The sequence below is a fragment of the Gordonia sp. NPDC003950 genome (assembly GCF_053605205.1).
Map to the genome: position 1 here is coordinate 1 of NZ_JBSGIT010000016.1, position 57,671 is coordinate 57,671.

At 67.5% G+C, this 57,671-nt stretch carries 41 protein-coding genes and 1 pseudogene (1 of these 42 running past the window's edge); 31 read left to right on the forward strand and 11 right to left on the reverse strand.

Going from position 1 to position 57,671, the window contains the following annotated elements; all coding sequences use genetic code 11:
- Positions 1 to 216 precede the first annotated feature (216 nt).
- From ACWETB_RS15105 to ACWETB_RS15145, 9 genes and pseudogenes are all read left to right on the forward strand, one after another.
- Positions 217 to 1,651, forward strand: a pseudogene (locus ACWETB_RS15105) (IS3 family transposase).
- A 21-nt stretch (positions 1,652 to 1,672) separates the two neighbouring features.
- Positions 1,673 to 5,821, forward strand: coding sequence for an AMP-binding protein (locus tag ACWETB_RS15110; RefSeq protein WP_452211995.1), 4,149 nt, complete (start codon positions 1,673 to 1,675; stop codon positions 5,819 to 5,821).
- Positions 5,703 to 13,316 (forward strand): amino acid adenylation domain-containing protein, encoded by a 7,614-nt coding sequence (locus tag ACWETB_RS15115; protein WP_452211997.1) that lies wholly within the window; start codon positions 5,703 to 5,705, stop codon positions 13,314 to 13,316. The genes ACWETB_RS15110 and ACWETB_RS15115 overlap by 119 nt, the downstream gene beginning before the upstream one ends.
- Before the next feature lie 4 nt (positions 13,317 to 13,320).
- A complete protein-coding gene (locus tag ACWETB_RS15120; RefSeq protein WP_452211999.1) occupies positions 13,321 to 14,097 on the forward strand; it encodes a condensation domain-containing protein in 777 nt (258 codons plus the stop codon).
- Positions 14,094 to 14,957 carry a glycosyltransferase family 2 protein gene (locus tag ACWETB_RS15125; protein ID WP_452212001.1) on the forward strand — a complete coding sequence of 288 codons (864 nt, stop codon included), beginning with the start codon at positions 14,094 to 14,096 and terminating at the stop codon, positions 14,955 to 14,957. The genes ACWETB_RS15120 and ACWETB_RS15125 overlap by 4 nt, the downstream gene beginning before the upstream one ends.
- Before the next feature lie 120 nt (positions 14,958 to 15,077).
- Entirely contained in the window at positions 15,078 to 15,716 is a 639-nt protein-coding gene (locus tag ACWETB_RS15130) for a response regulator (protein WP_449742521.1), read from the forward strand.
- Complete coding sequence (locus ACWETB_RS15135; RefSeq protein ID WP_449742520.1) at positions 15,713 to 16,990, forward strand: sensor histidine kinase; 1,278 nt, start codon at positions 15,713 to 15,715, stop codon at positions 16,988 to 16,990. The genes ACWETB_RS15130 and ACWETB_RS15135 overlap by 4 nt, the downstream gene beginning before the upstream one ends.
- Before the next feature lie 188 nt (positions 16,991 to 17,178).
- Entirely contained in the window at positions 17,179 to 17,664 is a 486-nt protein-coding gene (locus ACWETB_RS15140; RefSeq protein ID WP_449742519.1) for a hypothetical protein, read from the forward strand.
- Between the two features lie 146 nt (positions 17,665 to 17,810).
- A complete protein-coding gene (locus ACWETB_RS15145) occupies positions 17,811 to 18,641 on the forward strand; it encodes a PIG-L deacetylase family protein (protein ID WP_452212004.1) in 831 nt (276 codons plus the stop codon).
- 26 nt (positions 18,642 to 18,667) lie between these two features.
- On the opposite strand, the gene ACWETB_RS15150 is transcribed toward ACWETB_RS15145, so the two are convergent.
- Both ACWETB_RS15150 and exaC read right to left on the reverse strand, forming a co-directional pair.
- Positions 18,668 to 19,093 carry a DUF779 domain-containing protein gene (locus ACWETB_RS15150; RefSeq protein ID WP_452212006.1) on the reverse strand — a complete coding sequence of 142 codons (426 nt, stop codon included), beginning with the start codon at positions 19,091 to 19,093 and terminating at the stop codon, positions 18,668 to 18,670.
- Positions 19,094 to 19,108: 15 nt separating this feature from the next.
- Positions 19,109 to 20,632 carry an acetaldehyde dehydrogenase ExaC gene (exaC, locus tag ACWETB_RS15155; RefSeq protein WP_452212008.1) on the reverse strand — a complete coding sequence of 508 codons (1,524 nt, stop codon included), beginning with the start codon at positions 20,630 to 20,632 and terminating at the stop codon, positions 19,109 to 19,111.
- Positions 20,633 to 21,115: 483 nt separating this feature from the next.
- Here exaC and ACWETB_RS15160 point away from each other — a divergent pair, with 483 nt between their 5' ends.
- Entirely contained in the window at positions 21,116 to 21,325 is a 210-nt protein-coding gene (locus ACWETB_RS15160) for a hypothetical protein (protein WP_348805668.1), read from the forward strand.
- A 4-nt stretch (positions 21,326 to 21,329) separates the two neighbouring features.
- Here the strand turns inward: ACWETB_RS15160 and ACWETB_RS15165 are convergent, their stop codons facing one another.
- Both ACWETB_RS15165 and ACWETB_RS15170 read right to left on the reverse strand, forming a co-directional pair.
- On the reverse strand, positions 21,330 to 22,613 hold the full coding sequence (locus tag ACWETB_RS15165) for a GAF domain-containing protein (RefSeq protein ID WP_452212010.1): 1,284 nt from the start codon (positions 22,611 to 22,613) through the stop codon (positions 21,330 to 21,332).
- 90 nt (positions 22,614 to 22,703) lie between these two features.
- Positions 22,704 to 22,961, reverse strand: a complete 258-nt coding sequence (locus tag ACWETB_RS15170) for a hypothetical protein (RefSeq protein ID WP_348805670.1) — start codon at positions 22,959 to 22,961, stop codon at positions 22,704 to 22,706.
- A 114-nt stretch (positions 22,962 to 23,075) separates the two neighbouring features.
- On the opposite strand from ACWETB_RS15170, the gene ACWETB_RS15175 reads away from it, so the two are divergent.
- From ACWETB_RS15175 to ACWETB_RS15225, 11 genes are all read left to right on the forward strand, one after another.
- Positions 23,076 to 23,498, forward strand: coding sequence for a YccF domain-containing protein (locus ACWETB_RS15175; protein ID WP_348805671.1), 423 nt, complete (start codon positions 23,076 to 23,078; stop codon positions 23,496 to 23,498).
- A 105-nt stretch (positions 23,499 to 23,603) separates the two neighbouring features.
- The gene (locus ACWETB_RS15180; RefSeq protein WP_452212013.1) at positions 23,604 to 25,163 is read left to right on the forward strand and encodes an NAD(P)/FAD-dependent oxidoreductase; all 1,560 of its coding nucleotides are present in this window, start codon (positions 23,604 to 23,606) and stop codon (positions 25,161 to 25,163) included.
- Positions 25,160 to 25,945 carry a DUF1365 domain-containing protein gene (locus tag ACWETB_RS15185; protein ID WP_449742514.1) on the forward strand — a complete coding sequence of 262 codons (786 nt, stop codon included), beginning with the start codon at positions 25,160 to 25,162 and terminating at the stop codon, positions 25,943 to 25,945. Before ACWETB_RS15180 ends, ACWETB_RS15185 begins: the two co-directional genes overlap by 4 nt.
- Positions 25,942 to 27,306, forward strand: coding sequence for a class I SAM-dependent methyltransferase (locus ACWETB_RS15190; protein WP_449742513.1), 1,365 nt, complete (start codon positions 25,942 to 25,944; stop codon positions 27,304 to 27,306). The genes ACWETB_RS15185 and ACWETB_RS15190 overlap by 4 nt, the downstream gene beginning before the upstream one ends.
- Complete coding sequence (locus ACWETB_RS15195; RefSeq protein ID WP_452212015.1) at positions 27,303 to 28,169, forward strand: DUF1295 domain-containing protein; 867 nt, start codon at positions 27,303 to 27,305, stop codon at positions 28,167 to 28,169. The genes ACWETB_RS15190 and ACWETB_RS15195 overlap by 4 nt, the downstream gene beginning before the upstream one ends.
- Positions 28,170 to 28,342: 173 nt before the next feature.
- Positions 28,343 to 28,915: an ECF RNA polymerase sigma factor SigK gene (sigK, locus tag ACWETB_RS15200; RefSeq protein WP_449742511.1), complete on the forward strand. Its 573-nt coding sequence runs from the start codon at positions 28,343 to 28,345 to the stop codon at positions 28,913 to 28,915.
- Positions 28,908 to 29,678, forward strand: coding sequence for an anti-sigma factor (locus ACWETB_RS15205; protein ID WP_449742510.1), 771 nt, complete (start codon positions 28,908 to 28,910; stop codon positions 29,676 to 29,678). Before sigK ends, ACWETB_RS15205 begins: the two co-directional genes overlap by 8 nt.
- Positions 29,679 to 30,079: 401 nt before the next feature.
- Entirely contained in the window at positions 30,080 to 31,579 is a 1,500-nt protein-coding gene (locus ACWETB_RS15210) for an aldehyde dehydrogenase family protein (RefSeq protein WP_348809352.1), read from the forward strand.
- Entirely contained in the window at positions 31,576 to 33,180 is a 1,605-nt protein-coding gene (locus ACWETB_RS15215; protein ID WP_449742509.1) for an APC family permease, read from the forward strand. The genes ACWETB_RS15210 and ACWETB_RS15215 overlap by 4 nt, the downstream gene beginning before the upstream one ends.
- A 9-nt stretch (positions 33,181 to 33,189) precedes the next feature.
- Positions 33,190 to 34,755, forward strand: coding sequence for a GMC family oxidoreductase (locus tag ACWETB_RS15220; protein ID WP_452212018.1), 1,566 nt, complete (start codon positions 33,190 to 33,192; stop codon positions 34,753 to 34,755).
- A 4-nt stretch (positions 34,756 to 34,759) separates the two neighbouring features.
- Positions 34,760 to 36,625 (forward strand): putative nucleotidyltransferase substrate binding domain-containing protein, encoded by a 1,866-nt coding sequence (locus ACWETB_RS15225; RefSeq protein WP_452212020.1) that lies wholly within the window; start codon positions 34,760 to 34,762, stop codon positions 36,623 to 36,625.
- 8 nt (positions 36,626 to 36,633) lie between these two features.
- Here ACWETB_RS15225 and ACWETB_RS15230 read toward each other — a convergent pair whose 3' ends face one another.
- The 4 genes from ACWETB_RS15230 to ACWETB_RS15245 form a co-directional block, all read right to left on the reverse strand.
- Entirely contained in the window at positions 36,634 to 38,160 is a 1,527-nt protein-coding gene (locus tag ACWETB_RS15230) for an ATP-dependent DNA ligase (protein WP_348809287.1), read from the reverse strand.
- Positions 38,157 to 39,911 (reverse strand): SulP family inorganic anion transporter, encoded by a 1,755-nt coding sequence (locus ACWETB_RS15235; protein WP_452212023.1) that lies wholly within the window; start codon positions 39,909 to 39,911, stop codon positions 38,157 to 38,159. Before ACWETB_RS15235 ends, ACWETB_RS15230 begins: the two co-directional genes overlap by 4 nt.
- Before the next feature lie 503 nt (positions 39,912 to 40,414).
- A complete protein-coding gene (locus tag ACWETB_RS15240) occupies positions 40,415 to 40,678 on the reverse strand; it encodes a hypothetical protein (RefSeq protein ID WP_452212025.1) in 264 nt (87 codons plus the stop codon).
- A 274-nt stretch (positions 40,679 to 40,952) separates the two neighbouring features.
- Positions 40,953 to 42,335, reverse strand: coding sequence for an L-serine ammonia-lyase (locus ACWETB_RS15245; protein ID WP_449742504.1), 1,383 nt, complete (start codon positions 42,333 to 42,335; stop codon positions 40,953 to 40,955).
- Between the two features lie 426 nt (positions 42,336 to 42,761).
- On the opposite strand from ACWETB_RS15245, the gene ACWETB_RS15250 reads away from it, so the two are divergent.
- From ACWETB_RS15250 to ACWETB_RS15295, 10 genes are all read left to right on the forward strand, one after another.
- The gene (locus ACWETB_RS15250; protein WP_449742503.1) at positions 42,762 to 44,093 is read left to right on the forward strand and encodes an aromatic ring-hydroxylating oxygenase subunit alpha; all 1,332 of its coding nucleotides are present in this window, start codon (positions 42,762 to 42,764) and stop codon (positions 44,091 to 44,093) included.
- A complete protein-coding gene (locus ACWETB_RS15255) occupies positions 44,090 to 45,136 on the forward strand; it encodes an FAD-binding oxidoreductase (RefSeq protein ID WP_449742732.1) in 1,047 nt (348 codons plus the stop codon). The genes ACWETB_RS15250 and ACWETB_RS15255 overlap by 4 nt, the downstream gene beginning before the upstream one ends.
- A 10-nt stretch (positions 45,137 to 45,146) precedes the next feature.
- Positions 45,147 to 46,391 carry a sarcosine oxidase subunit beta family protein gene (locus ACWETB_RS15260; RefSeq protein ID WP_452212028.1) on the forward strand — a complete coding sequence of 415 codons (1,245 nt, stop codon included), beginning with the start codon at positions 45,147 to 45,149 and terminating at the stop codon, positions 46,389 to 46,391.
- Between the two features lie 42 nt (positions 46,392 to 46,433).
- Positions 46,434 to 46,769, forward strand: coding sequence for a sarcosine oxidase subunit delta (locus ACWETB_RS15265; RefSeq protein WP_452212030.1), 336 nt, complete (start codon positions 46,434 to 46,436; stop codon positions 46,767 to 46,769).
- Positions 46,766 to 49,582, forward strand: a complete 2,817-nt coding sequence (locus tag ACWETB_RS15270) for an FAD-dependent oxidoreductase (RefSeq protein ID WP_452212032.1) — start codon at positions 46,766 to 46,768, stop codon at positions 49,580 to 49,582. The genes ACWETB_RS15265 and ACWETB_RS15270 overlap by 4 nt, the downstream gene beginning before the upstream one ends.
- Positions 49,575 to 50,180, forward strand: coding sequence for a sarcosine oxidase subunit gamma (locus ACWETB_RS15275; RefSeq protein WP_449742499.1), 606 nt, complete (start codon positions 49,575 to 49,577; stop codon positions 50,178 to 50,180). Before ACWETB_RS15270 ends, ACWETB_RS15275 begins: the two co-directional genes overlap by 8 nt.
- Positions 50,177 to 51,025, forward strand: a complete 849-nt coding sequence (gene purU, locus ACWETB_RS15280; protein WP_449742498.1) for a formyltetrahydrofolate deformylase — start codon at positions 50,177 to 50,179, stop codon at positions 51,023 to 51,025. The genes ACWETB_RS15275 and purU overlap by 4 nt, the downstream gene beginning before the upstream one ends.
- Before the next feature lie 55 nt (positions 51,026 to 51,080).
- The gene (locus ACWETB_RS15285; RefSeq protein ID WP_452212034.1) at positions 51,081 to 53,537 is read left to right on the forward strand and encodes a GcvT family protein; all 2,457 of its coding nucleotides are present in this window, start codon (positions 51,081 to 51,083) and stop codon (positions 53,535 to 53,537) included.
- Positions 53,538 to 53,545: 8 nt separating this feature from the next.
- The gene (locus ACWETB_RS15290; protein ID WP_449742496.1) at positions 53,546 to 55,243 is read left to right on the forward strand and encodes a BCCT family transporter; all 1,698 of its coding nucleotides are present in this window, start codon (positions 53,546 to 53,548) and stop codon (positions 55,241 to 55,243) included.
- 83 nt (positions 55,244 to 55,326) lie between these two features.
- Positions 55,327 to 56,124: an IclR family transcriptional regulator gene (locus ACWETB_RS15295; RefSeq protein WP_452212110.1), complete on the forward strand. Its 798-nt coding sequence runs from the start codon at positions 55,327 to 55,329 to the stop codon at positions 56,122 to 56,124.
- Positions 56,125 to 56,202: 78 nt separating this feature from the next.
- On the opposite strand, the gene ACWETB_RS15300 is transcribed toward ACWETB_RS15295, so the two are convergent.
- From ACWETB_RS15300 to ACWETB_RS15310, 3 genes are all read right to left on the reverse strand, one after another.
- A complete protein-coding gene (locus ACWETB_RS15300) occupies positions 56,203 to 56,655 on the reverse strand; it encodes a DoxX family protein (protein ID WP_452212036.1) in 453 nt (150 codons plus the stop codon).
- Positions 56,656 to 56,739: 84 nt separating this feature from the next.
- Complete coding sequence (locus ACWETB_RS15305; protein WP_348805695.1) at positions 56,740 to 57,369, reverse strand: MBL fold metallo-hydrolase; 630 nt, start codon at positions 57,367 to 57,369, stop codon at positions 56,740 to 56,742.
- A protein-coding gene (locus ACWETB_RS15310; protein WP_449742494.1) for an S-(hydroxymethyl)mycothiol dehydrogenase crosses the window boundary here: on the reverse strand, positions 57,366 to 57,671 show its 3' end. The gene runs 789 nt beyond the window's last position; the window shows 306 of its 1,095 coding nt (coding positions 790-1,095); its start codon lies beyond the right edge, outside the window; the stop codon is at positions 57,366 to 57,368. Before ACWETB_RS15310 ends, ACWETB_RS15305 begins: the two co-directional genes overlap by 4 nt.

A 57,671-nucleotide genomic window follows, 5' to 3' on the forward strand; every position in this document is an offset into this window, starting at 1 on the left:
CACACCCCCGAACTGAGCTCTACCATCATCAACGTCAGATGGTCTGTGTAAGTCCAGTGCTCATCAGTGAGAGGAAGATCTATGAGCATGGCGTTCCCTGTCTGTCAGGGTGAGTTGAGACCAACGCTTCGTAGCAACCCTCGTTTTGGCAGGGCGAGATCAGGATGAGTATCGATGTCTGTGTCAACCATTACGGCCACCTCCGATAATGGGGTGATGAGCGGTAGCAATGACCAACCGTCGCGTGCAAACGGGTCGCGGCGCCGTAACTTCACCGCCGAGGACAAGCTGCGCTACCTCGCAGCGTATGAGAAGGCGTGCGAGACCGGCGAGGGCGGCGCGTATTTGCGGCGTGAAGGCTTGTACTCCTCGTCTATCAGTGAGTGGCGCCGACTGCGTGATGCCGGCGTCCTCGATGCCGATGACGCGGCCCGGTCACGGACGCCACGCTCAGGGTTGACCGCCGAGCAGGCCGAGATCGCCAAGTTGAAAAAAGAACTCGCCCAGGCCAACTCAAAATTGGAGACCACCCAGACCGCACTGGACATCATGGGAAAAGCGCACGCGCTCTTGGAGCAGATCTCCAAGAGCGCGGATTCCGATCCCAACCACGGCAAGCGTTGATGTACGCGTTCGAGGAGCTGACCGCGGCCGGCACCACGCAGCGGTGCGCGGCCCGGTTGACGGGCATGTCGCGGGCCACCATGGCGCGGCGCCGCACCACCGAGTCTGCTGCCGATGAGTCCGTGGCCGGTCGTGGCCGAGTGGAGCCGGTGAACAAGCTCGGTACTGCTGAACGCGCAGAAGTGTTGGCGGTGCTCAACAGTGACCGGTTCATTGATGCCACCCCCACCCAGGTGTATGCGACGCTCCTGGCCGAGGGCCGCTATCTGTGTTCGATCTCCACGATGTATCGCATCCTGGGCGAGAACACGCAGGTCAAAGAACGGCGCCGGCTGGCCACGCATCGTTCACCGGCGATCCCGGAGCTGGTGGCCGCCGCACCGCGGCAGGTGTACACCTGGGACATCACTAAACTCGCCGGCCCGCAGCGGGGCGTCTATTACGACGCGTACGTGATGATCGACATCTACTCCCGCTACATCGTCGGGGTACACGTTCACACCCGCGAGTCCGGGCCGCTGGCGGTGGAGATGATGCGTGAGTGTTCGGGGTGTACGGCATCCCGCACGTGGTGCACGCCGATCGCGGTACGTCGATGACCTCGAAGACAGTGACCGAGTTGCTCGCGGATTTGAACGTCACCAAATCTCACTCCCGCCCGCACGTATCGAATGACAATCCGTACAGCGAATCCTGGTTCAAAACAATGAAATACGCGCCGGCGTTCCCGGCCAGGTTCGGGTCGATCCAACACGCACGAGAGTTTCTAGCGGCGTTTGAGGATTGGTACAACCACGACCACCACCACAGCGGTATCGGTCTGCACACACCCGCCGATGTGCACTACGGCCACGCGCCCACTGTCGCCGCGCAACGCTCACGCACTCTGGCCGCTGCCCGCCGGATTCACCCCGAACGATTCGGCCGCACCGACCCCGCACCCAAGATCCTCGACATGCCCGGCGCGGCGTGGATCAACAAACCCGAACACGACGACCACCAGCCACCCAAACCGGCAGCAGCCTAACCCACGCTGGACTCAAACCCCTTGACAAGTTCCGCACTGATTCTCACCTGCGGCACGATCTCCGCCGACGAGGTGGATACCTCCGGACTCCCGGTGATCGACCTCGCCGACACCGCACCGGATTCCGAGTTCTCCGACGCGCCGGTCACCGACGCCGACCGTCGACACCCGCTGCGGCCGGACAACACGGCCTATGTCATCTACACGTCGGGGTTCACCGGAACCCCGAAGGGGGTCGCCGTCGCGCACCGGGCCATCGCCGCCCAATTGCAGTGGAAATCGGAGACATTCCCGGTCGGTCCCGACGACACGCTGCCCCTCAAGACGCCGGTCACCTTCGACCTGTCGGTATGGGAGTTGTTCTGGCCGTTGATCAACGGCGCACGATTGGCGATCGCCACGCCGGACGGTCATCGGGATCCCCGCTATCTGGCCGGATTCTTCGCCCGCGCCGGGGTCACGTCGGCGCACTTCGTTCCGTCCCTGCTCGACGCCCATCTCGACGCGATCGCTGACGGCGCGGCACCCGCGCACCCGCTCACCGACATCCTGTGCATCGGTGAGGCACTGAACCCCACCACCGCACTCCGTGCCGCCGATGTTCTGCGTGGGCGGGTGATCAATCTCTACGGTCCGACGGAGGCGGCCGTCGGGATCACCTACACGCCGACGGTCTCGGAGACGGTGGCATCGGGGAGAGCAGTGTCTGCCGTGCCGATTGGCGTCCCCGTCGACGACGCCGCCGTGTCGATCCGCGACCGCCGATTGCACCGCGTACCACCTGGAGTCGTCGGTGAGATGTATCTGCACGGACCGCAACTGGCCCGCGCATACGAGGGACGGTCCGATCTCAGCGCCGAGCGGTTCGTGGCCGATCCCGACGCCGTCGGCCGACGCATGTACCGCACCGGCGACCTCGCCCGCATCGACGGAAGCGGGCACCTCGACTATCGGGAACGCAACGACTTCCAGGTCAAGATCCGCGGCCAGCGGATCGAACTCGGTGAGATCGAGGCGGCACTGTCCGTCGATCCCCGGCTGGCCGCTGCCGCCGTCACCGTCCACCACGACACCCTCGTCGCGTACCTGGTTCCCGCCGGCCCCGAGACCACCACCGACCCCGACACCGACACCGGTGAACACCGTGCACCACAGCTTGATTCGGACGCTGTCCTCGCCGATCTGCGGCAGCGCCTGCCCGCCTACATGGTGCCGTCGGCGGCCATGGTGCTCCCGGCGCTGCCACTCAGCGCCCACGGCAAGATCGATCGCGCGGCACTGCCCGCTCCCGAACACGTCGAACGCACTCATGTCGCACCGCGCACCGCCACCGAGCACGCACTCGTCGACGTCCTCACCGCGCTCGTCGATCCCGAGCCCGACCGCCCGATCGGCTGCGAGGACGACTTCTTCGACCTGGGCGGCAACTCACTGCTGGCCGCGCGGCTCGTCGGCCGCATCTCCGTCGTCCTCGGCGTCGCGGTGCCCGTTCGCGAGGTGTTCGAGGCATCGTCGGTCGGTGACCTCGCCGCCCGCATCGACACCTGCGCGGGCGACAACCGCCCGGCCATCGTGCCCACCGATCGGAGCACTCCGATCCCACTGTCCCGAGCGCAGCGACGTATGTGGCTGCTCGATCAACTCGATCCGGGTAGTGGTGTCTACAATTTGCCGCTGGCCCTGCGTGTTCGCGGCCTGAGCGCCCAGCGACTGCACCTCGCGCTTCGGGCCGTCCTCACCCGGCACGAGGTGCTCCGCACCACCTATCCCGCCGACAACGGTGTACCCCGTCAGCGGATCCACACCGTTGATGAGGCACTTTCCTTGCTCGACCTCGACGTCAGCGGTTTCGACACCAGTGCCTTCCTCACCGAGGACGCCGCAACCGACCACCTGACCGCCACCGCGGCGCGTGGATTCGATCTGGCCGACCGACTCCCCCTGCGTGTCACCGTCTCCCGGACCGGACCCGACGAGCATCTTCTGCTGCTGGTGATCCATCACATCGCCGCCGACGGCTGGTCGCTGCGTCTACTGCTCGCCGAACTCCTCACCGCCGAACTCCTCACCGACACACCCCCGGAAGCCGTATCCGACACGGTCACGGTGCAGTATGCCGACTACGCGCGGTGGCAGGCCGAGATGCTTGGCGATGACGGCCACCCGCGCCACCCCGCGGTGGTCCGCCAGGACGACTTCTGGGCCACCGAGCTGGCCGGGCTCCCGGCACCACTCGACCTCTCGCCCGACCGGAGACGACCTGTCGACCCCACCCACCTCGGTGGCACCGTTGACGTCGAGATACCATCGGAACTCGCCGACGCGATCGTGTCCTTCGCTCGTGGACAACGCATCTCGCTGTTCCATCTGGTCCACGCCGCTCTCGCGGTGGTCCTCGCACGTCTGTCCGGTTCCGCCGACATCGTGATCGGTACCCCGGTGGCCGGACGCCCGAGCGCCGTCCTCGACGACGTCGTCGGGATGTTCGTCGAAACCCTCGTCCTGCGGACCCGGATCGACGAGTCCTTGGCGATCACCGAGTTCCTCGGCTCGGTACGTGACGGAGACCTCGCCGCGCAGGCCAACTCGGAGATCCCGTTCGACGAACTCGTCGATCGATACGAACCCGACCGTGCCGGAGCGCGCCATCCGATCTTCCAGGTGATGCTCGCGTTCGGCGATCCCGCCCCCGCCCCGTTCCGCACCGACACCCTCGCCGTCGACATCGTCGAGGTGGAACTGCCGCTGTCGCGCTTCGATCTGCACCTGACGGTGGACGTCCCGGACGATCCGTCAACCCCGAACACCCCCATCCGCACGCGATGGACCTACTCGCGAGACCTCTTCGATCACTCGACCGTCGCCACGGTGGCCGCGGGACTGCTCCGGGTGCTGCGAGGGCTCGTCGACCGCCCCGATCGGCGGGTCGGGGACATCGACGCCCTCGATCCCGCCACCCTCACCACCCTCGAACGCTGGTCGGGCACCGTCGCACTTCCGGCAGGCACCCGGCAGCCGGCCACGCTGCCGGATCTACTCGCCCGGCGTCCGGTCCGAGCCGCCTCCTTCACCCATGCCACCGTCACCGACGCGACCGAAACCATCGACGCCGCGGAGTTCGACCGCCGCGTCGCGCGCGCCGCCCGAGCTCTCATCGCCGCCGGTGCCGGTCCCGAAACCACGGTGGCCGTGCTGATTCCGCGGTCGATCGGCATGTTGGTGGCCATCCACGCGATCGTCACCGCCGGCGCCGCGTACGTACCGGTCGATCCCGGCGTGCCCCTCGCCCGGATCGAAACGATGCTCACCATCACCGATTTGGTCGTCATCTGTGCGGGCGCCTCGAACCAGGCGTCGATCCCGACAGGATTCGGCGACCGCCTCGTCGATCTCGACGCGGCCGGCCGGGCACATCCCTCGCATCCGGTCACCGACTCCGATCGCCACTCGCCGTTACGTCCGGACCATCCCGCCTACATCCTGTTCACCTCCGGCTCCACCGGGGTACCCAAAGCGGTCAGTGTGCCGCACGGCGCCATCGTGAACCGGTTGCGGTGGATGCAGGACCGGTACCCGATGGACCGTGACGACGTCGTCGCCCAGAAGACCCCGATCACCTTCGACGTGTCGATCTGGGAGTTGTTCTGGCCGTTGGCATGCGGGGCGCACCTGGTGCTGGCCGCACCGGACGCCCACCGCGACCCACTCGAGTTGTCCGCGCTGATCGCCGAACACCGCATCTCGGTGATCCATTTCGTCCCGGCGATGCTCGATGTGTTCCTGGCCGCGCGCATCGATGACGCCGACCTGCGTTCGCTGCGGCGGGTGTTCACCAGTGGTGAGGCACTCGGATCACGCTCGGCAACAGCGATCCTGGAGCGCACAGACGCCGGCCTGCACAATCTCTACGGCCCCACCGAGGCGGCCGTCGACGTGACCGCCGCCGACATCACCACCGAGATACTGAAGGTCGGGCCGGTACCGATCGGACGCCCCACCGACGGCAACACCACCCATGTGCTCGACGCCCGGCTGCGCCCGGTCCCGCCCGGTGTCGCCCGGTGTCGCCGGCGAGCTGTATCTCGGCGGCGTGCAACTCGCCCGCGGGTATCACGGACGTGCCGACCTGACGGCGACCCGCTTCGTCGCGGCTCCCTGGGGAACGGGTGAACGCCTCTATCGCACCGGCGATCTGGTGCGGTGGCGGCGGGTCGCCGACCCCGACTCGCCGACGCTGGAGTACCTCGGCCGCACCGACTTCCAGGTCAAGATCCGTGGTCAACGCGTCGAACTCGGCGAGATCGAGACCGCCTTACTCACCCATCCCGGCATCGCCGCCGCCGTCGTGGTCCTGCACGACGACGATCGGTCGGGCCCGCAACTCGTCGCCCACATCGTCCTCACGTCGCCGCGTCCCGATCCGGGAGGCGCGTCCGCCGACGTGCGCGCATACCTGCGCGAACGACTCCCCGACCACATGGTGCCCGGCCACGTGCAGATCACCGACCGGCTCCCGGTCACTGCCAGCGGCAAGATCGATCGCCGGGCGCTGCCCATCCCCGCCGTTCCGGCGCTCGGCAACGGAGTCGAGGCCCGAACCCGCACGGAGGACACGGTTCTACGGATCATCCGCGGTCTCCTCGGCGGGGAGGTCGGGGTCGACGACGACTTCTTCACCGTCGGCGGCAACTCGCTGATGGCCACCCAGGTGGTTGCCGGAGTCGCCGACCACCTCGGTGTGCGCGTGTCTGTGCGGTCGGTGTTCGACGCACGGTCGGCAGCGGGTATCGCGGCCGTCGCCGATCGGGCGGAGCGTATCGCCCCGCGCCGCACTGTGGTGCGTCCGGACCACATTCCGTTGAGCCCGAATCAGCTTCAGATGTGGCTGCACAACCGGATCGATCCCGGCTCGAGCGCCTTCGTGATCGTGGCCCCGATCCGGGTACCCGGCACCCTGGATGCCGACGTCATGGCCGCGGCCATGACCGATGTCGTAGCACGCCACGAGGTGCTACACACGATCTACCCGGAAACCCCGGCGGGACCGTATCAGCAGGTCCTCCCCGTCGACGACGATCGCCTGCAGCGGATCGTCACCTTCCTCGACGATGCGGTGGCGGAGGGTGTTTCGCCGGTGCAGGCCACCGTGGACGCGGCACTCGAGTCGGAGCTGGACCTCACCCACGACCTACCGATCCGGGTGTTCTGCCGCTCCGCCGGCGACGAGACGGTCCTGGTACTAGCCATCCATCACGTCGCCGCGGACGGGTGGTCGCTGCGGGTCCTCGCCCGCGATCTCGACCGCGCGTATGCCGCACGCGCTGCCGGCAACTTACCGGACTGGGCGCCGCTGCCCCTCCAGTACATCGATCACGTCCTCGAGAGCGAGCGGCGCCGCGGCAGCGCTGATGATGTGGATTCCGCCCTGGCACAGCATCTGTCGTACTGGCGGCGGGTGCTACACGATGCGCCGGCCCAGTCCGGCCCGCGGTTCGATGGCGATGAGCACACCCCCGGCGAGGTCCACCACCACCGTCTCGATTCCGCGCTCACCGCGGCGATCCACACGCTGGCCACCGAACACCGGAGCACCACCTTCGGCGTCCTGCACGCAGCACTGGCGTACACGCTGAGCCGGTATGCCGGCGGCTCCGACGTCAACGGCTCCGACGTCATTGTCGGCACACCGCTGGCCGGTCGCACCGATCCCGCCGTCGCCGACCTCGTCGGCATGTTCGTGACGGTGGTCCCGCTGCGGAGCCGTGTCGATCCACGGCGCGAGTTCGGTGCACTCGTCGACGCCTCTCGCGACGTGATCGTCGGCGCGCTCGACCACGACGAACTCGACGTCGAGGAGATTGTCGAGCGACTCGGGATTCCGCGTGGCGGAACCCGGCATCCGCTGATCTCGGTGACGCTGACCGTCGACGGTGACCAGCATCCCGCGATGCGTACCGGACCGGCCGATCCGTCTCGGACCACCGAACGCCCGGACATCCCGGTCGCCCGGTTCGACCTCGAATTCACCGCCACCACCACGCCCGACGGTGGTCTCGACATCGCCCTCGTGCATCGCGGTGCGGCCTACCGTCCGGAAACCGCCGCCCGTCTGCTCGATCACCTGGGTCGGGTCCTGCGCGTCGCGGTCGCCGATCCCGCCACGGCATTGCGCCGCCTGGACACCCTCTCGTCGGCCGACCACGACGTCCTCGGCCGCCTGGAGCGCTCCGCATCGGCAACACCTGCTCCGGCGATGCTGGCCGACATCCTGACCACTCCCGGGCACCGACTGGTGGCCACCACCCCCACCGGGGGGCGCAGCGACTTCACGGCGGACGAACTGGACGCACACGCCAACCGTCTGGCACGCCTGCTCATCGCACGCGGAGCAGGACCGGAAACCGTTGTCGCGCTCTGCCTGTCGCGATCGTTGTCGTCGGTGACGGCGATCCGTGCCGTCGCGGTCACCGGGGCCGCGTTCGTGCCGGTCGACCCGTCGTATCCGGCCGACCGCATCGCCTACATGCTGGCCGATTCCGGCGCTCCCATCATCGTGACCACGACTGCCGAGCGCACCCGCATGGGCACCGCGGGAATGGCCGTGACCGTGATCGTTCTCGACGATCCGTCCGTCGCCAGTGACCTGGCCGCCCTGCCGTCGGGGCGTGTCCGTGACGACGAACTGCTCGGTACCCGCCACCTCGATCACCTGGCGTATCTGATCTACACCTCGGGATCGACGGGCCGCCCCAAGGCCGTGTCCGTCACGCATCGGGGTCTGGCCTCCTTCGTCGCCGAACAACGCCGGCACGGCGTCGAATCTGCCAGTCGCGTCCTGCATTTCGCGTCACCGAGTTTCGACGCCGCCATCCTCGAGCTCCTGCTGGCCGCGGCCGCCGGGGCCACCACCGTGATCGCCGCACCCGACATCTACGGGTCCGCCGATCTCGCCGAGGTGATGATCCGTGAGGAGATCACCCACGCCTTCCTCACGCCGGGCGTCCTCGAATCGATCTCGCCCGCGTCCTCCGAGGAGAACCCGTTCCCAGCGCTGCAGACCGTCATCGTCGGTGGCGACGCCTGCGCCCCCGAGACCGCCCGACGCACAATAGGCTGGGGCACAGCGTTGTTCAACGCCTACGGGCCCACCGAGACCACCATCATGGCGACCATGTCGGGTCCGGTCGGCATCACACAGACCGACCCGATGACCATCGGCGGCGCCATCACCGGCACCCGGGTACGTGTCCTCGACCCCGCGCTGTCGGTGTGCCCGCCCGGCGTCGACGGCGAGTTGTATGTTGCCGGGGCAGGTCTGGCGCGCCGATACCACGGTCGCTCCGCCCTCACCGCGGCCACCTTCGTGGCCGATCCCGACGGGCCGCCCGGCTCGCGGCGGTATCGCACCGGAGACCGGGTCCGCGTCCCGGCCGGCGACGAGCCCGCGCTGACCCATCACGGCCGGCTCGATCAGCAGCTCAAGATCCGTGGCATCCGGATCGAGACCGGTGAGATCGAGGCCGTGCTGCGGTCGTATGCGCAAGTGACCGGCGCGGTGGTCGTCGGTCAGCGCCGACCCGACGGTGACGTCGCGTTGGTCGCCCATGTGACCGTCACCGGCGACACACCTCTCGATCGCGACTCGCTGCACGCACATCTGCGGGCATCGCTACCCGCCCACGCGGTCCCCACGGCCATCGTCACCACCGATGCCCTGCCCCTCACACCGTCCGGCAAGGTCGACCGTGCGGCGCTGCCCGACGCCGAGTTCGCCTCCGCCGCCTACACCGCGCCGCAGACCCCGGAGCAGACCCTGATCGCGGCGGCCTTCTCCGAGGTGCTCGGCACTGAGCGTGTCGGCGCCCACGACGATTTCTTCGCGGCCGGTGGCAACTCGCTGTCGGCGGCCCGGGCGGTCGCCCGCATCCGGGAGGTCAGCGGACGCGACCTCGGTGTCGGCGACCTCTTCGACGCGCCGACACCGGCCACTCTCGCCGAACGCCTGGCGACCTCGGCCGATCGCAGCAGCCCGGCGCTCCGTGAACTCGCACGTCCCGAACGCATTCCGCTGTCGCCGGCACAGGAACGCATGTGGTTCCTCAATCGGTTCGATCCGGATGCGCTCACCGAGAACATCCCCCTCGTCGTCCGGATGCGCGGGACGCTCGATCCCGACGCACTGACCACCGCCCTCGCCGGGGTACTCGAGCGGCACGAGGCACTGCGGACCCATTACCCGGATTCCGACTCGGGACCGCATCAAGTGATCGTGCCGACCACCGACATGCCACTGTCCCTCGAACGTCGCACCGTGTCGGCCGAGGATCTGCCCGCCGCCATTGCGTCGATCACCCGTACCCGCTTCGACGTGACCGCCGCGCCACCGGCCCGGGCGGCATTGGTACGCATCACTTCCGACGACGCGCAGGTCGAGGAGCACCTCGTCGTGTTCACCGCCCACCACATCTGTCTCGACGGCACGTCGGTGATGATCCTCGCCGAGGAACTGTCCCGGCGTTACGCCGCGGCACGCGCGGGCCGGCCGGTCGACATCGAGCCGCTGCCCGTGCAATACGCCGACTTCGCGGTGTGGCAGCGTGCCCGGCTCGCCGACGCCACCGGCACCTCGGGCGCGATGATCGACGCCTGGCGCGACCGCCGCGCCGACGCCCCGGCCGTCATCGATCTGCCGCACGATCACCCGCGTCCACAGGCCCCCACCCATCGCGGTGCGCGGATCGACTTCACCATCGACGCCGAGTTGCACTCCCGGATGGCTGCTTTCGCCGAACAGCACGGAGCGACGGTCTTCATGGTTGCCCATACCGCACTTGCGGTCCTGCTCGGCCGAGTGGGCGACAACCGTGACGTGGTGATCGGTACCCCCGTCGCCGGACGTGGTGACCCTCGCCTCGACCGGGTGGTGGGCATGTTCGTCAACATGCTCGCCCTGCGCACCGTGATCGACGCGGGGACGACCGGCGAATCGGCACTGGCCGCCACCCGCAGCGCCGCGCTGCACGGCTTCGCACACTCGGAGGTTCCGTTCGACCGCATCGTCGAGGCGCTGGACCTGCCGCGCACCACCGCCCACCACCCGGTGTTCCAGGTGGCCTTCTCGTTCCAGAACATCGGACCGCTGCAGCTGTCGATGCCCGGACTGGCCGTCGAGGCGATCGACGACGACCAGCACATCGCGGAGTTCGATCTGCATCTGTCCCTTGCTGATTCGTGGGATGCGGACGGAAATCCCGCCGGGATCACCGGCCAGTTGGTGTACGCGACAGACGTGTTCGAGGCTGCCACCGCGGAAACGCTGGCGCAGCGATTCTGCCGGGTGATCACGGCACTGCTCGCCTCACCCGGGACACCGGCCGGTCATCTCGACGTCCTCACCCCGGCGGAACGGACCGCGCTCACCACCACCGCACCGACGCCGCCCACGCTCTCGCCCAACCTCGCCGCCGGATTCCACGCGCAGGCGGCGCGGACCCCCGACGCCGACGCGGTGATCTGCGCGAATCGAACCCTCAGCTATGCGGAGATGGCGGGGCGGGTGCTGCGACTCGCGACAACACTGTCCCGCAGTGGAGTCGGTGTCGAGGACCGCGTGGCCGTCACCGCACCCCGCGGCCTGGCGCAGCTCACCGCGATGTATGCGGTGGCGACCGTCGGCGCGGCGTATGTGCCGGTCGACGTCACCGCATCAACCCGGGTCGGGGTCATCCTCGACACCGCGGCACCGACGCTGGTTCTTGGGGCCGGTAGCGCGGGGCTCGTCGGTGACCTGCCGTATCTCGACCTCGACGGCCTCGATCTCGATGACCCGGTCGGCGGTGCCGAAGGCCCCACCGACATCGAGTCCTTCACTGCCACCGGCCATCCCGATCATCTCGCCTATGTGCTGTTCACCTCCGGCTCCACCGGAACCCCGAAGGGTGTGGGCGTCTCCGTCGCCGCCGTCGGCGAGCAGCTTCGCTGGATGGCCCAGCATCATCCGATGGGACCGGGCGACACCGTCCTGGTGCGTACCGCGGCCGGTTTCGACCTGTCGGTCTGGGAGTACTGGTGGCCGTTGCAGACCGGGGCTCGCATCGTGCTGGGCGAGAACGGAATCGAACGCGATGGCCGTGCCCTCCTCGAGAGCCTGCATCGCCATGCGGTCACGACGTTGCCGACCGTCCCGTCGGCGTTGTCGATGCTGCTAGACGTGGGAGCGCTGCCCCCGTCCCTGCGCACGGTGCTGTGCATCGGCGAGGAGTTACCTGCCGACCTTGCCACGCGCGTACGCCACGTCCTCGGCGACACTGTCTCCTCGACCAACGGCCTGTTCAACCTCTACGGCCCGACCGAGGCCGCCGTCAGTGTCACCGGGTACCGCGTCACCACCGATGAACGGCGGCGGGTGGCCATCGGCACACCGCAGCCGTCGGTCACCATCCGCATCCTCGACGAGCGCCTGCAGCCGGTGCCACCCGGCTCGGCCGGCGAACTGTATCTCGGCGGCATCCAACTGGCCCGCGGCTATTACGGCGAACCTGCGCTCACCGCAACCGCATTCGTGCCAGACCCGTTCGGACCGGCCCACGGCCCGGGCGCCCGGATGTATCGGACCGGCGACCGGGTCCGACTGCGTGGCGACGGGAACCTGGAGTACCTCGGCCGCACCGACCGGCAGCTGAAGATCAACGGATTCCGCATCGAACCCGGTGAGGTCGAGGCCGCGTTGCGCAGCTGCACCGGCGTCGACGACGCGGTGGTGACCGCGATTCCCGGACCCGACGGCAACGCTCGTCTGGTCGGCTTCGTGACCGGAGAGTCGTTGTCACTCACCCTGGTCCGGCGGGACGCCTCGCGACTGCTTCCCGCCTACCTGCGTCCGGAACTCCACCCCATCGATGCCGTGCCCTACACCTCCAACGGCAAGGTGGATCGCGCCCGACTCCCCCACCCCGAACCGGCCGAACGGTCCTACGTCGCACCGCGGACCGCTCTCCAACACCGGGTGGCCGATGTCATCGCCGAGGTGACCGGAGCGGGCCGAGTGGGCCTGTCCGACAACTTCTTCGCCGTCGGCGGCACCTCCCTGTCGGCGACGCGGGTGGCGGTGGCACTGGAATCCGCACTGGGCGTGGCAGTTCCGGTGCGATTGTTGTTCGACAGGATCGATGTCGAGGACCTCGCCGAGGCCATTACGGCCGGCACACCGGAGGAGTCCGCGGAAGGGCCCGCGCTGGTCTGGACCGACGACCGGTCCCCGGTGCCGTTGGCGCCGGCGCAACGCCGGATCTGGGAGGCCGTACGGGCCGGCGCCGGCCACGACTGGAATGTGCCGATCGCCCTGCGCTTCACCGGCCCCCTCGACGTCGACGCCCTGCGCGGGGCGGTTCTCGACATCGTCGACCACCATGAGACCCTGCGAACCTGTCACCGCGACAACGGGAACGGCCCCGAACTACACATCCTCCCGACGTCGGCGGTCACCGGCATCGTCGACGACGGCGTGGTGCCGCGGGACATCACCGAGGCCGACCTGCCCGGCGTCACCGCCGAAATTGCTTGGGCCCCACTGGATGTGGTGTCTGCCGCGCCGATTCGGGTGCAACTGTTACGCCTCACCCCGCTACGCGCGTCAACTCACCCACTGGTCAAACGTGTTCGGTGATCGCATGCCGGCGCCGGGGACCGCGCCCGGGACGCCTCCGTCATACCACCGCGCGCCGTTGTCGGAATGGGATTCACGCGGCGCGACCACGCAATTCGGGATCGATGCCGATCTGCACGCGACCCTGGAGCGACGTGCCCGCTCGGCCCGCGTCGGGCTGTTCTCGGTCCTGCAGGCAGCATTCGCGGTGATCCTCGCCGAACGCACCGGCTCCGCCGACGTACACGTCGCCACCGCGAACGCCAATCGGCCACATCCGGTGCTGGACGGGGTGGTCGGCAACTTCGCCGAGGACCTCCCGATGCGCCTCGACGTCGACGACGCCATGCCGATGGTCGACTTGATGCGCGAGGTCGCGCGGCAACTCGCGGGCGGTCTGGCCCATCCCGACATCTCGGTGCCCGATCTGATTGACGAGTGGGGCCTGCGACGCGCCCCGGCCGGACCGTCCGGCGATCCGCTCTTCGCCGCGACCCTCATCCTGCAGCAGGCCGAGCTCGGGCAGACCGACACGGCCGCCATCGATCTCGGTGGCATCCTGGTCGCGCGGGAACCAGTGGACAACACGGTCGCCAAACACGATCTGGAGTTCACCCTGGTGGAACTCCGCGACGGTGACCGCCCGGCAGGCATCACCGGCACGTTGCTGTATCCGCTGGCCCGCCACGATGACGCCACCGCGGCGGCGGTCGTCGACGGACTGCTCACCATTCTGCGGGCAGTGGCCGCATCCGGCGTCGACGACCTGCGCGTCGACGACCTGCGGGAGTTGCTGCGATGAGCGTGTCGGTCGTCATCGCCTGTTATCAGGGGTTGCCGGACCTCGACGTCCAGTTGTGGGCCCTGGCGCGTCAGGATTACACCGGGGACTTCGAGGTGATCATCAGCGATAACGAGGGAAGTGCCGCGTTACGTCGGCACGTCGACACCCATCCCCTGCGGGAGCGGTTGTCGCTGCGGTGGGTCGACTCGTCCGATGTCGCCGGCACGTCGCACGCCCGCAATGTCGGTACGCACTGCGCCGCACACGACTTCATCGCCTACTGCGATCAGGATGACGCGGTGCACTCCTCGTGGTTGCGCGCCCTCTCCGATGTGGGCCGCAATGCCGATCTCGTCGGCGGGCCGCTGGAAGGCGACACCCTCAACGATCCCGTGGTAGCGGCCTGGCGCGCCCTGCCCGACCCGTCGGAGCCGGTCGTGCTCGGGCGTCATCTGCCGATGACCTTCGGCTGCAACCTGGGTGTGCGGCGCGCAGTGTTCGACGCGGTCGGCGGCTGGGACGAAACCTACCCGACGGCGGGCAGCGACATCGAGTTCTGTTGGCGTATCCAGGAAGCCGGATTCCGATTCGGCTTCGCCCCCGACGCGATGGTTGCATACCGGTACCGCACCGACATCGTCGACACCTGGCATCAGGTGATCGACTACGGTCGCGAGGAGGCCCGCGTGGCCAAGCAGTACGGCGCCCCCGGCCGGCAGTGGTGGTGGCTGCCGATCCACGCCGGAGTCGTCATCGCGTTGTGTCCGCTGTGGCCGTGGGCGTGGTCACGGCGCCGTCGAGGCGAATGGGCCTGGGTCACCGGCAATCTCGTCGGCCGTATCCGGGGCAGTATCCGCTCTCGGATCTTCTATCCCTGACGCCGGGAGCCACCGAAGCCGCGACACCGTGGTCCGGAGCGTCGCCCGCCCGCAATCGTTTCACCGCCCGATTTCGCGCGACGGCCCGCCTCGGGTCTCCCGGGCGAATACCCTGGGCGAATGGATCCTCTGGTGACGGCCGTCGTGATCGACGATCACCCGTTCTTCCGCGACGGCGTGGCCCGCGGGCTGACGCAGAGCGGACGCATCCGCGTGCTGGGGGAGGCGTCCGACGGTGAGACCGGGCTCGCCCTGATCAAACGGGAACTGCCCGACGTGGCGGTCGTCGACTACCAGATGCCCGGCATGACCGGCGCCGACGTCGCACACGCGGTCACCCGGGACGGACTGGCCACCAAGGTGTTGCTGCTCTCGGCGCTCACCGACGCACCCATCGTGTTCCGGGCGCTCGAGCAGGGCGCATCGGGCTATCTCGCCAAGGACGCCGACCGCGACGAGATCGTCGGCGCCGTCACGCGAGTGGCCAAGGGCGAGACGGTGGTTCCACCGGAATTGGCCGCCGGTCTGGTGGGCGAGATCCGGTCCCGGGCGACCTCGGACGCCCCGATCCTCAGCGAACGTGAACGCCAGGTGCTCGACGGCTTCGCGCGCGGCCTGTCCATTCCGCAACTCGCCGCCGAACTGTATATCGGCGCGTCGACGGTCAAGACCCACACCCAGCATCTGTACGAGAAGCTCGGCGTCTCCGACCGCGCGGCCGCGGTCGCCGAAGGCATGCGACGCGGGCTCCTCGAGTGACGTCGGCCGACGGACCGGCCCACGCGGCACCACTCCTGGGCCTCGCCGAGCTCGCCGACGAACGCCGCATCTCCCGCATCCTGGTGGACAACGCCCTGCACGGGGTCCGCATCCAGGTGGCGCTGCGTCTGCTGCTCGCGGTCTTCGTCCTGCTCACCGTCACCGTCGACGCCCCCGCGGAGCATGCGGTGGCCTGCATCGCCATCGCCGCCGCGTATGCGGTGTGGGCGGCGATGGGTGTTGTCCTCGCGCCGCGCGGCGGCATGGACGTCATCCGCTGGTCGTGGACGGCGTTGTTCGTCGACCTCGCGGTGCTGGTGGCGGTCACCCTGATCGCCGGTGAATCCGATGAGACAAGTTGGACCGCCGATATTCTCGTCGCCGGATTCTTCGTGGTGCCGATGATCGCGGCGGTCGGGTTGCGGCCGGTGGTCTGTGCGACGGTGATGATCCCGACCGTCGTGGTGTTCTTCGTCGCCAGCGCGCTCGCCAAGGACCCCAACGGCCGCCCGTGGTCGTACATCCTGCTGAGCACCGTGGCCCTGGCGACGCTTGCCGTCGGCGCCGTGGCCCTCTCGCGTCTGCAACGGTCCCGGGTGGTGACGATCGGTTCGCTCGCGGCGGCCCGCGCACGTCTTCTCGACGACGTGATCCAGATCGAGCAACGCGAACGCCGCGACCTGGCCGAACACCTGCACGACGGCGCGCTGCAGTATGTCCTCGGGGCACGCCAGGAGCTGGCCACACTCCGCGCCGGTGACACCGTCGACCCGCGGACGCTCGCCCGCATCGACGAGGCGCTACGCGAGTCGGGTCAACTCCTGCGGTCCACCCTCGGGGAGCTCCACCCGGCCGTCCTGGAGCAGTCCGGGCTCGCGGTCGCACTGACCGACCTGACCCGCTCGATCGAGCACCGTTCCGGCATGCACATCGCCGTCGACACCGCCGGCTGGCCCGCCGGCACCACCACTCCCGCCGACTCGGTGCTCTTCTCGACCGCCCGTGAACTGCTCACCAACGTCGTCAAACATGCGCGTGCGAGCACGGTGGAGGTGACAGCCGAACTCGACGGCGGCCAGGCACGACTCGTCGTCCTCGACGACGGTGTCGGCATCGACGAGGACGCGGCCGCCCGGCGGATCTCCGACGGCCACATCGGATTGGCCTCTCGTCGAGCACGTCTGGAGGGTCAGGGCGGCAGCCTGGAGATCATCCGCCGCCCCGGCGGTGGCACCGTGGCGATCGCCGTCCTCCCGGTGACCTCGGAGGGGTGAGCCGCCGGGGGACGAGTCGGTCCCCCGATCGGTGGAGGGCGGTTTCCACCATCGCATCCGCCGGTCGGCCGAACCCCGGGGCGCGTCATCCACGGCAAAGTAATCGGTGTCAGAAGGACACGGGCCACACCGCCAAGGCCCAACCGAAATCCGCACGGGACACCGTGATTCATGATCAGGAGACACTCATGACCAGCTCCGCCCGCGTCAGCACCCCCCGCTTCGCCGCCGCCGGAGTAGGCCTCGCCTGCCTCACCGCCGGCGCCCTCGCACTCACGGCACCCGCCGCGCACGCCGGCACCCTGCCAGTCACCCACCCCGGCGAGCCGACCATCGCGATGACGATCACCAACCACACTGACAAGGCCGAACACCTCCTCAACGACGGCACCGGCCCCAACGGCGTCTGGGTCAACGCGCCCCGCCAGACCCTCGCCCCGGGTGCCACCGAGATCGTCACCGCCGTCGCACCGCACGGCACCACCCTCGACATGCACGTCGCCTACCGCGTGGGGCTCGCCGGACCCACCGCGACCTACGAGGTCAGCAACAACCAGCACAACACGAACATCGCCAACACCGGGGTGACCGGTCCGTTCGCGAAGAACTACTGGATCAACCACACCTTCTCCAGCCACCACCCCAACACCAACATCGGTTTCGATCTCTGGTGAGGACATCACCGACGGCTCCGCTCACGCGGGCGTTCCGCACCCACGCGGCACGCCCGAGTTCGCGCGCTCTATGCAATGACCGCTCGAGTGCGCAGGCACCGCTCCGCACAAAACCACCCGCGCCAGCGAGATGACATGATCGACCGGTGAGCACCATAGTCTTCGTCCACGCCCACCCCGACGACGAGGGAACCGGCACCGCGGGCAGCATGATCCGCGCCTCCCGTGAGGGGCACCGGGTGGTCGTCGTGTATTGCACCGACGGCGATCCGGGCGACGTGCCCGACGATCTCGCCCCCGGCGAGACGGTGGCGAGCCGCCGCCGCGGCGAGGCCGAGGCATCCGCGGCCATCACCGGCACCGAACGGATCGTCTGGCTGGGATACGCCGACTCCGGGATGACCGGATGGGCGCAGAACGAGGCCGACGGGGTCTTCTCCCGCGCCGATCTCTCCGAGGCGGCGCGGCGGCTGGCCGACATCCTCGACGAGGAGAACGCCGACGTCGTCGTCGGATACGACTGGCACGGCGGCTACGGCCATCCCGATCACATCATGCTGCACAAGGCGACTCGCGCCGCGGTCGACCTCGCGGCGACGACGCCCCGCTATCTCGAGGTCACGATGAACCGCGACCTGATGCGGCAGCTGTTCGTGCTCGCCACCGCGGCGGGTATGGACGGATTCGACCCGGATACCGCCGGCGACGACGGCAACCCGATCGGAACTCCCGAGGCAGAACTACATTGGGCCGTGGACCTCGGCGACGACGTGATCTCCAAACGTGAAGCATTGGCCTGTCACGCCAGTCAGACCGACGTCAAACAACTCTTGGAGATACCGATCGAAGTGTTCCCCGTCGCGTTCGGTACCGAGCACTACATGGAACCCGGCCGACCGGCGGGTATGGTCCGCGCCTGGTGGCTCGACGAGACGGCCACCGGCACCAACACCAACACCGCCGCGCCGACCGACTGACCGGCCGGCGCGGCGGCGAGGTGGATTCAGACGCCGACCGCAGCCCCGGTCAACGGCGGATTCTGTCCGAGGACGACATTCTCGTCCTCGGTGAATGCCCGTGCCCGGGAAAGGAATCGGACGCCCTCGGGTGATTCGAGACTGAATCCGGCACCACGTCCCTTGACCACGTCGAGGATCAGCTGGGTGTGCTTCCAGAGTTCGAACTGGTCACCGTTGATCCAGACCCGCACCGCCGGAAGCGGTTCCGGGAGCGTGATCTCGCCGACCAACACATCACGTTGTCCCACACGGTATTCCCCGACCGGATAACACATCGGGGCCGAGCCGTCACAGCATCCACCACTTTGGTGGATCATGAGTCCGCCGTGCAGCTCCGACAATTTCGTCAGGAGCTGCACGGCGGCGTCTGTGGCGACCACCCGATCAGGCACTTGCTGTTCGGTGGTCATCGATTACCTCACTTCTCAGAAGAATCCCTTGGCATTCTGAGCGTAACCAACCAAGAGGTTCTTGGTCTGCTGGTAGTGCTCCAGCATCATCAGGTGGGTCTCGCGGCCGATACCGGACTGCTTGTACCCACCGAAGGCGGCATGCGCCGGGTAATCGTGGTAGGTATTCGTCCACACGCGACCGGCCTGGATCTCGCGGCCCGCGCGGTAGGCGGTGGCACCGTCACGGCTCCACACACCGGCACCGAGGCCGTAGAGGGTGTCGTTGGCGATGTGGATGGCGTCCGCGTAGTCCTTGAAGGTCGTCACGGCCAGCACCGGGCCGAAGATCTCCTCCTGGAAGATGCGCATCTTGTTGTGGCCGTCGAAGACGGTCGGCTTGATGTAGAAACCGCCGGACAGATCGCCACCGAGGTCGGCGGCCTCGCCACCGATGAGCACCTTGGCGCCCTCTTCCTGACCGATGGCCAGGTACGACTGGATCTTCTCGTACTGGTCGTTGGACGCCTGCGCACCCATCATGGTCTCGGTGTCGAGCGGGTTGCCCTGCTTGATCTTGCTGACACGCTCGACGGCCTTGGCGATGAAGTCGTCGTAGATGTTCTCCTGGATCAGCGCGCGGCTCGGGCAGGTGCAGACCTCACCCTGGTTGAGAGCGAACATCGAGAAGCCCTCGAGGGCGCGATCGAGGAAGCCGTCGTCGGCGCTCATCACGTCGTTGAAGAAGATGTTCGGGCTCTTGCCACCGAGTTCCAGGGTGACCGGGATCAGGTTCTCCGAGGCGTACTGCATGATCAGGCGGCCGGTGGTGGTCTCACCGGTGAAGGCGATCTTGCGGATGCGGTTGCTCGAGGCGAGCGGCTTGCCGGCCTCGACGCCGAAGCCGTTGACGATGTTGATGACACCGGCGGGCAGCAGGTCGGCGATGAGGCTCATCAGGTAGAGGATCGACGCCGGGGTCTGCTCGGCGGGCTTGAGGACGACGGCATTGCCTGCGGCCAGCGCCGGGGCCAGCTTCCACACGGCCATCAGGATCGGGAAGTTCCACGGGATGATCTGACCGACGACGCCGAGCGGCTCGTGGAAGTGGTAGGCGACGGTGTCCTCGTCGACCTCGGAGATCGAGCCCTCCTGGGCACGCAGGGCGCCGGCGAAGTAACGGAAGTGATCGATGGCCAGGGGGATGTCGGCGGCCAGGGTCTCCCGGACGGCCTTACCGTTGTCCCAGGTCTCGGCGACGGCGATCTTCTCGAGGTTCTCCTCGAGGCGGTCGGCGATGCGCAGCAGCACCAGCGAACGCTCGGCCACCGACACCTTGCCCCACTGCGGGGCGGCCTTGTGGGCGGCGTCGAGCGCGAGGTCGATGTCCTCGGCGGTGGAGCGGGCGACCTCGCAGAAGACCTTGCCGTCGACCGGTGAGGGATTCTCGAAGTACTGACCCTTGACCGGCGGCGTCCACTGGCCGCCGATCCAGTTGTCGTAGCGCGACTCAAAGCTCATCACCGATCCATCGGTTCCCGGCTTCGCGTAAACAGTCATGTGTCTCCAGCTCCTCAGTGCCAGTGTCGGGGTGTCACACGGCCGCTTGCCGCGGTGTGTGTGATCTGTTGCACACAGTAGGAGGCCTGTGGTTGCAGCCACGTTGCAGCGGCGTTCGCAACGTTGCATACCCTCATTTCCGCTGTTCACAGCCACCGCCGGAGGGCAATCCCGGGGTGTGGTCGCCGGCGTCGGCGACGACGTTGCAACGTTGCGGCACGAAGAATCGATCGGACGGGGCCGCGGGCCGGGCATGGCATGCGCGGCGGGTGGCGAACGGGGGACGACGACGTCCCCTGAGGAACTGAAATCCCTCTACCGAAGAGATGAACTTTCCGGTCCGGACAACTACTCCATCGCCGTGAGCTGCAACGATGGCAGCGATCATCCCAGAGCTGTTCGCGATGGCGCATGTTCTTGCGTCAGATGAAAGATGTCCGTGTACGAGAACATCCGCGTCAGGTATCCCGAGAGGTTTCCGCCATGAGCACCCCCCGCTCGTCGACCGATCGATCCGCGTCGCCGCTCGTCGGCGTACTGCTCGTTCTCGCATGCGTGGTGGCGGCGACGCTGATGGCCGTCATGCTGATCACCGCGGTCGACACGGAGATGACCCCCGACCGGCCGATCGTCCCGACGATGAATGCCGATCCGCAGCAGCCGGGTGACCCGGCGGCGACTCAGACCCCGTGACGACTCAGGCCCCGTAGCGCCGATCCAGCAGCCGGATCCGGCCGCCGACCACCGCGCGATCCGGGTGTCCCACCGGAAGCCGGTGCTCGAGCCGACGCCACGCGACCAGATCATCGCGACCATGCGTCGACGACGTCCACGTCCGCAGCGCACCCACCTCGCCATCGGCGATCACCCGCGAACGCACGTCCTCGCGGATCTCCTCGAAGATCTCGGTGATGCCGGGGGCGGTCGATTCGACGAGCAGTCCGCCGCGGCCGAGGGCCTCGACGACGGCGCTCAGATCCCCACCGTCGGCGATCCGCCGGCGGATGTCACCGATGTCGGAGGTCATGTCGACGGTCAGACGGTACGGCCGCGACGACACCACATCGGTGCCCAGGTCACGCCGCAGCCGGGAGATCTCCGCGCGCACCGTCACCGGGTCGATCCCGTCACCGGCCAGCTGTATGGCCAGTTGTTCGGTGTTGAGCCCCTCCGGGTAGGCCTGCAGCAGGATCAGGATCTCGGCATGGCGTCGTGACAGGGTGCGCTCACCGGCGGCGTCGCCGTCCCGTCGCCATCGGTAGGTGTTGTCGCCGAGGACGGTCAGCCGCGCGCCCCCGCTCTCGGCCGGTGCGGCAAAGGTCGCCGGGTCGGCCAGGTTCACCGCACGCGACTGCAGTTCACGCTCCACCGCGGCGACGACGGAACGCACCGCCGCCAGCGCGAACGGTGCGGCCACCTCCCGGCCGCCGGTCACGTCGATGACGCCGATCACGTGCCCGGTCAGCGGGTCGTGCACCGGGGCCGCCGCACAGCTGTAGTCCTGCACCGCATCGGAGAAGTGTTCCGGCCCGATCACCTGCACACCCTTGTCGACGGCCAGGGCCAGACCGGGCGCGTTGGTCCCCACCACGTCCTCGCTCCACACCGAACCCTCGACGAAGTTGATCGTGGCGGCCCGGTCGCGGGCCTCGGTGCTGCCCTCCACCCACAGCAAGCGGCCGACCTGGTCGGTCAACGCCACCACGACGCCGGAATCGGCGATGTCGTCGAGCATCAGGTTCTGCACGAGCGGACGCACCGAGGTGATCGGATGGTCCTGGCGGTAGCGGGAGAACTCGGCCATCGTCATGGTGGCGCTGTCGTCGTCCTCGGGGAGAGGATCGACCGGATCGATGCCGCGATCACGGGACCGCGACCAGGATTCACGCACCACCGAACGCACCGCGTCCGTGGGCGGCGTGATCCCCGACAGAAAATCCTCGTAGGCACGCCGGATACGCGACGTCCCGAGTTCCGTCATAGTTCTTCTCTCGCTAGCACCTCTGTCGCCCCGATTATGCCAACTTCGCTGTGAGGTGGGCTACACACCACGGTTTCAGCCACCGATATGTCACGGAAGCCAACCGTTCCGGCGCGGATATCGGGCCCGGAGATGACTGTAAAGATAGGTGCTGACCAGCAATGCGGCAGCACATCCGACCGCGGGCCAGAGGAAACCGTTGTTCATCGACGACGATCCCATGGCCGCCACCGCCCATCCGATCACCAGCAGGATGGTGGCGATGGTGGCGAGCAGTCGCACGACGAGCACGAAGGTCGTGATGATCCACCAGAGCGTGACACGGGCGGACTCCGCGGCGGGTGCCATGGCAGCAGCGTACCGAGGTCGCGGTACGCAGCCCCATCTCTCGGAGAACCTGCGGCCCGCCCCGGCCCGGGTTCGGGGCTGCCCGATATGCCCTCTTGTCGAGCACAATGGGGTATGCGCACCCTCCTGAACATCATCTGGCTGCTCTTCTGTGGCATCTGGATGGCCCTCGGCTACGTCGTCGCCGGCATCATCTGCTGCATCCTCATCATCACGATCCCCTTCGGAATCGCGTCCTTCCGCATCGCCAACTACGCCCTCTGGCCGTTCGGCCGCACCGTGGTCCGCAAGCCGACCGCCGGCGCGGCGTCGACGATCGGCAACATCATCTGGATCGTGTTCGCCGGACTGTGGCTGGCCATCGGCCACATCACCAGCGGTATCGCCATGTGCCTGACCATCATCGGCATCCCACTGGGCATCGCCAGCTTCAAGATGGTGCCCGTCTCACTGCTGCCGCTCGGCGCCGAGATCGTCCCCGCCGACCAGGCGACACCCGGCTACATCGCACCACCCCCGCCGCCGGTCCGATACTGACCCGGGCGGTTGCCCGCCGAACCCTCCCACTCGACAGCACCGACCGCCAGGCACCGACCGCCCATCACGACCCATCCGAACGCGCTCCGGGTCCGAACATCGGGCATGACCTCCTTCGGTTCCGACGGGTCCCCGACGCCCCGCGTCCCACACCACCGGCCACGCATCGCCGTGGTGGGCAGCGGCGTCGCCGGACTCACCGCCGCCTACCGACTGTCCGCGCACGCCTCGGTCACCCTGTTCGAGGCCGATGACCGGCTCGGCGGGCACGCCCACACCCATCTCGTCGACGTCCCGGCCACCGACGGGAGCCCGGCCACCACCCTGGCCGTCGACTCCGGATTCATCGTCCACAACGACCGCACCTACCCCACGCTGCAGGCGATGTTCGCCGAACTCGGTGTGCCGACCCAGGACACCGACATGTCGATGTCGGTGCACTCGGAGCTCACCGGCCTCGAATATGCGGGCGCATTGGGCGTATCGGGCCTGTTCCCCACCATGCGGACCCTCACCCGCGGCCGCTACCTGCGAATGCTCGGCGAGGTGGTCCGCTTTCATCGGGCGGCCCGCAAACTCCTCGACGATTCCGCTGCCGACGATTCCGCTGCCGACGATTCCGCTGCCGACGGTTCGGCGGACGTGGCGCTCGCGGATTTCGTACGCCGCGAACGCTTCTCCGACTACTTCGTCGAGAACTTCCTGCTGCCGCTGGTCGCCGCGGTGTGGTCGTGTGATGCGCAGACCGCGGCGGAGTACCCGGCACGCTACCTGTTCACCTTCCTCGACCACCACGGCATGCTGACGGTGTTCGGCTCACCCACCTGGCGCACCGTCGTCGGCGGATCGGTCACCTACGTGAACGCGATCGCCGACCGGGTCGTCGCCCGTGGCGGACAGATCCGGCTCAACACCCCGGTGCGACGCATCGACGACCTCGCCGCGTCGATCGCCATCGCCACCGACGACGGCGAGTTGGAGATGTTCGACGCCGCCGTCGTCGCCACACATCCGCATCAGGCCCTGCGCGCTCTCGCCGCTCCCACACCGGACCAGCACAGCGTCCTCTCGGCGATCACCTACGACCCCAAACCGGCCGTGCTGCACACCGACATCTCGCTGCTTCCGCGCGCCCGGCGTGCGTGGGCGTCCTGGAACTACCAGATCCGCCCAGACTCGGTCAGCCCAGACTCGAGCAACCGAGACTCGAGCAACCCGGGCTCGAGCAACGCCGACTCGATCAGCGCTGCCCCGAACCCCACCCCGGACACCGTCGAACGCGCCGCGACCACCGTCCACGGCGACGCGCTCGATGGGTCCGGGGTGGCCGTCACCTACGATCTGACCCGGCTGATGCGGTTGCCGACCACCGCGCCGCGCATGCTGGTGACCCTCGGCCGCACCGATCTCGTCGACCCGGCGTCGGTGATCGCGGAGATGACGTACGAGCATCCGGTGTACACCACCGAATCGGTTGCCGCGCAGCGTCGTCTGGCGCAGATCAACACCGACCGGCTCGTGTTCGCCGGCGCCTACCACGGGTGGGGTTTCCACGAGGACGGTGCCGCATCCGGCGCGGGCGCCGCCGAACTCCTCATCGCCACGCTCGGCGAGAATGACCGTCGGGAAGCGAATCATCGCATGCTGCAACAGGACCCGACGTGAACGCCTATGCGGCCGCGCACGGGGCCCGGATCGTGGAAACCCGGATCACCCACACCCGCCGATCACCCCTGCGCCATTCGTTCACCTACCGATCCGGGTCCTGGCTCATCGACGTCGACCGGCCACCCCGGTTCGACGGCCCCGGGGCATGGTTCGCCGAGTTCCGTCCGGCCGACCACTTTCCCGAACCGGTCGCCGACGGAGAATCGTTGCGCGAGAGGCTCAATGGTCATCTGTCCGGCGCCGGGGTCACCCCCGCCGACGGATCGGTGCTCGCACTGTTGTCGCCGCGGGTGGCGGGCTACGTGTTCAACCCGTTGAGCGTGTTCTGGTGTCACCGCGGCGACGGCAGCCTCGCGTATGTGGTGGCCGAGGTGCACAATACCTACGGCGAACGGCACTGCTACGTCGTCACACCCGACGACCACGGACGAGCCATGGTGGACAAGGAGTTCTATGTCTCACCGTTCCACGACGTGTCGGGCCACTACCGACTGCGGCTCCCCGAGCCCGATCCGTCCGGCCGGGTCGCCGTCTCGATCACGCTCGACCGCCCCGGCGCCGAGCCCTTCGTCGCCTCGTTGACCGGCCACGCCGTCCCGGTGACGCGGCGGACATTCCTTGCCGCACAACTGCGTACACCGCTGGCGCCCCTGGTGGTTTCGGCGCGGATCCGGTGGCAGGGCATCCGGCTCTGGGCGCGGCGCCTGCCGATCAGGCCACGACCCGACCATGACCACACTTCGACCATCGCATCGACCGTGACGGAAGGACGCCGATGAGCACGCACATCCCGAACACCGATCACACCCACACTCACACTCACGATCGGGCCGCACACCACCCGGGCGAGCACGATCTGACTCCCGAGGACGCCCGCCGCTGGCCCGACGTGGCGGCGGTACCGACCGGCCGGGCGGCCCACCTGCGCGGACTGGCCGCGGGCCGGTTGTTCCGTTATGCCGCAGCCGATCTCGATGTACGGATCGAGTACCCCGATGGAAGTTGCAACGGCCGGTCCGCCCATTCGGTGCAACCACGGATGATCCTGCGCCGACCCGACGACTTCGCACGTCGGGTGGGCAGCGGCGGACTCATCGGTTTCGGTGAGTCATTCATGGCCGGCGACTGGAGCACCGACGACCTCGTCGGCGTGCTGACGCCCTTCGCGTCGCGGGTCGCGCGCCTGGTGCCGCGCCCACTGCAGGCCCTACGACCGCTGGTGCTGCCGAAACATCCTGCCGAGGAGGAGAACACGACCGCCAACACCCGGTCCAACATCGCCCGGCACTACGACCTGTCCAACGAGTTGTTCGCCACCTTTCTCGATGAGACGATGACGTACTCGAGCGCCCTGTTCACCGATCCCGCAACCACCGGTATCGAAGATGCGCAGACACCGGATTGGGCCGATCTGGCCGACGCGCAACGCCGCAAGGTGGACCGACTCCTCGATCTCGCCGGCGTGGGAGAGGGCACCCGGCTCCTCGAGATCGGCACCGGCTGGGGCGAATTGTGCCTGTGTGCCGCAGCCCGCGGCGCCACCGTACGTTCGGTGACGCTGTCCTCCGAGCAACGCGACCTGGCGCTGCGTCGCGTCGCCGACGCCGGATTGGCCGACCGGGTGCAGATCGATCTGCTCGACTACCGACTCGTCGAGGGCACCTACGACGCGGTCGTGTCGGTGGAGATGATCGAAGCGGTCGGCGAAAAGTATTGGCCGACATATTTTTCCACCATCGACCGGCTGCTCGCACCGGGCGGGCGGGTGGCCATCCAGGCGATCACCATGCCACACGACCGCATGCGCGCCTCACGCCACACCTACACGTGGGTGCACAAGTACATCTTCCCGGGCGGACAACTGACCTCACTGAAGGCGTTGCGGTCGGTGACCGCCCAGCACACGTCGTTGCGGCTGACCGACACCATGGCGATGGGCACGCACTACGCGGAGACATTGCGGCTGTGGCGGGAACGCTTCACCGCCCGGCGACGTGAGGTCGCCGAACTCGGCTTCGACGCCACCTTCATGCGGATGTGGCAGTTCTATCTCGCCTACTCCGAGGCCGGTTTTCGGGCCGGGTATCTCGATGTGCATCAGCTGGTCTTCGCCCGGCCGGACCGGGGTGAACCGCGGTGACCGGCTGGGCGGGCTTCGGGATTCTCACCGCCTGTGCGCTGCTGCTCGTGGTGGTCCTGCAGGCGGTGACCTTCGCCATCGGCCATCGGATCGGGCGGTTCAACGTCGTCGACGTCACGTGGGGCCTCGGTTTCGTCGGGGTGGCCTGGCTGTCGCTGATCCTCGGTGGCGGCGACCCGGTCCGCCGATGGTTGCTGGCCGTCGGCGTGAGCGTATGGGGTCTGCGCCTGGCCTGGCACATGGTGGGCAAGTCCAAGGGCAAGGGGGAGGATCCCCGGTACCAGGAGATGCTGGAACGCTCCGGCGGCAACGGGCTGTGGGTGGTCGCCCGCAAGATCTTCGCCACCCAGGGTGCGGCGCAATGGTTTGTCTCCCTACCCATTCAGGTGTCGGCCGTCGCAGGTCCCACACCCGCCCCGGCCTGGATCGTGGCGGCGCTGGGCATCGTGGTCTTCCTCATCGGACTGGGGTTCGAGGCGGTTGGTGACGCCCAGCTGCAGGCCTTCAAGGCTGATCCCGCCAACAAAGGCGCGATCATGGATCGCGGTCTGTGGTCGTGGACTCGTCACCCCAACTACTTCGGCGACGCATCGGTGTGGTGGGGTATCTGGCTGGTCGCCGCGAGTTCGGGCGCCATGACCACCGGAGCGACGGTGATCGGCTGCCCGGGTGTGCTCACCGTGTGGTCGCCGGTGGTGATGACCTACTTCCTGGTGTACGCGACCGGCGCTCGGCTCCTGGAGAAGTCGATGAGCAAGCGGCCCGGCTATTCCGAGTATCAAGCCCGGACGTCGTACTTCTTTCCCCGCCCACCGAAATCTCGGGGCGACGCATCCACCACGGCGACCCGGGCACGGCCATGATCATCGGGGTACCGGCCACCGCACCCGGGCTGTGGGCGCCGAGCGGACCGGATTCGTTGAGGCGGCGACGGACACCCACTAGGGTGAGCCTCGATGAGCACAGACGCGAACGACTCCGGAGCGCGCCGCACGGCAGTCAACAGCACCGGAGCACACGGCACCGGAGCGCCGATGTGACGGCCCGCGACACCCGCGATGCGGCAGTGCTGTCGGATCTGCTGGCGCGCACTGCCGACGGCGACACCGCCGCCTTCGCCGAGTTCTACGACCTCACTGCGCGGCGGGTCTACGGCATGGTGCGGCGGGTGCTCCGGGATGCGGGATACAGCGAGGAGACCACGCAGGAGGTCTATCTGCAGGTGTGGCGTTCCGCGCGCACCTTCGATCCCGCCGCCGGGTCGGCGTTGAGCTGGCTGATCACCCTGGCCCATCGGCGGGCGGTCGACCGGGTCCGGTCGGAGACCGCCGCCACTCGACGCGACACCGACTACTCCGCGGCGGACTTCGTGCGGTCCTTCGACGTCGTCAGCGATGAGGTCGAAGGCCGGGAGGCGCGTGAACGCGTGCAGGGTTGCCTGGACGGCCTGACCGACCGCCAGCGGGAATCCGTGGCCCTGGCCTATTACAACGGTCTGACCTACCGCGAGGTGGCGGAGCTTCTTTCTGTGGCCCTGCCGACCATCAAGAGTCGAGTCCGCGACGGCTTGACGCGTCTCCGCAACTGCTTGGGGGACAACGATGTCTGACGACGAACTCCTCGATCTGGCGCCGCTACTCGGCCTCGACGCGCTTTCGCCCGCCGAGGTCGACTCGGTACATCGACGCCGCGCGCGCGCCGATGCCGCCACCCGCGCCGAATTCGACCGTCGTGTCCGCGACACCAGGGAGGCGATGGCCTCGGTCAGTTCGATCACCGAGACCGCCCCGCCCGCGGCGTTGCGCGAGCAGATCCTGGCCGCGACGCGGGCCGACGTGACCGTCGTACCTCGCCGCACCGAACCGGTCCCGGCCGAGGACACCGCGGACGTGCCGGCGCCCGAGGCGCGGGTGTACCCACTGACCCGGCGCCGCTGGGCATATGCGGCGGCCGCCGCTGCGGTGGCCGTCGCGGTCGGTGGGCTCGGATGGGCGATCGGCTCGGGCCTGTCCTCGGATACCACCCCGCAAACACCCACGGCCGAAAAGGTCTTCACCTCCGAGGACGTCCGCACCTCCTCGGGGGCGGTCGCCGGGGGACGGGCAACACTCACGTTCTCCGAATCCGCAGACGCCGGAGTTCTCGTGATGAACGATGTTCCACCGCCCCAGCCGGGTACGGTGTACCAGATGTGGCTGTTGAGTCCGGACGGTGCCACGTCGGCGGGCACCATGACGCAGGCCGACGTCGCGCCGTCGACCACCGCCGTGATCCCACACCTCGGCGACGCCACCTCGCTGGCCTTCACCGTGTCCCCACCCGGCGGCTCCACCGCGCCCGGCGACATCGTCGCCCAGTTGCCGCTGGGCTGAGGCGTGCCCGGCGCGCAGGTGTTCCCACTGGTCGAGTCGGCCCGGAACGCCGGCTGCCGCGTCGATCTCCGTCGAAACGGAGGACCGAGTCGAGACCCGGCGAGGTCGGGCCGGTACGCCACCCCACGTCCCGCCGATCACGGCCCCACGCTTGACAGGTCACCGCCCATTCCGCACACTTGTTGCATTGGATGCAGCTGGTTGCACAATACGCAACAGCCCATCGGGGGCAGCCCCGCATCCCGCACGACAGCACGACGCAGCGTCGCGTCATCTCTCTCCATCGCCAGTTATCCCCATCCCCAGTCCCGTTCCGCGCCGGGCCCACCGCCGGCGCAGAGATCAGGTGCCCTGTGACCGCATTCGGCTCGACGCCCCTTCCCACCGCCTTCGACTCACCGCTGCTGCCCGACGCCCACCTCCACATCGCCGGCCGATGGCGACACGCCGCCGACGCCGGCACCCGCGACGTCATCAATCCGGCCACCGGATCGGTGTTCACCCGTGTCGACGAGGCGACCCCCGCCGACGCCACCGCCGCGATCGCTTCCGCCCGGGCCACTTTCGACGACGGGGCGTGGCCGAACACACCGGTCACCGAACGAGCGGCCCTGTTGCGTCGCATTGCCGACCTGCTCGTAATCAACAAGGCCGAGATGGCCCGCATCGAAACCCTCGACACCGGGAAGACGCTGGTGGAGAGCGAGATCGACATGGACGACGTCGAGTCCGTGCTCCGCTACTACGCCGCACTCATCGAAACCGAATCCGACCGCGTCGTCGATGTCGGCGTCCCCGGCGTCATCAGCCGCGTCGTGCGCGAACCCATCGGCGTCTGCGTGATGATCGCACCCTGGAATTACCCACTGCTGCAGATCTCCTGGAAGATCGCACCCGCGCTGGCCGCCGGTGCCACCATGGTTGCCAAACCCAGTGAGGTGACCCCGCTGAGCACCATCGCCTTCGTGGAACTGTGTTCGCGCGCCGGGGTCCCACCCGGGGTGCTCAACCTCGTTCAGGGCGCGGGCTCCACGCTCGGCGACGCCCTCACCGACACCGACGACGTCGACTTCATCTCCTTCACCGGTGGACTGGCCACCGGCCGCATCATCTCCGAGGTCGCCGCCCGCCACGTCACCAAGGTGGCCGTCGAACTCGGCGGCAAGAATCCGCATATCGTCTTCCCCGACGCCGACTGGGAATCCTCCGTCGATCAGGTGCTGACCGGGGTGTTCCTGCACTCTGGCCAGGTGTGCTCGTCGGGCACCCGACTCATCGTCCACGCCTCGATCGCCGACGACTTCGTCGACGCACTCGTCGCCGGCGCCGAGCAGATCGTCATAGGTGACGGTCTCGACCCGGCCAGCAAGACCGGCCCGCTCGTGTCGGCCGCACAGCTGGCCAAGATGGAAGAGTTCGTCGAATCCGCGAAAGCCGAAGGTGCCGTGCTCCGTACCGGCGGCGGGCGACCCGACCGCGACGGGCTCGACCCGGCCGGATACTACTTCGCGCCCACCATCTTCGATCACTGCAACCGGACGATGCGCATCGTCCGCAACGAGACCTTCGGACCGATCCTCACCGTCGAGCGATTCGACACCGAGGAGCAGGCCCTGGCACTCGGCAACGACACCGACTACGGCCTGGCAGCCGGGGTACGCACCTCCGATGCAGCGCTCGGCGAACGCATGGTGCGGGGTCTGCGCCATGGCACGGTGTGGCTCAACGACTTCGGCTACTACACCCCCGCCGCAGAATGGGGCGGCTTCGGCAAATCCGGCAACGGACGTGAACTCGGACCCACCGGGCTCGCGGAATATCAAGAAACCAAACACATCTGGCACAACACCGCGCCGGCGCCGTCGCGGTGGTTCACTTCGACCGAGGACGGCGTCCAATGAGCACCTCCCCAACCACCCCCGGTTCCAGCGGCCTCGAGGACTTCGGCTACAAGGAATCCCTCGACCGCAGCATCGGCAAGTTCGCCAGCTTCGCCGCCGGCGTCAGCTACATCTCCATCCTGACCGGCACCTTCCAGCTGTTCTACTTCGGTTTCGGCACCGCCGGCCCCGCCTACCTATGGTCGTGGCCGATGGTCTTCGTCGGACAGTTATGTGTCGCTTTGTGTTTCATGGAACTTGCGGCCAAGTACCCGGTCGCCGGCTCGGTCTACAACTGGGCCAAACGTCTCGGCAGCCAAGGAGTCGGCTGGAGTTCGGGATGGCTGATGTTCACCGCGTCGGTCGTCACCCTCGCCGCCGTCGTCCTGGCCCTGCAACTCAACCTGCCGCGACTGTGGAGCGGCTTCCAGATCTACGGCAGCGGAGACGATCCCACCGACTACGCGGTGAACGCCGTCATCCTCGGCGCCATCATGATCGGCATCACCACCGCCATCAACGCGTGGAGCGTGCGGTTGATGTCGTTGATCAACAGCGTCGGCGTGTTCGTCGAGTTGATCGCCGCGGTCCTTATCGCGATCATCCTCGCCTTCAACATCACCCGCGGACCACAGGTCTTCTTCTCCACCAACGGATACGGGGCCGGTGAGAGTGGCGGCTATCTCGGCGCATTCCTGGTCGCGTCCCTCGCGTCGGGCTATGTGATGTACGGCTTCGACACCGCCAGCTCGCTCGGCGAGGAGACCGTCGAACCCCGCCGCACCGCACCCAAGGCGATCCTGCGGGCCATTCTCGCCTCCTTCGTCATCGGCGGCGCCATCCTGGTGTTCGCCATCATGAGCGCCCCCGACCTCGACGATGCGAAACTCGGTGAACCCGAGGGCGGTCTGCAGTACATCGTCGAGCAGGTCATGTGGGGCCCGGCGGGCAAGGTGTTCCTGTGCGCCATCGTCGTCGCGGTCATCGTCTGCTCACTGGCCGTACACACCGCCGCCATCCGGCTGATGTTCGCGATGGCCCGCGACAACGCACTACCCTTCGGTGAGCGCCTGGCCACCGTCAACCCCAAACGACAGACGCCGGTGGTGCCGGCCATCGTCATCGGCATCGTCGCGATCGCGATCCTGGTGATCAACATCGGTCAGGCACAGATCTTCACGGTGCTCACCTCGATCGCGATCATCATGATCTACCTGGCCTACCTGCTGGTGACCGGACCGTTGCTGCTCAAGCGATTCCGCGGTGAGTGGCCGCCGGCCGACCTCGCCGAGGGCGGCTACTTCACCATGGGCCGCTGGGGCATGCTCGTCAACATCGTCGCCGTCGTCTGGGGGATCGGCATGGCGATCAACCTGGCCTGGCCGCGGTCGGAGGTGTACGGCACACCCTGGTACAACACCTGGGGTGCCTTCGTCTACATCGGCATCATCTTCGGCGCCGGCTTCCTGTGGTACCTGACCGTCGGACACCGCAGTGTGGGTGTGCTGCAATCGCATTCGAGCACACCGGGTGATCCCCTACTCCCCGACACCCTGGTCCCCGATACCCCGGCCACCGACACGCCTCCGACCACCGACCCCACTTCGACCGAGAAAGCGTGACCCACCGCCATGCCAACGTTCGACTATGTGATCGCCGGCGGCGGCACCGCCGGTTGTGTTCTGGCAGCGCGACTGTCGGAGAACCCGGACACCACGGTGTGTCTCATCGAGGCCGGACCGTCCGACGTGGACGACCCGAACATCCTGGTGCTCAAGGAGTGGATGCACCTGCTGGACTCCGGATATGACTGGGACTACCCGGTGGAACCGCAGGCCAGCGGCAACAGTTTTTTGCGGCACGCCCGCGCCAAGGTCCTCGGCGGCTGTTCATCGCACAACTCGTGCATCGCGTTCTGGCCACTGGCCCAAGGACTTCGGGATTGGGAGGCGATGGGAGCCACCGACTGGGGACCCGAGGGTGTGCTGCCCTTCGTGTCGCGGGTGGAGAACAATGTTGCCGACGGCGACTACCAGGGGTATCCCCACGGCCACGCCGGACCGGTCCGGTTGCGCGATGTGCCACCGGCCGATCCGTGCGGGCAGGCGGTTCTCGACGCGGCTGCCGCCGTGGGCTTGCCGACCGTCGCATTCAACCGTGGCGACTGGCATCTCAACGGCGCCGGATGGTTGCAGATCAATGCCAACGAGGCCGGCGAACGTATGTCATCGTCGCACGCCTACCTGCATCCGATCCTCGGCCGACGCGAGAACCTGACCGTCCTCACCGACAGCTGGATCTCGGAGATCTTCATCGACGACGAGTTACGCGCCACCGGCGTCCGATTCCTGCGGCCGGATCTGACCGGCTACGACGAGGTCACCGCCGCCCGCGAGGTGATCGTCACCGCCGGCGCCATCGACACCCCGAAGCTGTTGATGCTCAGCGGCATCGGACCGGCCGACCATCTACGGGAGATGGGAGTGGCGGTCCGGGTGGACTCACCGGGGGTCGGTGAGAATCTCGACGATCATGTCGAAGGCCTGGTGTTCTGGGAGGCGAACCGACCGATGGTCACCGACTCCACCCAATGGTGGGAAATCGGCCTGTTCGCCACCACCGTCGACGGACTGGATCATTCGGACCTGATGATGCACTACGGCAGTGTCCCGTTCGACATGAACACACTTCGGTGGGGCTACCCGACCACCGAGAACGGCTTCTGTCTGACCCCCAATGTGACACAGGGACTTTCCCGCGGGACGGTGCGGTTGCGGTCACGCGACTTCCGGGACCGGCCCAGGGTCGACCCACGCTACTTCACCGATCCGGACGGTCACGACGAGCAGGTGATGCTCGCCGGGGTGAAACTCGCGCGCCGCATCGCCGACCAGCAACCCCTGAAGGACTGGGTGGCCCGTGAACTCGCCCCCGGTCCCGACGCCGTCACCGACGACGACCTCATCGACTACATTCACAAGACCCACAACACCGTCTACCACCCTGCCGGAACCGCCCGGATGGGTGCCGTCGACGACCCGCTCGCCGTCCTCGATCCGACGCTGAAGGTCAAAGGTGTTCGGGGACTGCGGGTCGTGGACGCCTCCGCGATGCCGAAGCTGCCGGTGGTCAACCCGAATATCACCGTCATGACCATGGCGGAGAAGTGTGCCGACCTGATCGCCTCCGGGACGTGAGGTGATGGCCGATGCCGGCGACGTCGACATCGCGGCGTTCCTGGCCGATCGGTCGCCGTTTCAGGAATTGACCGAATCCGAGGTGGCGCGGATCGCCGCGCACGCACGGGTGGTGGCGGTGGCGGCCGGTGAGGTCGTCGCGGAGTACGGCGACCACGCCGCCGACGCGATGTGGATGGTGCTGACCGGCCGGGTGGATCTGTCTGCGCCGGAAGATGATCCGGTCGGATCGTTCGAGACCGTCGGCGCCGGTGACCTGTTCGGGTACATCCCGCTGATCATCGGTCCCGGGGTCCGGTTCATCGCCCGCGCCGCCGGCCCCGCGACGCTGATCCGGCTGCCCGCCGATCAGGTGCGCGACATCTTCGAGAAGCGGGCCGGAGTGGCGTTCGTCGCCGAATCCGCGTGGCAGACCATCTCCGGTCACTCGGTCACCGGTCGTCCACCGCGCAAACCGGTGTGGTCGGCCGCCACCCGAGTGGGCGAACTCGTCGTGGCGCCCCCGGTTGTCGTCGATGCGGACACCGCGGTGGCGGATGCGGTGCGGGCGATGTCGGACGCCGGACAGTCGTGTGTGCTGATCCACATGATTGATGGTTCCCTCGGTATCGTCACCGAAAGCGATGTGGCGCACCGGGTTGTGGGTGCCGGGTTGGGTGGCGACGTGCCGGTGTCCGCGGTGATGACGGTACCGGCCCGCGCCGTCGACGCCGATCGGTATGCGTTGACCACCTGGCTGGAGATGCTGGAGGCCGGTGTCCGCCACATGCCGGTACTCTCCACCCGCGGCCGTGCCATCGGCGTCCTCACCGAGACCGATCTGCTGGTGGCCGCGAGTCGGGGCGGCTCGGCGCAACGGGCCATCGCCGAGGCCACCGACATCTCCGCCCTGCGCACCGCCACCGCGGCTCTGCCGCGTCTGGCCGACGAGCTGTTCGGTTCCGGCCTGGACGCCGAATCCACCTGCGGTGTCCTGTCTCTGGTGGTGGACACGACCGCACGACGCGCGGTGGAGCTCGCCGCGCAGAAGGTTCCCGGCGCCCACCTCACCGGCGGCGATTTCTCATGGATCTCGCTGGGCAGCGTCGCACGTCGTGAGGCGATGCCCTCCTCCGACGTGGACTCGGCGCTGAGCTGGTCGGTCGACAACGACGGTGACGCCGACACCTACCGTGCACTGGCACGGGCCACCCACGCCATTCTCGACGCCTGCGGCCTTCCGGGCGACAGCAACGGCGCCCTTGCCTACACGACCCGATTCTCGCGCTCGGCCGACGACTGGCGGCGCGCGGCGCGGCAGTGGCTCGACACACCTCTCGACGATCACGGACTGATCATGTCGTCGCTGCTCATCGACGGTCGGGTCATCATCGGGCCGGCGTCACTGCACACCGCACCGGCCGTCTATGCAGCCATGCGCGCGGAGCATCCCGAAGCGCTGCGCCTACAACTCCTCGACGCGTTGTCCCGACGGCCCCGCATCCGCGGTCTGCGTGACATCCTGTCGCGGCGAGGCGGCACCATCGATCTCAAAAAGCACGTCGTGACACCCATCGTGAATCTGGCCCGGTGGGCCGGCCTCACCGCCGGAATCACCTGCGCCCCCACTCCGGCCCGGCTGCACAGTGCCGTGGACGTGGGCACCCTCAGCGCCGCCGACGCCACCATCCTGCACGACGTCTTCGCCCTCACCCAGCGTCTGCGCCTGCGCCATCAGATCGAGCAGATCCGTGCCGGCCACTCCCCCACCGACGTCATCGTGATGAGCGATCTGAGCCCTCTCGATCGCAGCATGCTCGCCGAGGGGGTCCGGGAGGTGGTCGGCATTCAACGACGGGTGCGTACGCACGAAAGCCTGACCAATGGTTGATGTTTTCCCTACCGCAGCAGTCCGCGCACCGTATCGATGTCGTCGGCCTCGGCCGCCGTCTTGTCCGGCCGATAGCGCAGAACGCGTGCGAACCGCAACGCCACACCGCCCGGGTATCGCGAACTGCGTTGTACCCCATCGAGTTCGATTTCCACGACGATCTCCGGCCGCAGGTACACGGTGCGCGAATCCCGGTGCGCCTCATGTCTGGGGAACTCCTCGGTCTGCCACCGCAGCAACGCGTCGGTGAGTCCCTTGAAGGTCTTGCCGACCATCACCGGGTCGCCACCGTCCGGATCACGGGCTCCCAGATGCAGATTGGACAGGTACCCGGCGCGTCGCCCCGATCCCCATTCGGCGCCGAGTACGACGAGGTCCATCGTGTGTACGGGTTTGACCTTCTGCCAGGACTTTCCGCGTCGGCCGGCGGCGTACGGTCCGGTCAGCGATTTCACCATCACCCCCTCGTGGCCCGCCGCCAGTGCCGCGTCCAGGACCGCCTTGGCCTCGTCCGGCGTCGGACGTCGCTGTGAGGTGATACGGAGCTGGGCCGCAACCGAATCCAGGGCGTCGAGTCGATGGGCGAGTGGCTCGTCGATCAGGTCATCGCCGTCGAGGTGCAGGCAATCGAAGAAGAACGGACGCAGCAGTCGGGGTTCGTCGGCGACGTCCGGATCGGTGTGGACCATCGATCCGAATCGGCTCATCGTCTCCTGGAACGGTCGCGGCCGACCGTCGTCGTGCAGGGTCAGTGTCTCTCCGTCGAGGATGACTGTGGTCAGGGGCAGTTCACGCACCACCGCAACGAGATCCGGCACTCGTGACGTCACGTCGTTGAGGGTGCGGGTGAACACCGCGACGTCGTCGCCGTCCCGGTGAACCTGGATGCGCGCCCCGTCCAGCTTGTGGTCGACGACGAGATCCGGCCCGAGGTCGGCCAGTGCGGCATCCAGGCTGTCTGCGGGGGTTGCCAGCATCGGCGACACCGCACGGCCGACCTGCAGGCCGACGTCGCCGAGCGCCTGCGCACCGCCGTCGATGGCCAGCGTGGCCGTGTCGGGGAGTGATCCGGTGAGCATGTGGGCGCGTCGGACCAGTGCCGCCGGCTGACCGGACACCGCGATGATCGCCTCGACCATCACGCCGGTCAACGCACCCTGGCGCAGTTCGCCAGTCAGTAGCCGGAAGAGAAATCCCTGCTCGTCGTCGGTGGCGCGACCGAACAGTCCGCGCAGCAGTTCCGCGCGTGCGGCCACCGATCCGGTGCCGGTGGTCGCGGCCAATCGGGTGAGGGCGGCGTCGACTTCCTCGACCGTCAGGATCGACGCCGCCACCGGCGGCACCTGCAGATCGCGCAGGGTCCGCCAACCGATCCCCAGACGTCCCTGGGGTATGTCGCCCGACAGCCATGCGACCACCAGCGGGACCTCGGGTCCCGCCGCCGACAACAACTCTCGCAATGCGGCGGACTTGGCGTTGCGTGATCGGGTCGCGCCCACCGTCGCCGAGGTGGCCACCACATCGGCGAACCTCACGCCGGTTCCTCGGGGTGATCACTGTCCAGGTGCGGCAGTACACCGTCGGGTGGTGCGGCGTCCGGGAACTCGGCCACGTAGGCGCGCAACGCCGCCCCGACAGTCGAGAAGACGTGGTCGGGGTTGAGGACGGCGAGGATGCCCTCCGCCTGCAGCGTCTCCTGCAACTCGGGATCGACACCGGCGAGGACGAAATGTGCCCCGTCGGAGTGGATGTACCGGATCAGGTCCTCCAGGACGGTGGATGCCGAGTAGTCGACGTCGGTCATCACCGTCGTGTCGAGCACCAGCCACCGAACGGGTTCCGGCGCGCCTTTCACCAGTGCCATCACGTCGTCGGCGAATCGTCCGGCGTTGGCGTAGAACAGGTCCGCGTCGTACCGGAAGACGATGAGGCCGGGCAGCGACTGGCGGCCGGGTTCGGCGGTCTCGTAGCGTCGGCTGCCGCGCGCCCCGACCCCGATGACGAAACGCTGCGGACTGTACTGACGTCGAACGAGTTCGAGCAGCGACACCGCCATGGCCGCCACGATACCGACCTGAACACCGAAGACGATAACGATCACCGCGGTCAGGATCGCGATGCCGAACTCGATACGGCGGACATGCCAGACCCGTCGGAACCGGTGCACGTCGATCAACCGGAGCGCGATGAGAAACACGATCGCCGACAGCACGGCGTGCGGTAGGTCGGCGAGTGCACCGTCGAAGAACACCACCACAGCCAAGGTGATGGCGGCCATGGTCAGGTTCGCCACCTGGGTGCGGCCATGCTGCTCGTCGAGCAGTTGGGTCTTGGTGGGACTTCCGTTGACGACGAACGTCCCACTGAATCCCGCGATCAGATTGGCACCCGAGAGCCCGAGGATGTCCCGGTTGATGTCGGCGTTCTGACCGTGCCGTTGCGCGAAACTTCGCGCGGTGGCCGCGCTTTGGGTGAGGACGACGAGCGCGCACCCCAGGGCCACCGTCGTCGCCGTGACCACGTCGCCCAGCCCCATCCCGTGGGGCCACCCGAAGCTCGGCAATCCCGCATGCACCGTGCCCATCACCGGGATGTGTTCCGACCACCCGAACACGGCCACCGCCACGATGGAACAGATGACGACCACAACCGCCACCGGAAAGCGCGGCACGAGTCGCACACCACCGATGAGGAGCGCGAGGGTGATGCCCGCGAATGCCGCAGCACCCCAGTTGATGTCACCGAGATGGCGAACAATGTTCCACCAGCGCTGCCAGATTCGGTCGCCGTACCCCTCGAATCCCAGCATCCCGGGGATCTGACCGGTCATGACCGTGATCCCGGTTCCGGCGAGGAATCCGATGAGCACCGCGGTCGACAGGAAGTCGCCGAGGAAGCCGAGCCTCAGCAACCGCGCGATGGCGAGCAGGGCCCCGGTCACGATGGCGATCAGACACGCCCACTGCAGCCACGCCGTCGAGTTCGGCACGAGGCCCACCACACCGATTCCCGCGATACCGGACGCCAGCAGGGCGGCGGTCGCCGAGTCCGCACCGACCACCAGGAGCCGCGACGATCCGATGAAGGCGAACACGACCGCCGGCAGGATGATCGTATAGAGCCCCGCCACCACCGGTACCTGCGCAATCGAGCTGTAGCCCATGCACTCCGGAATGGCGATCGCCGCGAGAGTGATCCCCGCCAGAATGTCGGCGCGGAGCCACTGCCGCCGATACCCGGCAAACGCAGGCGGCGCCAGCCGCGACAGGACAGTCCTTCCGCTCATTGTCACAGGCTATCCCCAACGAGCCCCTCCTCGGCGCAAACAGCGCCACCACCTCACTGACAGCCCTCCCTGCCACTGACAGCGCCCCCCTCACTGACAGCGCTCGGCACTTCACTGACAGCGCCTTCCCTCTCACTGACAGCGCCCGCCCCCTCACTGACAGCGCTCACGATTCCGGTAAACGCACTCGCAATTCCGTTGACAGCGCAGGTAATTACGATCGAGCCCGCCCATCCCGTCGGTCGAGCCGGACGAAACGCCGGCGCCGGCGAAGTCCGAGTCCGCCGGGCGGACCTTGTCGAGGTCGAGGCCAGGCGACGTGTCGCTGGAATACTCACCACCACAGCACCTCCCGCGAAAGCGATGCGCTATACCACACCCCACCGACAACGAGAGCCCACCGACAACGAGCTATCCACAGACCAAACATTATGCACAGCACCAGTATTCAGAATAGTGACCCTTACGCCCGAGTGACAGTGGCACTTCGTCGGTGCTGACGATCATGACGCCGATCGTGGCATCACAGCACAGTTTGCGGGCGGTGGCTTGGTGACCGATCCCATGAATGCCAGTGACGCCAAGGATGGTGTGCCGGTGGGGATGGTGAGGTTGACCAGTTCGGTGGGCACGCGTGGCCCGTCGTCGCTGTGTTCACCTGCGGCGGCGCGGGCGGCGGTGTCGAGGATGACCTCCAGCGCGTCGGCACGTATTTGTCCTGCGATGCGCGGATCGCGGGATCCGACCACCACCCTGGTTGATCCCACCGGAAAGTGTTGACCCACAACGACGACCGCTACGGCCGTATCACCGCAGAACCATGACTCTGGATGGATTAACGGGTGCGGCATGAGGACTTGCGTTCCAGCCTCGACTTACGAGGTCTCGACCTCGACAAGCGCGGCCCGCGGATACGCCCTCGCTCCTCGGGTTACTCGACCAGCGGGAGGGTATCTTGAGAACTCCACAGTGAATCATGCGATCCGCCACTAGGTTCGGAGGTTCGAGGGCTGCCCGACGGCGGTGCGCAACGCCCGATTCCTAGCATTCCACCACACTCAGCGGCACATGGATGGCCAGCCCGCCCGTGGCGGTTTCCTTGTACTTGGCATGCATGTCGTGACCGGTGGCGCGCATGGTGGCGATCACCTGATCCAGGCTGACATGATGACTGCCGTTTCCGCGCAACGCCATTCGAGCCGCATTGATCGCCTTTCCGGCGGAGATCGCATTGCGTTCGATGCACGGGATCTGTACCAGGCCACCGATCGGATCGCAGGTCAGGCCGAGGCTGTGTTCCATCGCGATTTCGGCCGCGTTCTCCGCCTGGGCGGGCGTGCCACCGAGCACTTCGGCGAGTCCGGCGGCTGCCATGGCGGCCGCCGACCCGACCTCCCCCTGACAGCCCACATCGGCTCCGGATATCGAGGCCCGCTCCTTGATCAGCCCGCCGATCGCCCCGGCCGTCAGCAGGAATCGCACGGTCACATCGTCACGATCGCCTCGTCCGGCCTTGGTGTAGTTGCGGGCATAGTGCAGGACCGCCGGAATGATCCCGGCCGCACCGTTCGTCGGCGCGGTGACCACCCGCCCACCGGCCGCATTCTCTTCGTTCACGGCAAGCGCCACCAGGTTCACCCAGTCCTCCGCGAACTCGGCCGATCTGCACGGATCGTCGGCGATCAGCCGATCGTGCCATTGCCGCGCACGTCGTGCCACACGAAGCCCGCCGGGCAACGTTCCCTGCGTGCGCATTCCACGTTCGACGCAGTCGTCCATCACCGCAGCGATATCCAGGAGGCCCGCGTACACATCGTCGGCGGAACGGTCCCGTGCCTCGTTGGCCCAGACCACCTCGCTGATGGCCAGGTTCTCCCGGGTGCAGATGTCCAACAGTTCCTCGGCACTGCGGTATGCGTACTCCGGCTCGCCGGCGCCGCCATCGGCATGCGAATCATGCTCGGCCAGAACGAATCCACCACCCACCGAGTAGTACACCTCCCGAGCAAGGACCTCGCCATCCGCACCGAGTGCCCGCAACTCCATGGCATTGGGATGGCGTGGCAGGCATCGGTCACCGTGAAGTCCGATGTCCGCCACGGTGAACGGCAGGTCGACCGACCCCGCAACCAGCACGCGACCCGTCGCGGCGATGCGGGCCAGCGCGTGATCCTTGACCTCGGAGGTGATCGCCTCCGGTCGGTGACCCTCCAACCCCAGGAGAACCGCGGTGAAGGTTCCGTGGCCCGCGCCGGTCGCGGCCAACGACCCGAACAGGTCCACCTCGACATCGGCCAACTCGAGGAGCAGGCCACGCTCGGCGACCTCGGACGCGAACCGCGCCGCTGCCCGCATCGGACCCACCGTGTGCGAACTCGATGGTCCTATCCCCACCGAGTACAGATCGAAAACACTGACACACATGGACGTCACATCTCCAAACAAGGCGAATGGCGGTGGAAGGGAACTCCGACGACGCAACTCCCACTTCGTCGGGAACGAGAACGGGACGGAAAGCAACGTGGGTGGTTGCTCCGTCGGCTGCGCGCGTAGCGTCATCGCCCGCGCACGTCGATGGCGTATGACCTGGCCTGATGCGAGGTGTCGTTGTCATCGGGAACTCCGTCGTCGCTGCGTCGGCTCCCACGGAAAAGGTGACACACCGCGGTTGACATCGCAACCCCAAACCCCCACACTTGTTGCATAGCGTGCGCAGCGTTGCGCAATACGCAACATCGATTCTCTGCTCGAGAGTCACTCCACACATCCGGTCGCCGACGATCCGGTTGTGGCCAACATCACACATCATCACATGCGAAATACGCTGGCCAAGAGAGGCTTTCCACGCCGATGACCGCACACTTCATCGCCGGCTCCACCGACCGGGCAACACCCCGCGACTCTCTCGACCCCGACACCCGTGACCTGATCGTCAGACGTGTCGCCGGCGAGAGTCTGCCCGCCGCGTTCTACACCTCACCGGACTTCTTCGACCGCGACATCGACGAGATCTTCTCCAAACAGTGGATCTTCGTCGCCGCCGAGGCGGAGATCGCCGAACCCGGCGACTACGTCACCATCAGCTTCGGCCGCCGATCGGTGATCGTGACCCGGGACGACAACGACGTGGTCCGCGCCCACCACAACGTCTGTCGCCACCGCGGTGCACGCCTGCTCACCGACCCCAACGGCTCCACCGGAACCATCGTCTGCGCCTACCACTCGTGGACCTACGGCATGGACGGGCGGCTGATGTTCGCCGACGCCCAGGCCCCCGACTTCGACAAGACCTGCTTCTCCCTCCGTACCGTGGCGGTCCGCGTCATCGCCGGCCTCGTCTTCATCTGCCTCGCCGAGCAACCGCCCACCGACATCGACGACGTCGCCGCCATCGTCGAGCCCTACCTCGCCCCCCACCGGATCGCCGAGGCCAAGGTCGCCAAGCAGACCGACCTCATCGAGAACGGCAACTGGAAACTCGCCATGGAGAACAACCGCGAGTGCTACCACTGCGGCGGACACCCCGAACTGCTCAACGTCTTCTTCCCCGTCTGGGGTTACAGCGACACCGACGCCGTCCCCGACCGCCTCGAACCGGTCACCGAACGCTACCGCCACGCCACCGCCGAGATGATCCAGACATGGGACCGACTCGGACTTCCCTACCCGAGAATCCAGCAACTCGACACGCGCCCCACCGGTTTTCACATCGAACGCGAAGCGATGGACCTTGCAGGCGAATCGTTCACCCTCGACGGCACCATCGCCTGTACCCGACCCCTGACCGACGACCTCCCCGACCGCCGGCTCGGCCGACTGTCGATGCACCTGCAGCCCAACATGTGGTTGCACATCACCGGTGACCACGCATTGCTGTTCTCGGTGATCCCCGTGGCACCCGACCACACCCTCGTCCGCACCACCTGGCTCGTCCACGCAGACGCCGTCGAAGGCGTCGACTACGACCTCGACCATCTCACCAGCGTCTGGGAGATCACCAACCAGCAGGACGCCGACCTCGTCGCCCTCGCCCACCAGGGCATCGCCGACCCCGCCTACGTCCCCGGTCCCTACGGACCGTCGGAGTTCCAGGTCGAAGCCTTCATCAACTGGTACATCACCACACTGCGCACCAATCTCGGACTCCCCCAGCCGGTTACCGGTATTGCGGAGAGTGCCTGATGAGTGAGCACCTATTGATCTGCATCGACCGGGTCCCCCTGACCCGAGACATGGCCACCTTCACCTTCCGCACGGTCGAACCGCACACCTTCGTGTTCAACCCCGGCCAATTCCTGACCATCGGCGTCACCATCGACGGCCGAACCGTCCAACGCTGCTACAGCATCTCCTCACCCCCCACCCGACCCGACACCCTGTCCATCTCCGTCAAACGCAAAGCCGGTGGGCATGTGTCGAACTGGTTGCACGACAACATGACCCCTGGGATGACCATGACCGCCAGCGGCCCCGTCGGCCGGTTCAGCTACATGGGCAAAGGCGCACAACGCTACCTGTTCATCTCCGCGGGCAGCGGCATCACCCCCGTCATGTCGATGGTGCGCGCCGCCACCGACGGCACCACCGATCACCCCTACCGCTCCGGCGACGAAACCGACATCGTCTTCATCCACAGCGCCCGCACCCTCGACGACATCCCGTTCCGCGCCGAACTCGAAGAACTGTCCATCGCCCACCCCGGTCTCGACGTCGCCTTCGCCCTCACCCGCCTCTCCGACGACGACACCACCGCCGCCTGGTCCGGACACCGCGGCCGACTCGACGCCGACACCCTCCTGCGGATGTGCCCCGACCTGGCCGCCCGCGAGGTCTTCCTTTGCGGCCCTGGGCAATTCCGCAGCGGCGTGCGCTCCGCACTCGTCGCCTCCGGGGCGAGTCTCGCCCACATCCACGAGGAGAGTTTCGGCTTCGTCCTCCCCACCCCCGGCGCCGACGACGCCGACGGAGTCACCGTCGACTTCACCCGACGCGCCCGCCGCGTCACCGTCACCGCCGGAAGCACCATCCTGGCCGCCGCGGCCGCCGCCGGCGTCACCCTCCCCTCCTCCTGCGGCGTCGGCCTCTGCGGCTCCTGCAAGGTCACCAAGGTCTCCGGCGACGTCGTCATGAACCACCAGGGCGGCATCCGCCGACGCGAAATCGAACAGGGGAAGATCCTGCTCTGCTGCTCCGAACCCATCTCCCCCGTCGTGATCGACTACTGAGGACCACACCATGAACACCCAGCCCGCTCGCTCCGCTCCCGGCGCCGAACTCCCCGAGCACCCCGACTTCCTCTGGCGCAACCCCGATCCCCAACCCACCTACGACGTCGTCATCGTCGGTGGCGGCGGACACGGCCTGGCCACCGCCCACTACCTGGCCCGCAATCACGGCATCACCAATGTCGCCGTGCTGGAACGTGGTTGGCTGGCCGGCGGCAACATGGCCCGCAACACCACCCTCATCCGGTCCAACTACCTGTGGGACGAGAGCGCCGGCATCTACGAGCACTCCCTCAAGCTGTGGGAGGGACTCGAGGACGAACTCGGCTACCCGATCCTGTTCAGCCAGCGCGGCGTACTCAACCTCGCCCACACCGAACAGGACGTCCGCGACTCCATCCGCCGCGTCGAGGCGAACCGGCTCAACGGAATCGACGCCGAATGGCTCGATCCCAAACAGGTCGCCGAGGTCTGCCCCATCGTCAACACCGCCGACAGCATCCGCTACCCGGTGATGGGCGCCACGTTCCAGCCCCGCGGCGGAATCGCCAAACACGACTGGGTCGCCTGGGGTTTCGCCCGCAGTGCCAGTGACGCCGGCATCGACATCATCCAGAACTGCGAGGTCACCGGCTTCGAGACCACCGACGGCACCGTCACCGCCGTCAATACCACCCGCGGACGCATCGGCGCGGGCACCGTGGCACTCTGCGCGGCCGGCCACACCTCCACCCTCACCGACCAACTCGGCTTCGGCCTCCCCCTGCAAAGTCACCCGCTGCAGGCTCTGGTCTCCGAACTCCTCGAACCCATCCACCCGACCGTCGTCATGTCGAATGCCGTGCACGTGTATGTGTCCCAGGCGCACAAGGGTGAACTGGTGATGGGCGCAGGCGTCGACTCCTACAACGGTTACGGCCAGCGCGGCGCCTTCCACATCATCGAACGGCAGATGGCCGCGGCCGTGGAACTGTTCCCGATCTTCGCCCGCGCCCGACTGCTCCGCACCTGGGGCGGCATCGTCGACGTCACCCCCGATGCCTCCCCCATCCTCGGAGCCACCCCGTACGACAACATGTTCGTCAACTGTGGCTGGGGTACAGGCGGTTTCAAGGCCACACCGGCGGTCGGCTGGTGCCTGGCCCACACCATCGCCACCGGCACACCGCATCCGATCAACGCCCCGTTCACCATCGAACGATTCACCACCGGCGAACTCATCGACGAACACGGCGCCGCAGCCGTCGCCCACTAGCCAACTCTCTCAGCCCATCCCAGCACGGAGAACCTCATGCAAATGATCCCCTGCCCCCACTGCGGGCCGCGTGAAGAGATCGAATTCCACTACGGTGCCGCCGCCGGCATCGCCTACCCGGCACAGCCGGAGTACCTCGACGACGCCGACTGGGGTGCCTACCTCTTCTACCGTCCCAACCCGAAAGGTGCACTCGCCGAACGCTGGTGCCACAGCGCCGGATGCCGGCAATGGTTCACCATCACCCGCGACACCGTGACCTACGCCTTCACCGGCGGACCCACCGCATCAGCGATCACCGCATCGTCCTCCACTGCATCGGCCCCCACCGAATCTGCCCCGACTGCAGCGGCCGCCACCTCCGAGGCCCTCTCATGACCCGCTCACTCACCGGCATGCGTATCCCCACCGGCGGTCGCATCGACCGCACCCGGCCGATCGACTTCGTCTTCGACGGCGTCACCTACTCCGGATACGCCGGCGACACCCTCGCATCCGCGTTGCTCGCCAACGGTATTCACACCATCACCAGCAGCGTCAACCTCGGTCGCGTTCGCGGCATCACCGGTTCCTGGTCCGAGGACGCCACCGCACAGGTCGGCATCGACGCCCCGTACAGCGAACCGATGGTGCCCGCCACCACCATCGAACTGTGCCCCGGAATGGTGGCGCACGGCGTCCCCGGGCGGGGCAAGCTTTCCGCCGACATCGACGCGGCCCGTTACGATTCCCTGCACCATCATCCCGATGTGCTCGTCGTCGGCGCGGGTGCCGCCGGTCTGATGGCGACACTCATGGCCGGGCGCGCCGGAGCACGCGTCATGCTCGTCGACGAACGCCCCGAGGCCGGCGGCATCACTCCCGGCGCGCCGTGGGTGGCCGACGCTCTCGCCGAAATCGATGCACTACCCACCGTCACCCGCCTGCAACGTACCACCGCCTTCGGCGCCTACGACGACGGTTTCGTCCTCGCAGTCGAGCGCCGCACCGACCACCTGCAGCGTGTCGACGACGCCCCGGAGATCTCCCGCCAACGCATCCACCGCATCCGGGCCCGCCGCATCGTCGTCGCGACCGGTGCCCATGAGCGTCCGATCATGTTCGCCGCCAACGATCTTCCGGGTGTCATGCTCGCCGGTGCCGCCGCCGACTACCTCCACCGCCACGGAGTGCTGGTCGGACACCGCGCCGTCGTGTTCACCGCGGGCGACGCCGCCTATGCGGATGCCTTCGCACTGGCCGAGGCGGGCGTCACCATCTCCGCCATCGTCGACGTCCGAACCCAGGTGTCCGACGATCTGCACGACACCGCTTCCCGCCGCGGCATCACCATCCGCACCGGCGACGCCGTCACCTCAGCGCTGGGTACCGAGCATGTCAGCGGTGTCGAACTCCGCGACGGCACCCGCCTGGACTGCGACACGGTCCTGGTCTCCGGCGGCTGGAATCCGGCCGCCCACCTGTGGAGTCAGCTCCGCGGAACCATTGCTTTCGACGCCGCCGCGGCCGCCTTCCTGCCGACGGGCTCGCTCCCCGGCGTCGAGATCACGGGTGCTGCAGCAGGTTTGCTCACGATCGGGTCGTGCCTCACCGACGGCCGACGCGCCGGTCTCGCCGCCCTACGCTCGCTTCGGATTCCGCTTCCGGAGTTGCGGGTCGTTCCCCGTACCGTCGACCGCACCCCCGCGGCCACGGCCACCTACTGGCGCGTCCCCGAGGCCGACCCCACGATCTCGTTCGTCGATCTGCAACGTGACGCCACCGTCGCCGACATCGAACGCGCCGTCGGGGCCGGGATGTCCTCGGTCGAACATGTCAAGCGCTACACCACCATTGGTACCGCGCATGATCAGGGGAAGACATCCGGTGTCGTGGCCTCCGGCATCGTCGCCGAGCTTCTCGGTATCGACGTCTCCGACGCCGGCACCACCACCTTCCGGCCGCCGTACACACCGGTGTCCTTCGCCGCGCTGGCCGGCCGCGACCGCGGTGACCTCTACGATCCGATCCGGCGTACACCGCTGCACGCGTGGCATATGGACCGCGGCGCTGTCTTCGAGGACGTCGGAGCGTGGAAGCGGCCCCGTTTCTATCCACGCGGAGGCGAGGACATGGACACCGCGGTGCTTCGTGAATGTGCCGCCGTGCGTTCCGGTGTCGGAATCCTCGACGGTTCCACCCTCGGCGTCATCGACGTCGCCGGCCACGACGCACCCGCCTTCCTCGACATTCTCTACACCAACCTGATGAGCAGCCTGAAGATCGGCAAGATCCGCTACGGCGTGATGTGCGGACCCGACGGCATGGTGAAAGACGACGGCACCGTGATGCGGATCGCCGAAGACCGCTACACCGTCTACACCACGACCGGCAACGCCGCGGCCATCCTGGACTGGATGGAGGAGTGGCATCAGACCGAATGGCCGCATCTGCAGGTGTTCACCACCTCGCTCACCGATCACGTGGCCACCTTCCCCGTCGTCGGCCCACGCTCGCGCGACGTCGTCGGCGCGGTCTTCGACGACCTCGACGTCACCAACGATGCCTTCGCCTTCATGGACTGGCGCGACACCACGTACCGGGGCGTCCCGATACGGATCGGCCGGGTCAGCTTCTCCGGTGAACTCGCCTATGAGGTCAACGTCGCCGCCGAGTACGCCGAGGTTCTCTGGCGCGCGCTGATCGACGCGGGCGAACCGCACGGCATCACCCCGTACGGCACCGAGACCATGCACGTGCTGCGCGCGGAGAAGGGCTATCCGATCATCGGGCAGGACACCGACGGCACGGTCAGTCCCCACGATCTGGGCATGGGTTGGGTGGTGTCGAAGAAGAAGCCCGACTTCATCGGCAAGCGCTCCTTCTCCCGGCCGTCCAATCAGGACCCGTTGCGCAAGCATCTGATCGGGCTGCTCCCCGTGGACGGGCAGACGAAACTCCCCGAGGGATCGCAGATCATCGCGCACTGCGCCGATCGCCTCCTGCCGCCACCTCCGATCCCCATGCTCGGCCACGTCACCTCCGGTTACCTCAGCGCCGAGCTTGGCCGACCGTTCGCCCTCGCCCTCGTCAAGGGTGGTCGCGACCTGATCGGTACCCGCCTCGACGTTCCCGTCGGTGACCGCCTGATCGAGGTCGAGGTCACCTCACCAGTTTTCGTCGATCCCGAAGGAGCCCGACGCGATGGCTGACGCCACTTCTACCTCCCTGCAACCGGTTTCGCCACTCGCACGGTGGCGCGACAGATTCTCCACCCTTGCCCCGGCCATTCTCCTCGCGGAATCACCGGTCGCGCAGGTCGTCGTGCGGACCACCGACGCCACCGTGATCGCCCAACTCGACCTTCCCGCCGCATGCCAGGTCCGTCGCGCCGACGACGAAGTCGCGATCTGGCTCGGACCGGACGAATGGTTGCTGTGTCGTCCCGGCGTCACCGGTCACGACTACCTCGCCGAGATCGCATCGAAGCCGACCGACACCTCCGGCGTGTACCTGATGGACGCCACCGGCCAGCGCACCCGACTCCTCCTGGGCGGTCGATTCGCCACCACCATCCTCGCCCACGGCTGCGCCATCGATCTGCATCCGGAGTCCTTCGGACCGGACGAGGCCGCGCAGACGCTACTCGCGCAAGCCGGAATCATTCTGCACCGCAACTGCACCGGCGACGAAGAGACCGATCCGCAGTTCGCGGTGTTCGTTCGCACGTCGTTCGCCGACTACCTCGCCCACTGGCTCGTCGACGCGTCGGTGGAGTACGTGACCAGCCCAGAAAGCGCACGCTCATGACCACCACCTTCATCCTCACCCTGCGTTGCCCGTCGCGCAGCGGCATCATGCACGCCGTCTCGTCGTTCCTCTACAGTCACGGCTGCGAGGTCCTCGATCACCGGCAGTACGACGACCCGGTCACCCACACCCTGTTCGTCCGAACAGAATTCGCCTCCGCTCGGGAATCCAGCGCGGCGGACATGACCCGCGCCTTCGATCACCTCGCCGCCGGCATCGGCGCCGAGTTCGAGATCAACGACCAGTCACCGCAACACATCCTGGTGATGGTCTCCAAGCTCGGTCACTGCCTCAACGACCTCATCTTCCGCTGGCGGGCCGGCACACTCGGCGGTGACCTGGTCGCCGTGGTGTCCAATCACACCGACCTCGAACCGATGGCCACCTCGGCCGGCCTTCCGTTCCATCATGTGCCGGTCACCCCGGACACCAAGGCGCAGGCCGAGTCCCGGCTCCTGGAACTCACCGACGCCCACAACGCCGACCTGGTGGTACTCGCCCGCTACATGCAGATCCTCTCCGACGAGACCTGCACTGCCCTGCGTGGCCGCGCCATCAACATCCACCACTCTTTCCTGCCCGGATTCAAGGGCGCCAAGCCGTATCACCAGGCACATCAGCGCGGCGTCAAATATGTCGGCGCCACAGCCCATTACGTGACGCCCGACCTCGACGAGGGACCGATCATCGAGCAGGAGGTGATCCGCATCGATCACACCCACGACCCCCGGCGGCTCGCCACCGTCGGCAGCGACGCCGAAGCCCTGGCGCTGTCCCGGGCGGTGCGCTGGCACAGCGAGAACCGTGTCCTCATGAACGGCACCAGCACGGTGGTGTTCAGTTGAGCCACTCCCACCGCCCCGACCCGCGTGATCCGCACCCCCACCAGAAAGACCTCCCATGAGCACACCGAAAGTCGTGATCGTCGGCGCCGGCATCGTCGGTACCTCCCTCGCCGACGAGCTCACCGCGCGCGGCTGGACCGACATCACCGTCCTCGACCGCGGCCCCCTCTTCGCCACCGGCGGATCGACCTCGCACGCACCGGGTCTCGTCTTCGCCACCAACCCGTCAAAGACCATGACCGAACTCGCCTCCTACACCTGCGAGAAGTTCTCTGCGCTCGAACACCCCGACGGTTGGTGTTTCAACCACGTCGGCGGACTCGAGGTCGCCACCACCGACGTCCGGTGGGGCGACCTGCACCGCAAGGCGGGTTGGGCGGCCTCCCGCGGCGTCGACCACGAACTCCTCACGCCCGAGCAGTGCGCCGCCAAGTACCCGCTCCTCGACCCCGACCTCATCGTCGGCGGCCTGTTCACCCCGCGTGACGGGCTGGCCAAGGCGATGCGCGCCGTCGAGGCGCAGGCCACCCGCGCCGCAAGCCGCGGTGCCCGATTCGTCGGGCATCAGGAGGTCATCGACGTCGTCGAGGAGAACGGCGAGGTGCGCGGCGTGCGTACCGCCACCGGCGTCGTCGACGCCGACATCGTGGTGTGCTGCACCGGATTCTGGGGCAAGGAGTTCGGACGGCGTGTCGGTTTGACGATCCCACTGGTGCCGATGGCCCACCAGTACGCCTACACCACACCCCTGGAATCCCGTGCGGGCGTCAACTCCGCACTCGCCGAGGCATCCCTGCCCATCCTGCGCCACCAGGATCACGACCTCTACTACCGCGAACACGGCGACCGCCTCGGCATCGGCTACTACGGTCACCGTCCGATGCCGTCGGATGTCACTGCCCTCGACTACGATTCGACGATCTCCCTCGACGAGATGCCGTCGAAACTGATGTTCACCCCCGACGACTTCGCCGAGGCCTGGGAGCAGACCACCCGCCTCATCCCGGAACTGGCCACCGGCAAGGTCGACGAGGGATTCAACGGCATCTTCTCCTTCACACCCGACGGGCACTCGGTGGTCGGCGAGCACCGCGACCTGTCCGGATTCTGGGTCGCCGAAGCCGTGTGGGTCACCCACTCCGCGGGCATCGCCCGCACCCTGGCCGAGACGCTGGTCGAGGGCACGCCCTCGGTCGACACCCACGAATTCGACCTGTACCGCTTCGAAACGGCGGCCCTCACCGACGATTTCATCCTCACCACCAGCTCACAGTCCTTCGTCGAGGTCTACGACGTCATCCACCCGCACGATCAGCGCAAGGCACCCCGGCAGGTCCGCACCAGCCCGTTCTACGACCGGCAGGCCGCGCTCGGCGCCGAGTTCTGGGAGGCCGGCCTGTGGGAGCGTCCCGCCTGGTTCGAGTCGAACCGGCATGTGCTGGACGCACTCGTCGCCGACGGAATGACCATCCCGCAACGGGATTCGTGGTCGGCGCGGCACTGGTCGCCGATCGCGGTTGCCGAGGCGGCCCACACCCGCAGTCACGTCGCCCTGTACGACATGACGCCACTGACCCGTTACGAACTCGCCGGTCCCGGTGCGCTGGATCTGTTGCAGCGGCTGACCACCAACAACCACGCGAAGTCGGTCGGGTCGGTGACCTACACCTTGATGCTCGACGAGAACGGTGGTGTGCGTTCGGATCTCACCGTGGCACGCCTCGCCGAGAACGTGTTCCAGATCGGCGCCAACGGCCCCATCGATTTCGACTGGATCAGCCGGCATCTCCCCGCCGACGGCAGCGTCACCCTGCGCGACATCACCGGCGCCACCTGCTGTCTGGGCCTGTGGGGACCGCTGGCCCGCGACGTACTGGCACCGCACACCCCCACCGACCTCACCAATGACGGCCTGAAGTACTTCCGCTGCGTGGCCACGACCATCGGGTCGATCCCGGTGACGCTGATGCGCGTGTCCTACGTCGGCGAATTGGGTTGGGAGATCTACACCGACGCCGAGTACGGACGCGGCCTGTGGGATCTGCTGATGACCGCCGGCGCCGACCAGCAGATCATCCCGGCCGGCCGTATCGCGTTCAACGCGCTGCGCATCGAGAAGGGTTACCGGTCGACGGGCACCGACATGACCACCGAGCACACCCCCGACGCCGCCGGTCTGGGTTTCGCGGTGCGGATGACCAAGGACGACTTCATCGGCAAAGACGCACTTGCCGAACGGCAATCGTCGGTTACCCTGCGTACCATCGCGTTCACCGACCCCGCCGCCGTGGTCCTCGGCAAGGAACCGGTCAGCGTCGACGGCACCGTTCGCGGTTACGTCACCAGCGCGGGCTGGTCACCCACCTTCGGCGCATGCCTGGCCTATGCGTGGCTGCCCACCGACACCGCCGACGGCACCTCCGTTCAGGTCGCCTATCTGCAGCACACCTACGAGGCCGTCGTCACCGCCGACCCGGTCGTCGATCCCCAGATGAATCGAATCCGGAAGTAGGACAACCCATGACGAAACCCGTCGGCACCGACCAATCGATCACCGGACGATTCCGGTCGATCACCCGACCGCAACTGGACCCGACCGTCTTCGGTGTCACCGCCGCCCTCGTCGTCGGATTCCTCATCTGGGGTCTGCTCGCACCGGACAACCTGGCGTCGGTCGGCGCCACCGTGCTGGCCTGGATCACCGCCAATCTGGGGTGGCTGTTCGTCCTCGCCGCAACCGGTTTCGTGATCTTCGCGGTCTGGCTGGCCGTCAGCAGGTACGGCCGCATCCCGCTCGGCAAGGATGGCGAAAAGCCCGAGTACCGCACGATCAGTTGGATTGCGATGATGTTCAGCGCCGGAATGGGCATCGGCCTGATGTTCTTCGGCGCCTACGAACCGCTGTTCCACTACGTCGAGGCCCCACCCAACACCGACGTCAACGACATCGGGGTGGCGATGGCGACCACGATGTTCCACTGGGGATTTCACCCGTGGGCAATGTACGCCGTCGTCGGCCTGGCCATTGCCTACAGCACCTACCGCCTCGGCCGCACCCAGCTGATGAGCGCGGTGTTTGCCCCGCTGCTCGGCGGTTCCACCAACGGGCCGGTCGGCAAACTCATCGACATCCTGGCGATCTTCGCGACCCTGTTCGGCACCGTCGCGTCATTGGGACTCGGTGCCCTGCAGATCGGTTCGGGCCTGAGCAAGATCGGCTGGGTCGACGAGCCGTCGACGATGCTGCTGGTGGCGATCATCGCCATCCTCACGGCCTGCTTCGTCGCCTCGGCGGTGTCCGGCATCTCCAAAGGTATTCAGTGGCTGTCGAATACGAACATGGTCCTTGCGGTGATCCTGGCCGTCTTCGTCTTCGTCGTCGGCCCGACCGTCTTCATCCTCAACGTGCTGCCCACCACCCTCGGCGCCTACGCCAACGACATCACCGCCTTCTCGGCACGATCGTCGGCCACCGTGGACGCCGACGGCGCGGCCTGGCTGTCGAGCTGGACGATCTTCTACTGGGCGTGGTGGGTGTCGTGGACCCCGTTCGTCGGGATGTTTCTGGCGAAGATCTCCAAGGGCCGCACCATCCGCGAGTTCGTGGTCGGCGTGATGGTGGTGCCGACGGCGGTCTCGCTGGTGTGGTTCGCGATCTTCGGTGGCACCGCCATCCGTGAACAGATGACCGGCGTCCTGGGATTCAACGCCGCCACCGCGGCCAGCGAGGACACCCTCTTCGACGTGTTGTCACACCTACCGTGGACCGGGATCGCCTCGGCGTTGGTGATGATCCTCGTCGCGATCTTCTTCGTCTCCGGCGCCGACTCGGCGTCTCTCGTGATGGGGACACTGAGCGAACGCGGGGCGCACGAGCCGACCCGCGCGGTCACCATCTTCTGGGGCACGGTGACCGGCGCGGTGGCCGCCCTGCTGCTGGCGATCAGTGGCGACGACGGCCTCAACGGCATCAAACAGATGGCGATCATCGCGGCGTTGCCGTTTCTCATCGTGATGATCGGGATGTGTGTGTCGCTCTACCTCGACCTGCGGCACGACCCGCTGATCGTGGCCCGGACCCAACTCACCGAGCAGGTCGACGAGCACGTCCGCCGGCAGGCCGAATCGATCGCCACCGGCGAGATGGACGTGGTGACCGTCGTCGACGACGAGGTCGTCGCCGTGGCGGAGACCGTGACGTCCGCGGAGACGCCATGACGCTGGCCCACCCACCACGCACCCGCAACGGCGCGGGTGCGTTCCCGGGGGTGCCGCCGCGGTCGTCTACAGTGGGCACCATCATGGCCACGCAGGAGAACAGGACCGGCGACGAGGCCCCCACGCCGTCCGGAGCCGTCCAATCCGTCGATCGTGCACTGGCCGTCCTGGAACTCATCGGCGCGATGGGGTCGGCGGGCATCACCGAACTGGCCGCCGAACTCGGCGTCCACAAGTCGACGGTGTCGCGCATCGTGGGCTCGCTGGAGTCCCGTGGCTTCGTCGAGCCCGAACCCGGCAGCCGCAAGTATCGCATCGGTTTCACCGTTGTGCGCCTTGCCAGTTCGACCAACGCCTCACTCGATCTGTCCAAGCAGGGCCAGGAGATCTGCGAGAAGCTGGCCGGCGAGTTCGGTGAGACCACCAACCTCGCCGTCCTCGGCGGTAATCAGGCGGTCAACATCGTTGAGGCACAGGGCACCTCGAGTGTCGCCCTGCAGACGTGGGTGGGTCAGACCTCACCCGCGCATGCCACGTCGTCGGGAAAGATGCTGCTGAGCGCGTTGTCCGACAACGAGATCCGCGAACTGTTCGCCGGCGGCCTCACCCGCTACACCGATCACACGATCACCGACATCGAGGCACTCCTGGCCGATCTGGCGCAGGTCCGCGAGCGCGGGTGGGCCATCGCCGACGAGGAACTCGAGGTCGGTCTGGTCGCGATCGCCGCGCCGATCCGTGATCAGACCGGCGCGGTGATCTCGGCCCTGAGCGTGTCCGGGCCGCGGTACCGCGTCGACCCCGACCACGCCGCGGACATCGCTGCCCAGGTCACCGCCGCAGCATCAGAACTGAACTCGCGCTTCGGCTTTCGGGGTTGATACTCCGCCTCCGGCCGGCGGCCACACCATCGGCCGGAATCGAGCACCGACGGCGGGCCGGGCGACCGTTGCCCGCGGTCAGTTCGCGATCGACGACACCGGCGCCGCCGACGAACCCGCCGGTCGATCACTGGCGCTGCGGAAGAGCACCGACTCCAGCGCCCAGCGGCCGGATCCGATGAAGACGAGCAGCAGCAGCGACCAGCAGAACAGTGCCGCCGAGTCGCCGTCGTTCTGGATCGGAAGCATCCCGTCGCCGAGATGCTTCCAGAAGTAGGCCACGGCCATCGACCCGGAACCGATGAATGCAGCGATCCGCGTTCCGACGCCCAGCATGACCATCAGCCCGCCGACGAGCTGAATCGCCGCCGCCCACCAGGACGGCAACGACCCGAACTCGGCGGTGGAACCGCCGTAGGGCGCGACCGGCCAGGCGAACAGCGTGGACGTGCCGTGGCAGAAGAACAGGAAGCCGACGATGATCCGGAAGATCCCGATAGCCCAGGGCGCAGCCTTAAGTGAGGTAAGCATTGCCTAACTATCGCAATGCTTGCATGATCAACCAATAGCTGTGAGGTAACTGTGAGCTACCTCACGGGAGCGGATCGCCCGCCGTCAGCTCCCCCGCTTGATCCATTCCTCAAGGTGGGGGGCCTCCTCGGCGATCGTGGTGCCGTCCCCGTGACCGGTGTAGACCTTGGTCTCGGGATCGAGGACGAAGATCTTGTCGCGGATGGATTCGATGATCGTCGGGAAGCTCGAGAACGAGCGCCCCGTCGCCCCGGGGCCACCCTGGAACAGGGTGTCGCCACTGAAGAGCACTCCGGCCTCGGGCACGTAGATCACCGACGACCCCGGCGAATGCCCGGGCGTGTTGATCACCGTCAACGTCGTCCCCGCGACCTCGATCTGCTGCCCGTCGGACAGATCCTCGTGCTCGACGTCGGGATGGGTGTCGTTCCACAGCATGTCGTCACCGGGATGCAGCAGGATCGGCGCGCCGGTCTCTTTGGACAGTTCCGGTGCCACGGTCACGTGGTCATTGTGGCCGTGCGTGAGCACGATCGCCTTGACTGTGCGGTCGCCGACCGCCGCCAGGATCGGCGCCGCCGAATGCGCGGCGTCGATGATGACCACCTCGTCGTCGTTGCCGACCAGCCAGATGTTGTTGTCGACATCCCAGGTCCCGCCGTCGAGCGAGAATGTCCCCGACGTGACGACATTGTCGATACGCAGGTCGCTCACTGCTTGACCTCGACCACCGAGCGCAGCACCTTGCCGGCCTCCATCGCCGAGAACGCGGCCTCGACGTCGCCGAGTCCGACCCGTTCGGTGACGAACTTCTCCAGCGGCAGCCGACCCTGCTCGTAGAGGTCGATGAGCATCGGGAAGTCGCGCTCGGGGAGGCAGTCGCCGTACCACGACGACTTCAGCGAACCGCCGCGGGAGAAGAAGTCGACCAGCGGCATCTCCAGGGTCATCTCCGGGGTCGGCACCCCGACCAGGACCACGGTTCCGGCCAGATCCCGCAGGTAGAAGGCCTGCTT

Excerpts from the sequence above, each read along its gene's own strand:
- ACWETB_RS15120 (WP_452211999.1), top strand. The coding sequence starts at position 13,321 with ATGCCGGCGCCGGGGACCGCGCCCGGGACGCCTCCGTCATACCACCGC.
- ACWETB_RS15125 (WP_452212001.1), top strand. The coding sequence starts at position 14,094 with ATGAGCGTGTCGGTCGTCATCGCCTGTTATCAGGGGTTGCCGGACCTC.
- ACWETB_RS15130 (WP_449742521.1), top strand. The coding sequence starts at position 15,078 with ATGGATCCTCTGGTGACGGCCGTCGTGATCGACGATCACCCGTTCTTC.
- ACWETB_RS15140 (WP_449742519.1), top strand. The coding sequence starts at position 17,179 with ATGACCAGCTCCGCCCGCGTCAGCACCCCCCGCTTCGCCGCCGCCGGA.
- ACWETB_RS15150 (WP_452212006.1), bottom strand. The coding sequence starts at position 19,093 with ATGACCACCGAACAGCAAGTGCCTGATCGGGTGGTCGCCACAGACGCC.
- exaC (WP_452212008.1), bottom strand. The coding sequence starts at position 20,632 with ATGACTGTTTACGCGAAGCCGGGAACCGATGGATCGGTGATGAGCTTT.
- ACWETB_RS15160 (WP_348805668.1), top strand. The coding sequence starts at position 21,116 with ATGAGCACCCCCCGCTCGTCGACCGATCGATCCGCGTCGCCGCTCGTC.
- ACWETB_RS15165 (WP_452212010.1), bottom strand. The coding sequence starts at position 22,613 with ATGACGGAACTCGGGACGTCGCGTATCCGGCGTGCCTACGAGGATTTT.
- ACWETB_RS15170 (WP_348805670.1), bottom strand. The coding sequence starts at position 22,961 with ATGGCACCCGCCGCGGAGTCCGCCCGTGTCACGCTCTGGTGGATCATC.
- ACWETB_RS15175 (WP_348805671.1), top strand. The coding sequence starts at position 23,076 with ATGCGCACCCTCCTGAACATCATCTGGCTGCTCTTCTGTGGCATCTGG.
- ACWETB_RS15180 (WP_452212013.1), top strand. The coding sequence starts at position 23,604 with ATGACCTCCTTCGGTTCCGACGGGTCCCCGACGCCCCGCGTCCCACAC.
- ACWETB_RS15190 (WP_449742513.1), top strand. The coding sequence starts at position 25,942 with ATGAGCACGCACATCCCGAACACCGATCACACCCACACTCACACTCAC.
- ACWETB_RS15205 (WP_449742510.1), top strand. The coding sequence starts at position 28,908 with ATGTCTGACGACGAACTCCTCGATCTGGCGCCGCTACTCGGCCTCGAC.
- ACWETB_RS15215 (WP_449742509.1), top strand. The coding sequence starts at position 31,576 with ATGAGCACCTCCCCAACCACCCCCGGTTCCAGCGGCCTCGAGGACTTC.
- ACWETB_RS15220 (WP_452212018.1), top strand. The coding sequence starts at position 33,190 with ATGCCAACGTTCGACTATGTGATCGCCGGCGGCGGCACCGCCGGTTGT.
- ACWETB_RS15225 (WP_452212020.1), top strand. The coding sequence starts at position 34,760 with ATGGCCGATGCCGGCGACGTCGACATCGCGGCGTTCCTGGCCGATCGG.
- ACWETB_RS15235 (WP_452212023.1), bottom strand. The coding sequence starts at position 39,911 with ATGAGCGGAAGGACTGTCCTGTCGCGGCTGGCGCCGCCTGCGTTTGCC.
- ACWETB_RS15245 (WP_449742504.1), bottom strand. The coding sequence starts at position 42,335 with ATGTGTGTCAGTGTTTTCGATCTGTACTCGGTGGGGATAGGACCATCG.
- ACWETB_RS15250 (WP_449742503.1), top strand. The coding sequence starts at position 42,762 with ATGACCGCACACTTCATCGCCGGCTCCACCGACCGGGCAACACCCCGC.
- ACWETB_RS15260 (WP_452212028.1), top strand. The coding sequence starts at position 45,147 with ATGAACACCCAGCCCGCTCGCTCCGCTCCCGGCGCCGAACTCCCCGAG.
- ACWETB_RS15265 (WP_452212030.1), top strand. The coding sequence starts at position 46,434 with ATGATCCCCTGCCCCCACTGCGGGCCGCGTGAAGAGATCGAATTCCAC.
- ACWETB_RS15270 (WP_452212032.1), top strand. The coding sequence starts at position 46,766 with ATGACCCGCTCACTCACCGGCATGCGTATCCCCACCGGCGGTCGCATC.
- ACWETB_RS15275 (WP_449742499.1), top strand. The coding sequence starts at position 49,575 with ATGGCTGACGCCACTTCTACCTCCCTGCAACCGGTTTCGCCACTCGCA.
- purU (WP_449742498.1), top strand. The coding sequence starts at position 50,177 with ATGACCACCACCTTCATCCTCACCCTGCGTTGCCCGTCGCGCAGCGGC.
- ACWETB_RS15285 (WP_452212034.1), top strand. The coding sequence starts at position 51,081 with ATGAGCACACCGAAAGTCGTGATCGTCGGCGCCGGCATCGTCGGTACC.
- ACWETB_RS15290 (WP_449742496.1), top strand. The coding sequence starts at position 53,546 with ATGACGAAACCCGTCGGCACCGACCAATCGATCACCGGACGATTCCGG.
- ACWETB_RS15295 (WP_452212110.1), top strand. The coding sequence starts at position 55,327 with ATGGCCACGCAGGAGAACAGGACCGGCGACGAGGCCCCCACGCCGTCC.
- ACWETB_RS15300 (WP_452212036.1), bottom strand. The coding sequence starts at position 56,655 with ATGCTTACCTCACTTAAGGCTGCGCCCTGGGCTATCGGGATCTTCCGG.